Origin of the sequence: Sinorhizobium sp. NFACC03, assembly GCF_900103435.1 — a bacterium.
Lineage (GTDB): Bacteria > Pseudomonadota > Alphaproteobacteria > Rhizobiales > Rhizobiaceae > Ensifer.
In genome coordinates this window covers 936445-993806 of the sequence record NZ_FMXF01000001.1, presented here as the reverse complement: position 1 = coordinate 993806, position 57362 = coordinate 936445, and the positions used below count along the sequence as shown (strand labels likewise).

46 protein-coding genes, 3 tRNA genes, 5 pseudogenes and 1 riboswitch (2 of these 55 only partly in view) are annotated in these 57362 nt (G+C 62.0%); of the genes and pseudogenes, 21 read left to right on the top strand and 33 right to left on the bottom strand.

The features are described 5' to 3' along the window. The 8 genes from BLU35_RS04910 to BLU35_RS04875 all read right to left on the bottom strand — a co-directional run. Positions 1–469: the beginning of an NADH-quinone oxidoreductase subunit E gene (locus tag BLU35_RS04910; protein WP_093232256.1), read on the bottom strand. It extends 659 nt beyond the left edge of the window; the window shows 469 of its 1128 coding nt (coding positions 1–469); it begins with the start codon at positions 467–469; its stop codon lies beyond the left edge, outside the window. Positions 470–485: 16 nt separating this feature from the next. Then, entirely contained in the window at positions 486–743 is a 258-nt protein-coding gene (locus BLU35_RS04905) for a hypothetical protein (RefSeq protein WP_093232255.1), read from the bottom strand. Continuing rightward, positions 743–1933 (bottom strand): NADH-quinone oxidoreductase subunit D, encoded by a 1191-nt coding sequence (locus BLU35_RS04900; RefSeq protein ID WP_058329355.1) that lies wholly within the window; start codon positions 1931–1933, stop codon positions 743–745. The genes BLU35_RS04905 and BLU35_RS04900 overlap by 1 nt, the downstream gene beginning before the upstream one ends. Before the next feature lie 57 nt (positions 1934–1990). After that, the gene (locus BLU35_RS04895) at positions 1991–2596 is read right to left on the bottom strand and encodes an NADH-quinone oxidoreductase subunit C (RefSeq protein ID WP_057252333.1); all 606 of its coding nucleotides are present in this window, start codon (positions 2594–2596) and stop codon (positions 1991–1993) included. 17 nt (positions 2597–2613) lie between these two features. Further along, positions 2614–3195 carry a NuoB/complex I 20 kDa subunit family protein gene (locus BLU35_RS04890; protein ID WP_057252335.1) on the bottom strand — a complete coding sequence of 194 codons (582 nt, stop codon included), beginning with the start codon at positions 3193–3195 and terminating at the stop codon, positions 2614–2616. Then, complete coding sequence (locus tag BLU35_RS04885) at positions 3186–3551, bottom strand: NADH-quinone oxidoreductase subunit A (protein ID WP_034803593.1); 366 nt, start codon at positions 3549–3551, stop codon at positions 3186–3188. Before BLU35_RS04885 ends, BLU35_RS04890 begins: the two co-directional genes overlap by 10 nt. Positions 3552–3849: 298 nt before the next feature. Further along, positions 3850–3926, bottom strand: a tRNA-Asp gene (locus BLU35_RS04880). Between the two features lie 76 nt (positions 3927–4002). Then, positions 4003–4079, bottom strand: a tRNA-Asp gene (locus tag BLU35_RS04875). A 452-nt stretch (positions 4080–4531) separates the two neighbouring features. Between BLU35_RS04875 and BLU35_RS04870 the strand changes: the two genes are divergently transcribed. Then, positions 4532–4607: transfer RNA gene (locus tag BLU35_RS04870), tRNA-Val, on the top strand. A gap of 253 nt (positions 4608–4860) precedes the next feature. Here the strand turns inward: BLU35_RS04870 and BLU35_RS04865 are convergent. The 3 genes from BLU35_RS04865 to BLU35_RS04855 all read right to left on the bottom strand — a co-directional run bounded on the left by BLU35_RS04865 (position 4861) and on the right by BLU35_RS04855 (position 10086). Next, positions 4861–5259: a (R)-mandelonitrile lyase gene (locus BLU35_RS04865; protein ID WP_093232254.1), complete on the bottom strand. Its 399-nt coding sequence runs from the start codon at positions 5257–5259 to the stop codon at positions 4861–4863. A gap of 88 nt (positions 5260–5347) precedes the next feature. After that, a complete protein-coding gene (locus tag BLU35_RS04860; RefSeq protein ID WP_093232253.1) occupies positions 5348–8806 on the bottom strand; it encodes an ATP-binding protein in 3459 nt (1152 codons plus the stop codon). Continuing rightward, complete coding sequence (locus BLU35_RS04855; RefSeq protein ID WP_093232252.1) at positions 8806–10086, bottom strand: metallophosphoesterase family protein; 1281 nt, start codon at positions 10084–10086, stop codon at positions 8806–8808. The genes BLU35_RS04860 and BLU35_RS04855 overlap by 1 nt, the downstream gene beginning before the upstream one ends. A gap of 382 nt (positions 10087–10468) precedes the next feature. On the opposite strand from BLU35_RS04855, the pseudogene BLU35_RS04850 reads away from it, so the two are divergent. Both BLU35_RS04850 and BLU35_RS04845 read left to right on the top strand, forming a co-directional pair. Beyond that, a pseudogene (locus tag BLU35_RS04850) lies at positions 10469–12306 on the top strand (methyl-accepting chemotaxis protein). 218 nt (positions 12307–12524) lie between these two features. Further along, a complete protein-coding gene (locus BLU35_RS04845) occupies positions 12525–13004 on the top strand; it encodes a MarR family winged helix-turn-helix transcriptional regulator (protein WP_058329359.1) in 480 nt (159 codons plus the stop codon). Positions 13005–13086: 82 nt separating this feature from the next. Here BLU35_RS04845 and BLU35_RS04840 read toward each other — a convergent pair whose 3' ends face one another. From BLU35_RS04840 to BLU35_RS04800, 9 genes and pseudogenes are all read right to left on the bottom strand, one after another. After that, positions 13087–15282: an esterase-like activity of phytase family protein gene (locus BLU35_RS04840; RefSeq protein WP_093232251.1), complete on the bottom strand. Its 2196-nt coding sequence runs from the start codon at positions 15280–15282 to the stop codon at positions 13087–13089. Positions 15283–15370: 88 nt separating this feature from the next. Next, complete coding sequence (locus BLU35_RS04835; RefSeq protein WP_093232250.1) at positions 15371–16276, bottom strand: DMT family transporter; 906 nt, start codon at positions 16274–16276, stop codon at positions 15371–15373. A gap of 87 nt (positions 16277–16363) precedes the next feature. Continuing rightward, positions 16364–16529, bottom strand: a riboswitch (FMN riboswitch). A gap of 124 nt (positions 16530–16653) precedes the next feature. Continuing rightward, positions 16654–16929: a non-specific DNA-binding protein Hbs gene (hbs, locus tag BLU35_RS04830; protein WP_057252351.1), complete on the bottom strand. Its 276-nt coding sequence runs from the start codon at positions 16927–16929 to the stop codon at positions 16654–16656. Between the two features lie 220 nt (positions 16930–17149). Beyond that, positions 17150–19570 carry an endopeptidase La gene (gene lon, locus BLU35_RS04825; RefSeq protein ID WP_093232249.1) on the bottom strand — a complete coding sequence of 807 codons (2421 nt, stop codon included), beginning with the start codon at positions 19568–19570 and terminating at the stop codon, positions 17150–17152. A 374-nt stretch (positions 19571–19944) separates the two neighbouring features. Next, on the bottom strand, positions 19945–21222 hold the full coding sequence (clpX, locus tag BLU35_RS04820) for an ATP-dependent Clp protease ATP-binding subunit ClpX (protein WP_034803621.1): 1278 nt from the start codon (positions 21220–21222) through the stop codon (positions 19945–19947). A 283-nt stretch (positions 21223–21505) separates the two neighbouring features. Beyond that, positions 21506–22138, bottom strand: a complete 633-nt coding sequence (locus tag BLU35_RS04815) for an ATP-dependent Clp protease proteolytic subunit (protein WP_057252356.1) — start codon at positions 22136–22138, stop codon at positions 21506–21508. 291 nt (positions 22139–22429) lie between these two features. Then, the gene (locus BLU35_RS04810; protein ID WP_058321502.1) at positions 22430–23989 is read right to left on the bottom strand and encodes a phospholipase D family protein; all 1560 of its coding nucleotides are present in this window, start codon (positions 23987–23989) and stop codon (positions 22430–22432) included. 18 nt (positions 23990–24007) lie between these two features. Continuing rightward, positions 24008–24865, bottom strand: a complete 858-nt coding sequence (locus BLU35_RS04805) for an endonuclease/exonuclease/phosphatase family protein (protein ID WP_058321503.1) — start codon at positions 24863–24865, stop codon at positions 24008–24010. A 162-nt stretch (positions 24866–25027) separates the two neighbouring features. Continuing rightward, positions 25028–25674, bottom strand: a pseudogene (locus BLU35_RS04800) (VOC family protein). A 206-nt stretch (positions 25675–25880) separates the two neighbouring features. Here BLU35_RS04800 and BLU35_RS04795 point away from each other — a divergent pair. Further along, entirely contained in the window at positions 25881–27119 is a 1239-nt protein-coding gene (locus BLU35_RS04795; RefSeq protein WP_093232248.1) for a cytochrome P450, read from the top strand. A gap of 38 nt (positions 27120–27157) precedes the next feature. Here BLU35_RS04795 and BLU35_RS04790 read toward each other — a convergent pair whose 3' ends face one another. The 7 genes and pseudogenes from BLU35_RS04790 to BLU35_RS04760 form a co-directional block, all read right to left on the bottom strand. Next, entirely contained in the window at positions 27158–27502 is a 345-nt protein-coding gene (locus BLU35_RS04790; RefSeq protein ID WP_057252366.1) for a cupin domain-containing protein, read from the bottom strand. A 211-nt stretch (positions 27503–27713) separates the two neighbouring features. Further along, positions 27714–30902, bottom strand: coding sequence for an efflux RND transporter permease subunit (locus tag BLU35_RS04785; protein WP_093232247.1), 3189 nt, complete (start codon positions 30900–30902; stop codon positions 27714–27716). Next, positions 30899–32328: pseudogene (locus tag BLU35_RS04780) on the bottom strand (efflux RND transporter periplasmic adaptor subunit). Before BLU35_RS04780 ends, BLU35_RS04785 begins: the two are co-directional and overlap by 4 nt. Next, on the bottom strand, positions 32325–32729 hold the full coding sequence (locus BLU35_RS04775) for a FixH family protein (protein ID WP_093232246.1): 405 nt from the start codon (positions 32727–32729) through the stop codon (positions 32325–32327). The pseudogene BLU35_RS04780 and the gene BLU35_RS04775 overlap by 4 nt, the downstream one beginning before the upstream one ends. A gap of 108 nt (positions 32730–32837) precedes the next feature. After that, positions 32838–33203: a hypothetical protein gene (locus tag BLU35_RS04770; protein ID WP_502688130.1), complete on the bottom strand. Its 366-nt coding sequence runs from the start codon at positions 33201–33203 to the stop codon at positions 32838–32840. Positions 33204–33291: 88 nt separating this feature from the next. Next, entirely contained in the window at positions 33292–34575 is a 1284-nt protein-coding gene (locus BLU35_RS04765) for an O-acetylhomoserine aminocarboxypropyltransferase (protein WP_093232244.1), read from the bottom strand. 204 nt (positions 34576–34779) lie between these two features. Next, positions 34780–35208, bottom strand: coding sequence for a CoA-binding protein (locus tag BLU35_RS04760; RefSeq protein ID WP_093232341.1), 429 nt, complete (start codon positions 35206–35208; stop codon positions 34780–34782). 179 nt (positions 35209–35387) lie between these two features. Here BLU35_RS04760 and BLU35_RS04755 point away from each other — a divergent pair, with 179 nt between their 5' ends. Then, complete coding sequence (locus tag BLU35_RS04755) at positions 35388–36224, top strand: EamA family transporter (RefSeq protein ID WP_093232243.1); 837 nt, start codon at positions 35388–35390, stop codon at positions 36222–36224. A 12-nt stretch (positions 36225–36236) separates the two neighbouring features. Here the strand turns inward: BLU35_RS04755 and BLU35_RS04750 are convergent, their stop codons facing one another. Then, positions 36237–37058, bottom strand: coding sequence for an enoyl-CoA hydratase (locus BLU35_RS04750; protein WP_093232242.1), 822 nt, complete (start codon positions 37056–37058; stop codon positions 36237–36239). A 168-nt stretch (positions 37059–37226) separates the two neighbouring features. Here BLU35_RS04750 and BLU35_RS04745 point away from each other — a divergent pair, with 168 nt between their 5' ends. From BLU35_RS04745 to BLU35_RS04730, 4 genes are all read left to right on the top strand, one after another. Beyond that, positions 37227–37658, top strand: coding sequence for a PaaI family thioesterase (locus BLU35_RS04745; protein ID WP_093232241.1), 432 nt, complete (start codon positions 37227–37229; stop codon positions 37656–37658). Positions 37659–37883: 225 nt separating this feature from the next. Further along, positions 37884–38348, top strand: a complete 465-nt coding sequence (rplM, locus tag BLU35_RS04740; protein WP_057252379.1) for a 50S ribosomal protein L13 — start codon at positions 37884–37886, stop codon at positions 38346–38348. A gap of 2 nt (positions 38349–38350) precedes the next feature. Then, positions 38351–38818: a 30S ribosomal protein S9 gene (rpsI, locus tag BLU35_RS04735; RefSeq protein ID WP_057252381.1), complete on the top strand. Its 468-nt coding sequence runs from the start codon at positions 38351–38353 to the stop codon at positions 38816–38818. Positions 38819–38922: 104 nt separating this feature from the next. Next, positions 38923–39261, top strand: a complete 339-nt coding sequence (locus tag BLU35_RS04730; protein ID WP_093232240.1) for an antibiotic biosynthesis monooxygenase family protein — start codon at positions 38923–38925, stop codon at positions 39259–39261. A gap of 29 nt (positions 39262–39290) precedes the next feature. Here BLU35_RS04730 and BLU35_RS04725 read toward each other — a convergent pair whose 3' ends face one another. Further along, positions 39291–39764 (bottom strand): Lrp/AsnC family transcriptional regulator, encoded by a 474-nt coding sequence (locus BLU35_RS04725; protein ID WP_057252385.1) that lies wholly within the window; start codon positions 39762–39764, stop codon positions 39291–39293. Positions 39765–39879: 115 nt separating this feature from the next. Between BLU35_RS04725 and BLU35_RS04720 the strand changes: the two genes are divergently transcribed. The 3 genes from BLU35_RS04720 to argC all read left to right on the top strand — a co-directional run bounded on the left by BLU35_RS04720 (position 39880) and on the right by argC (position 42845). Next, positions 39880–40671: a phenylalanine 4-monooxygenase gene (locus BLU35_RS04720; protein WP_058329374.1), complete on the top strand. Its 792-nt coding sequence runs from the start codon at positions 39880–39882 to the stop codon at positions 40669–40671. Between the two features lie 127 nt (positions 40672–40798). Further along, on the top strand, positions 40799–41761 hold the full coding sequence (gene speB / locus BLU35_RS04715; protein WP_093232239.1) for an agmatinase: 963 nt from the start codon (positions 40799–40801) through the stop codon (positions 41759–41761). A 151-nt stretch (positions 41762–41912) separates the two neighbouring features. Next, positions 41913–42845 carry an N-acetyl-gamma-glutamyl-phosphate reductase gene (gene argC, locus BLU35_RS04710; RefSeq protein ID WP_057252391.1) on the top strand — a complete coding sequence of 311 codons (933 nt, stop codon included), beginning with the start codon at positions 41913–41915 and terminating at the stop codon, positions 42843–42845. A gap of 77 nt (positions 42846–42922) precedes the next feature. On the opposite strand, the gene BLU35_RS04705 is transcribed toward argC, so the two are convergent. After that, positions 42923–44026, bottom strand: a complete 1104-nt coding sequence (locus BLU35_RS04705; RefSeq protein ID WP_093232238.1) for a COX15/CtaA family protein — start codon at positions 44024–44026, stop codon at positions 42923–42925. Between the two features lie 174 nt (positions 44027–44200). Between BLU35_RS04705 and BLU35_RS04700 the strand changes: the two genes are divergently transcribed. The 3 genes from BLU35_RS04700 (at position 44201) to BLU35_RS04690 (ending at position 46585) form a co-directional block, all read left to right on the top strand. Continuing rightward, the gene (locus BLU35_RS04700; RefSeq protein WP_057252395.1) at positions 44201–44413 is read left to right on the top strand and encodes a DUF2842 domain-containing protein; all 213 of its coding nucleotides are present in this window, start codon (positions 44201–44203) and stop codon (positions 44411–44413) included. 33 nt (positions 44414–44446) lie between these two features. Next, complete coding sequence (locus BLU35_RS04695) at positions 44447–45187, top strand: metallophosphoesterase family protein (protein ID WP_057252397.1); 741 nt, start codon at positions 44447–44449, stop codon at positions 45185–45187. A gap of 153 nt (positions 45188–45340) precedes the next feature. After that, a complete protein-coding gene (locus BLU35_RS04690; protein ID WP_093232340.1) occupies positions 45341–46585 on the top strand; it encodes a GNAT family N-acetyltransferase in 1245 nt (414 codons plus the stop codon). 56 nt (positions 46586–46641) lie between these two features. Here the strand turns inward: BLU35_RS04690 and BLU35_RS04685 are convergent, their stop codons facing one another. Then, positions 46642–48831, bottom strand: coding sequence for a GumC family protein (locus BLU35_RS04685; protein ID WP_093232237.1), 2190 nt, complete (start codon positions 48829–48831; stop codon positions 46642–46644). Positions 48832–49035: 204 nt separating this feature from the next. Between BLU35_RS04685 and BLU35_RS04680 the strand changes: the two genes are divergently transcribed. The 6 genes from BLU35_RS04680 to BLU35_RS04655 all read left to right on the top strand — a co-directional run bounded on the left by BLU35_RS04680 (position 49036) and on the right by BLU35_RS04655 (position 55779). Further along, positions 49036–49611 carry a polysaccharide biosynthesis/export family protein gene (locus BLU35_RS04680; RefSeq protein ID WP_093232339.1) on the top strand — a complete coding sequence of 192 codons (576 nt, stop codon included), beginning with the start codon at positions 49036–49038 and terminating at the stop codon, positions 49609–49611. Positions 49612–49616: 5 nt separating this feature from the next. After that, positions 49617–50789, top strand: coding sequence for a glycosyltransferase family 4 protein (locus BLU35_RS04675; RefSeq protein ID WP_093232236.1), 1173 nt, complete (start codon positions 49617–49619; stop codon positions 50787–50789). A 59-nt stretch (positions 50790–50848) separates the two neighbouring features. After that, complete coding sequence (locus BLU35_RS04670) at positions 50849–52411, top strand: undecaprenyl-phosphate glucose phosphotransferase (protein ID WP_093232235.1); 1563 nt, start codon at positions 50849–50851, stop codon at positions 52409–52411. Next, the gene (locus BLU35_RS04665) at positions 52408–53652 is read left to right on the top strand and encodes an O-antigen ligase family protein (protein WP_093232234.1); all 1245 of its coding nucleotides are present in this window, start codon (positions 52408–52410) and stop codon (positions 53650–53652) included. The genes BLU35_RS04670 and BLU35_RS04665 overlap by 4 nt, the downstream gene beginning before the upstream one ends. A gap of 2 nt (positions 53653–53654) precedes the next feature. Continuing rightward, positions 53655–54848: a glycosyltransferase family 4 protein gene (locus BLU35_RS04660; protein ID WP_093232233.1), complete on the top strand. Its 1194-nt coding sequence runs from the start codon at positions 53655–53657 to the stop codon at positions 54846–54848. 625 nt (positions 54849–55473) lie between these two features. Next, positions 55474–55779, top strand: coding sequence for a DUF1236 domain-containing protein (locus BLU35_RS04655; RefSeq protein ID WP_093232232.1), 306 nt, complete (start codon positions 55474–55476; stop codon positions 55777–55779). Positions 55780–56123: 344 nt separating this feature from the next. On the opposite strand, the pseudogene BLU35_RS04650 reads toward BLU35_RS04655, so the two are convergent. Next, positions 56124–56672, bottom strand: a pseudogene (locus BLU35_RS04650) (DUF2213 domain-containing protein); the annotation flags it as partial. Between the two features lie 416 nt (positions 56673–57088). Then, positions 57089–57362, bottom strand: a pseudogene (locus tag BLU35_RS35555) (hypothetical protein) (its annotated part continues 172 nt past the right edge of the window); the annotation flags it as partial.

Sequence of the window (57362 nt, the reverse complement as noted above, 5' to 3'; positions counted from 1 at the left end):
AGGTATCCTTGAAGATCATGACCATCGGCGCGTTGACGCAGGCGCCCTGACATTCGACTTCTTCCCAGGAGAGCGTGCCGCTCTCGTTGAGCGTGAAGGGATCGTGGGCGATCTTGCTCTTGCAGACCTTGATCAGGTCTTCGGCGCCGCGCAGCATGCACGGCGTCGTGCCGCAAACCTGAACGTGCGCACGCGTACCGACGGGCTTCAGCTGGAACTGGGTGTAGAAGGTCGCGACTTCGAGCGCGCGGATATAGGCCATGCCGAGCATGTCGGCGATCGACTCAATGGCGGCCTTCGTGACCCAGCCGTCCTGGTCCTGAGCGCGCATCAAAAGCGGGATGACGGCGGACTGCTCACGACCCTTGGGGTATTTCTTGATCGTTTCCTTCGCCCAGGCGGCGTTCTCCTTGCTGAAGGCAAAGCTCGCTGGCTGGACGGTGTCTTCGGCTAGTCGACGAACGGACATTCTAGTGGACACCTTATCAGTTAATCGAACCGCACCGCGATTTCGTCACAGAGACGAATTCGCAGGCATAGGCTGACTGGTCTTTCTGCAAAAATACGATGTAGCGCGTGCCATTGGCGACCGCGGCCTTGATCTCGTAGCCCTTGGCCACGAGGTCGGCCATCGAGCCCCCGCGCATGCCGCCCGACGTCGCGCCGCTATCGACCGATTCCTGTGCGGAAGCGGTCGATGCAAACGCGAGAAGAGCAAGCGTGGCCAGGGGCACGAGACGCATCAGCGGTCCACCTCACCGAACACGATATCGAGGGAGCCCAGCACGGCCGAAACGTCGGCAAGCTGGTGTCCCCGACAGAGGAAATCCATCGCCTGGAGATGCGCGTAACCCGGCGCACGGATCTTGCAGCGATAGGGCTTGTTGGTGCCGTCGGAGACGAGGTAGACGCCGAACTCGCCCTTCGGCGCTTCGACGGCGGCGTAAACTTCGCCGGCCGGCACGTGATAGCCTTCGGTGTAGAGCTTGAAGTGGTGGATCAGCGCTTCCATCGAGCGCTTCATCTCGCCGCGCTTCGGCGGAACGATCTTGCCGTCGAGCGACGAAACCGGACCGACCTTGGCATCGCCGAGCAGGCGATCGACGCATTGGCGCATGATGCGCGCCGACTGGCGCATTTCGATCATGCGGATCAGGTAGCGGTCGAAGCAGTCGCCGTTCTTGCCGATCGGAATGTCGAATTCCATGTCGGAATAGCATTCGTAGGGCTGCGAGCGACGAAGGTCCCAGGCAGCACCCGAGCCACGCACCATCACGCCCGAGAATCCCCAGGCCCAGGCGTCATCGAGTTTGACAACGCCGATGTCGACGTTGCGCTGCTTGAAGATGCGGTTTCCGGTCAACAGCTCGTCGATGTCGTCGACGGTCTTCAGGAACGGATCGATCCATTTGCCGATGTCTTCGACCAGTTCGTGCGGCAGGTCCTGATGGACACCGCCCGGACGGAAATAGGCCGAGTGCATGCGCGCGCCGCAGGCACGCTCATAGAACACCATCAGCTTTTCGCGCTCTTCGAAACCCCAGAGCGGCGGCGTCAACGCACCGACGTCCATGGCCTGCGTGGTCACGTTCAGCAGGTGCGAGAGGATGCGGCCGATTTCCGAGTAGAGGACGCGGATGAGCTGGCCGCGGATCGGCACTTCCGTGGCCGTCAGCCTCTCGATCGCCAGCGCAAAGGCGTGCTCCTGGTTCATCGGCGCCACGTAGTCGAGGCGGTCGAAATAGGGCACGGCCTGCAGATAGGTCTTGGTCTCGATCAGCTTCTCGGTGCCGCGATGCAGCAGGCCGATATGCGGGTCGACGCGCTCGACGATTTCGCCATCAAGCTCGAGCACCAGACGAAGAACGCCGTGCGCCGCCGGATGCTGCGGGCCAAAGTTGATGTTGAAATTGCGGACGTTATGTTCGGTCATACCGATTGCTCCAGGCCGGACGGCAGCCGTTCAACGGCTACCGCGGGCCATTTAGTCTCACCGTGCCTTCGCCTTCTCGTCGCCGGGCAGGACGTAATCCGTGCCTTCCCAGGGAGAGAGGAAGTCGAAGTTGCGGAATTCCTGCTTCAGCTCGACGGGTTCGTAGACGACGCGCTTGGCTTCGTCGTCGTAACGGACCTCGACAAAACCGGTGACCGGAAAGTCCTTGCGCAGCGGATGTCCTTCGAAACCGTAGTCCGTCAGGATGCGGCGCAGGTCCGGATGGCCGGTGAACAGAATGCCGTACATGTCGTAGGCTTCACGCTCGAACCAGTCGGCGCCGGGATAGACCGGCGTCGCCGACGGCACAGGCTCGTTCTCGCCGGTCTGGACCTTGATGCGCACGCGCAGGTTCTGGCGCGGCGACAGCAGGTGATAGACGACATCGAAACGGTCGGGACGCTGCGGCCAGTCGACGCCGCAGACGTCAACGAAGTTGATGAAAGCGCAGTGCACGTCATCGCGCAGGAAGGTGAGCAGCGCGATGAGGTTCGCAGACGTCGTCGTCAGCGTCAGTTCGCCATAGTTCAGCGACGCGTCGGAGATCAGCGCACCGCGTGTTTCGCGCAGGTAGGACGCAAGCTCGTTCAGGGCTTCACTCATATCAAAGACCCCCTGCCTTAGCGCTCGATCGTGCCGGTCCGGCGGATCTTCTTCTGCAGCAAAAGCACGCCGTAAAGCAGCGCTTCTGCCGTGGGAGGACAGCCTGGCACATAGATGTCGACGGGAACGACGCGGTCGCAGCCGCGAACAACCGAATAGGAATAATGGTAGTAGCCGCCGCCATTGGCGCAGGAGCCCATCGAGATGACGTAGCGCGGCTCCGGCATCTGGTCGTAGACTTTGCGGAGCGCAGGCGCCATCTTGTTGGTCAGCGTACCGGCGACGATCATGACGTCGGACTGACGCGGTGAGGCGCGCGGCGCGAAACCGAAACGCTCGGCATCATAACGCGGCATCGACATCTGCATCATCTCGACCGCGCAGCAGGCGAGACCGAAGGTCATCCACATCAGCGAGCCGGTACGGGCCCAGTTGATGAGCTCATCCGTCGAGGTGACGAGAAAACCCTTGTCGGCGAGTTCATTGTTGATCTCGCCGAAGAATGCATCATTGCTGCCGATCGGCTTGCCGGTGGAGGGATCGATGATCCCCTTCGGCTTGGGCGCAACGAGCGTAGTGCCGGATGCTGCTAGTTCCATTCCAGCGCTCCCTTCTTCCATTCATAGATAAAGCCGATCGTCAGCACGCCGAGGAAGACCATCATCGACCAGAAGCCGAACCAGCCCAGCTCATGGAACGAGACCGCCCAGGGGAAGAGGAAGGCCACTTCGAGGTCGAAGATAATGAAGAGGATCGACACGAGATAGAAGCGGATGTCGAACTTCATGCGGGCGTCATCGAACGCATTGAAGCCGCACTCGTAGGCCGACAGTTTTTCCGAATCAGGAGCCTTGAAGGCGACGGCGAAGGGAGCAATCAGAAGCGCCACACCGATCACCAATGCGATTCCAATGAAAATCGCGATCGGAACGTAGGAACCGAGAAGTTCAGTCATTGTTATCCGTCCCTGCCTGCGGGAGGGCGCATGGGAGAGCGCCAGAACAACAGATCTCGCAGGCCGAAAAATATGTTGCAACGCCAGAGTGGTTAGCGCAGCCCGCGCCCGTGCGCAAGCCTTCAAGGGTCAATTAAACCGGTTCGCGACACAGGATCGAATGGGTGGAGACGACAAAGCTCGGAATCGCAAGCCGTGACCGACTTTACCGTAAACAGCGGCAAGGAGAGACAGATTGCCGCAGTGCACAAATCAGCGCTAGCGCACGCAAAAACAGAAGGAGTGTAAGAAGAAGAAATGGCGCGAGTGACGGGGCTCGAACCCGCGACCTCCGGCGTGACAGGCCGGCACTCTAACCGACTGAGCTACACCCGCGCATGATGACCGCGAACGATCATTATTACCACCATCGGCGCTTCCTGAGAATGCCTAGGCAAATCCAGATCAAGAGTGGCGCGAGTGACGGGGCTCGAACCCGCGACCTCCGGCGTGACAGGCCGGCACTCTAACCGACTGAGCTACACCCGCATCATCTTGACTTGGTTGGAGCGTTTCCGCCCCGGCACCGAGCGGGCTTGCCCGTTCGATGAGCGGCTAACTAAGCGGTTCGCATTTGGGTGTCAAGCGTGTTTGAAGACAAATCCGTGACGGAGCGAAAAATGATCCACAGGGCAAGGTGACGACAATGTTCAGGAGGCCGGATCATGCGCACGACGCAGCCATACGCCCACTCCGATTGCCTCTTCCATCCTCTACGATGATCCCGAACGGCAAATCTTTATCTCTCGCCCTCCCCTGCCACGGGTGACGGCCGAAGACACGCTTTCTTGTCCACAACTAGGAACCCCGGCAATTCAGGGCATCGCGCGATCCAAGACAAAAAAAATCATAAAAACGATACAAATGCTCTTGCGGTTTTTTTCGGTTACGCCTAGATCACGGCCACCGACGCGGCGGACTGATCCGGTCCAAACGCGGAAGGGCGATTAGCTCAGTTGGTAGAGCGCCTCGTTTACACCGAGGATGTCGGGAGTTCGAGTCTCTCATCGCCCACCATTTTCCTTCTCCTCCCAATTCATAGCATAAGACAGCGACGTCGCGGCGTTAGAACCTTGTTGCGTTCGTGACTGTTGATAGGCCGAGAATGCGTTCGCTCCGGCGGCGCCTATCTGTGCCACGATAGCGCTGATGTTGAGCGGCGCCTGTCGGGGACAGAAGCGGCTGTGCCTGACAGCCGCCGTCAGCCATGCACTCCCCATCATCGACGTGACCGGCCGTTCCTGTCGGTCAGCTGATTCTGTCGCGTGGCCTACGCCCCGCGGTACTGTTCGTCGCTGACCTGCTCCAGCCAATCCACAGCCTTGCCGTCGAGCGCTTCCTGAATCGCAAGATGAACCATTGCCGTATCGGGCGCGGCACCGTGCCAGTGTTTTTCGCCCGGCGGGAACCAGACCACGTCGCCGACGCGAATCTCGCGCACCGGGCCGCCCCAGCTTTGCGCGAGGCCGCGGCCGGCAGTCACGATCAATGTCTGACCGAGTGGATGGGTGTGCCAGGCCGTGCGGGCGCCCGGCTCGAAGGTAACGCTTACGGCGCGGATCCGCGCCGGATCTGCGGTCTCGATGACCGGATCCTGCCGCACCGTACCGGTGAAATACTCAGCCGGCGCGCGCATCGAAGGTCTCGACCCACCGGGTATGATGTCCATCTCTCGTTCCTCCGGGTTTTTCGTTTGCGGCGCTTCTTTTCAGCGAAAGCGCGTCACGCCAACAGGCACTACCTCGCCCGCGAGCCTATCATAACCTGTGGATTGTCACAGTCGGGCAGGCACTGCGGGCGATCTCGCAAAGATGTTCGTGATGCGTCAGGTAGATCACCTGGCCCACGCGCGCCATTTCGGCCATTTGCTCGAAAGCGCGGCCAGCACGCCCGTCGTCGAAGGTCTCCATGATGTCGTCGGCGATAAAGGGCAGCGATTCGCGTGCTGCCGCGATTTCGTGATAGCCGGCGATCCTGAGCGCCAGATAGAGTTGGAATCGGGTGCCCTTGGAGAGATCCTTGGCAAGTTTCGATCCACCACCCGCGGCATTTGCGATCAGGAACTCCTGCCCCTTGTCGGACTGCGCCGACAGGCCGGAATATTCGCCGCCACTGATCCGGCTGAAAGTTTCGGAGGCGCGGCGCATCATCGCGCTGCGGTGGCGCTCGCGGAAAAGCCGAAGCGCCGTCTCCGCTGCGATGACGCCGGCCCGGAGCCGAAGATAGGCAAGCGCCCTGTTCTCGATGTCGAGCAGCAGCGTTCGCCGCTTCTGATCGAGCTCGGCAACCGTGTCCCCGCCTTCGACATCGGCAAGCGCCTTCTCCTTGCCGCGCATATCCGTGTGCAACTCGCTGACATCGCGGTCTCCGTCTTCGAGCGCCGCATCGAGCCGCGCCAACTCCAACAGGACCGCGGCCTCATCGAGCTCCGCAAGCAACGCCTCGGCCTGCTCGCAGGTGGCAACGCCCAATCGGGAGGCGATATCCGCTTCCAGTTCGGCGATTCGCTGGCGCAGGCGCCCCTGCTCGCGCGCGGCTTCGAGCTGCTGCATGGCATCGTCGACCGTCGCACAGTCGAAAAACTCGAGGACGAGGCGCCGGCGCGCCATGTGGAGCTCTTGCTCGGCACAGATTGCGCGTCGCTCGTCGTCCAAGCGGGCCAGCTCCGACAGGAACGTCGCCCGGCGGTCGGAAAGCCGCTGGGCCTCGGCGGCACGCGCCTTGAGCGCCGTAAACGTTGCGAACGTATCGTCTGTCAGCGGTCCGCCAGCGAGGTCGGCGATGGCACGTTCGAATGCCGCCTGATCCTTGCGCATCCCGGCGACACGATACTCGAGATCGGCCTTGCGCTGTACGAGCTTGTCCAGGTCCTGCAGGACCGCAAGCATCGCGCCAATCTGCTCCGGCACGAGCCGGTCGCTGCGTTCCGCAAGCCAGCTCTTGGCAAGAAGCGTATTCCACTGCTCCTGCCAGGTGGCCATTTCGGTTTCAGCAAGATCAAGTGTCGAGCGTCGGCTTTCAAGAACCATCGCGCTGCGCTTTGCCGCCTCGCGGGCCGTGTTGCGGGCGGCGGCTGAGGTCTGTGCCTGCGATACGACACGCTCTGCGATCTGCAGGAGATCGTCGAGTCGCTCCGACAGCCCTCCTTCCATGCCGATGCCGGTGAGTTCGTCGCTGAGCCCGCGAATCGCTTCGGCCTCCTCGGCATGCGCCCGGTCGAACTCCAGACGGACAGAGCGCAATTGCGCGCGAAGTTCGAGCGCCGAACCCCCGATAACGAGCCAGGCTTCCAGTTGCGGCAAGCCCATGACGCTGGGCAGGCCGCAGGATGTAGCGACGGCTTCCAGAGACTGCGCCTGGACCGCCACCTCCTCGCTGCATCGCTGCTGCTGCTCGCGCAGCGCCGCAAGGCGGGCGCGTCTCTCGGCGATCGAAAGAGACAGGCCGCGCATATCCGCGAGCCGCGCCGTTTCAGCGAGGCGCAGCGTGGTAATTTCGTCATCCCTGCCCATCGCCTCTTCGAAAGCGACAGCCGTTTCCTGAAGGAGCCGGCCCTTGTGCCGCTCCCAGGCCTCGTCACGACGGCGACGCAGTGCCGCGGCCGAAACATCGTCCAGAGTGCCGCCAAGGGCGGACTGCGCGGCCAGCCGCGCTTCCTCGCCGGCAAGCAGTTCCTGCTCGCCGGCGATGCGATCGGATACGCGCGCCTGCCGCTCTTCCAATGTGGCCGCCGCCTTGCGCCACGCCTCAAGCGCTCCGGGCGCTGGAACGCTAAGCGCCAGCAGATCGTCGGCGCTTCCAGCGAAGGGCTTCAGTTGCAGTAGCTTGTCGGCAAGTTCCGCTTCCAGCCGATCCAGAGATTGCGCGGCGGCCTGTTTCCGAAGCAGGCAGTCACTACGACGCAGCAGCGTCAGTCGCCCGGAAAGGCCGGAGGCATCCGCCGCTCCCCCCTCTCCCTCGATCCGTACCAGTTCACATTCAGCGGCCCGATTTTCCTCGGCGGCAGTTTGCACTTCGTGGCGGGCCGAAGCGCACCGCTCGGCCAAGGCAGAGTGCCGGCGCGCCAGATCCTGAAGTCGCGCACCAACCCCTGCCGGCAGCAGCAGATCGACAGGGTCGCGGTCTGCCGGTTCACCGAGCCGCAGCAGGCAACCGACGATCTCCGTCGATGTCCTCGCCAACTCTTCCAATCGCGACGGCATATCGCGCGCTGCCGTGACAAAGCGCGCATCGAGGGCCGTCTCCTGCAGCGCCGTCAGCCGTTCGGCCAGGCACAGCCCTTTTTTGTCGAGCGGAAGCTCTTCCAACGCATTGCGGCGGTGCTGCATCTCGCTTTGGTTCTGCCGAAGCCTGACCTCGATCTCCGCCTCCCGGCGGCGAAGCGCCGGCAGCTCTGCTGCCCACTCGGCCGGCGGGACCGGCAGTACCGGCGCGCTCGCCAGTTCCATGCGAAGCGCACGCAGCCGGCCAAAGTGCGGCAGGGCCTCGATCTCGGCCTTCAGGCGAGACTGCGCGACCCGAAGCTCGACGCGGCGTGTGATCGCTTCCTCATGACGGTCGCGCGCTTGCGCCAGCGTCTTGCGCAGCGCCGCATACTCGCGTGCGTTGATGTCGAGGGCATTTCGCTCCGTCCTCAGGGCGTCAAGCTGCGCCTTCAGCTCTGCAAGCTGATGCTTGCGCGCATGTGGCCGGTAGAAGGCGTCGGCCTGGCCGCGCAAGGCGGCAAGGATCGCCGTACTGTCCGGCAGGCCCGAGCTTGCGGAAAACAACAGCGATCCAAGCTCTCCCTCGCTCTTCAGGATCGCCTCGCCGCCCTTCTCGATGCTCTCGTCATCGAGCGAAAACATTGTCTGATAGGTGTCGCGATCGATCGCGCCCAGCACACCGGAGAAGAGATTGTCGGGCAAAGGCTGGTCGTCGATGCCGACCAGCGAGTTCGACTTGCGTTTGACCCGGAACACGCGGTGCGTCCGATCAGCCGCCTCGATGGTGCCACCGACCCTCATTGTCGGATAGGGATGCAGGAACCCATAGGGGCTCGAGTGCTCGATCCCGAAGAGCAGATCGAGGAAGCCCGAGAACATCGTCGACTTGCCCGCCTCATTCGGCCCGTAGACGATATGCAGATCGGGCACGCCGGCCACGCTCTCACCGAAGTCGAGACGGCGATCGGTGAATTTGCCATAGCGGACGAGATCGAGCGCGCTGAGCCGCATCAGTGGATGCCCTCGCCGGAACCGCTGCCATGAAGATGGGCAAGCACTTCCGTGCCTCCCGACGCGCTGGCCTCGAAAGCGAGGCGCTCGATCGCGTCTTCATCGGGTGCCAACGCCTGGCGCAGCTCAGGAGGCAGTTGTTGCAGCAGATCTTCCACGGCTGCCCGGACTTCCTGGCGAAATCCGTGAGCCGGCAGAACATCGGCCTCGACGAGGGCCACCAGCTCATCGACCGGATCCAGCATTGCACCCGCTTTTTCCACCAGGGGATTGCCGCAGGCGAGTTCCAGCTTCTCGATCCAGCAACCGACGATGCCGGCCGCGATGTTGTCGATCTCGGCGCGCAGCAAATCCGTGTCGCGGCGAAGGCACCAGGCCAGCGGTGTTGCGCCCGTCAGCGTTACGCGCAGGATCACATTTTCCGCCGGCGTATCCACAGATGTCCGCACAAGCGCCTGCCTGACCGCATCGAGCACGTCGCGCCACTCGGAGAGGCCGGCAATATCGACTGACAGGCGCTCGAAACTGGCGATGCCGATCGGCAGCTCGTTAATCTCGATCCGGCCGTCGTCATCGATCGCCACCAGCGTCACGCTCTTCACACCGGCTTCGTTGACATCGCGGCCCTGCGGTATGCCGGGCATGACGACGAAGGGGGCCGTTGGATAGATCTGGCGTTGATGGATGTGGCCGAGAGCCCAGTAGTCAAAACCATGTGCCACGAGGTCGGCGGCGCTGCAGGGCGCGTAGAGATCATGGCCGGCCGCACCGGCAAGGCTTGTGTGCAGCATGCCGATGTTGAGCGCCCCCGACATCGGCGGCTGAAAGGCCGGCAGCAGGCTTTCCGGCGCGTGCGGGCTGGCGAAACTCACCCCGTGCACATAGACGTCGCGCCCGCTTGCCAAGGTCTTGGCAAGAACGGCCTTCGCTCTGCCTTTGAACACATGCGCCGAAGGCGGCAAAGTGAGCTCGTTGGTGACCTGCGACTGGGCATCGTGGTTGCCACGGATGATGAACGCCCGGATCCCCGCCTCATCCAGCCGGCGCAACTCCCTCCCGAGAAACAGCGCCGTGTTCATCGACGTCTGGCTGCCATCATAGAGGTCGCCTGCAATCAGCAGCGCATCGACCTTTTCGGCAATGCAGAGATCGACGATCTTGACGAAGGCGCGCCTGGACGCGCCGCGCACGATCTCCGCGAGGTCGGCGTTTCTAAGGGCGAGGCTGCGGAGGGGCGAATCGAGATGAAGATCTGCGGTATGGACGAAGCGGAAGGGCATGGCCGACCATGGCCCGGCAGGCCGGCGCCCGTCAATCAGTGGCGACCCTTCATCCACGTGGGAGATTGGTCGGCTGCAGACGAGCATTCTTCAGACCATCCAAGTAAAGCCAAGACTAATACAGAACATCTCCGCAGAGACTGCCGGAAACGAATGATCAACAGCACGGCCGGAGTACCTGCAAATATCAGATTATACTCACTTTAATCGATTAGGGTTTTTGTAACATCTTGTTCGCTAGGTTTCCGTCGGCTGCGCTCCCAGCGCATCCAGGCACCGGAATGATTCCTGCTTCGGTATCCGCTCCGTCATGACGATCAAGAGCCGGAACGACTTCATCAAGTACAGCTTTTATGGACGGCCGTCCTTCCGGGGGGAACCTATGTCACGACTCAAGATTTCACACACGCTCATTGCCCTCTTCCTCGTGGTCGCCGTCATCGTCGCGGCGCTAGCCGTCTCGTCGCTCGGCGGCATCAAGATGATGAACGAGCGCAACAACGAGATCGCCACCACCTGGCTGCCGCGTGTCTCGCTTTCCCGCGCGCTCGAAACCCAGCTTTCCGATACGCGCATGGCCTTTGCGCGCCACCTGATCTCGCTGACGCCCTTCGAAAAGAAGGCCGCGGAAAAAGTCATCGGCCAGACCGTCGAAGGCTTCAACAAGCTCGCCGACGACTATGCGGCGCTGATGGTAACGGACGCCGACAAGGCCGCGCTGGAAAAGGTACGCGCTGCCTATCAGGCCTACCTTTCCATCGCCGATGGCATGGTCAAGCTCTCCAACAACCTCGAGAACATGAAGGCGCAGAGCGTCTTCAAGGTCGAGATGCGGGAGACCGAGCAGAAGGTCGACGAGGCGATCAAGGAAGTACGCGCGCTCAACGTCGCCGGCGCCGACGCCGCGGTTGCAGCAAGCTCGGCAACGCACGACCAGATCCGCATGATCGAAATGGCAGTCATCGCCGTCGCGGCGATCATCGTGCTCGGCGCCATTCTCTATGCCGTGCGCGGTATCGCCCGCCCGATCCAGATCATCACCCGTTCGATGGCGCGCCTTGCGGAAGGCGACACGGACACCAGCATCCCCTACGGTGCCCGCAAGGACGAAATCGGCGAGATGGCCCGTGCCGTCGAAGTCTTCCGTCAGGCGGCAATCACCAACCAGCAGCTCGAAGCGGATGCCCAGACACAGCGCGCCCAGGCTGAAGCCGATCGCCTGCGTCTGACCGAGGAAGCCGAAACGGCGGCACAGCGCCGCCTCCAGGAAGCGACGGCCGGTCTTGCTGGCGGCCTGCGCCGGCTTGCCTCCGGCGATCTCGCCTTCCAGCTCGACGAACCTTTTGCACCGGACTTCGAGCAGCTCCGCCACGACCTGAACCAGGCCGTCGCCCAACTGGCCGATACGCTTGCCGCCGTTTCGGCCAGCTCCGGCAGCATCGACAGCGGTGCGCGCGAAGTCAGCCAGAGTGCGGACGACCTGTCGCGTCGGACCGAGCAGCAGGCAGCCTCACTGGAAGAGACGGCCGCTGCGCTCGACCAGATCACCGTCAACGTCGGCAATTCGTCGAAGCGCACCAACGAGGCCCGTGCCGTCGCCGGCCAGGCAAACGAAAGCGCCCGCAAGTCCGGCGCCATCGTCTCGGGCGCGGTCGATGCCATGGGCCGGATCGAGCATTCGTCGAGCCAGATCTCGAACATCATCGGCGTCATCGACGAAATTGCCTTCCAGACGAATCTTCTGGCGCTGAACGCCGGCGTCGAAGCAGCCCGCGCCGGCGATGCCGGCAAGGGTTTCGCCGTCGTCGCTCAGGAAGTCCGCGAGCTTGCCCAGCGCTCGGCCAATGCGGCCAAGGAGATCAAGGACCTGATCCGCAACTCCGCTGTCGAAGTCGAAAGCGGCGTCCGGCTCGTGCGCGAAACCGGCGAGGCTCTCCGCACCATCGAAGGCTTCATCGTCACGATCAACCAGCACATGGATGCGATCGCCATCTCGGCGCAGGAGCAGTCCGCCGGACTGTCGGAGGTCAACACCGCCGTGAACCAGATGGATCAGGTGACCCAGCAGAACGCAGCATGGTCGAGGAAGCCAATGCCGCAAGCGCCACGCTTGCCCAGGAAGCCGGCCGCCTGCGCGAGCTGATCGCCCGCTTCACGCTGGAAGAGGCTCAGGCCTACGGCTACGCGCCGTCGGCCGGCTCGACACGCCGGGCGGCATAACCACGACGCACGCCGTGCTTGGTTTTTCGCGGGCGGGTTCGAGACACGAAATTCTTGACAAACCGACAGAAACGGCCGCCGGAAACGGCGGCCGTTTCTTTGCCTCCAAGTGCTTACCGTGAAGTCTCAGAGGTTTCTGTCGACAAAGGTGGCAATTGTAACTATCACTAATGTTACTGCCATTTCACATGGCACCTCATGAAATTCCAGCGACGATCATGAAGAAGACATTTGAAGTTTCCGATAGACTGTTCGAGCTCTACCACCGGGTTCACCGGCTGGTGAACGAATCGATGACCGAAGAAGGCGTGTCGCTGGCACGCAGCAAGTTCCTCTTCTTCCTGAGCAAGCTCGGTCCCTGTCGCTCGACCGATATCGCCTGTGCGCTGAACTTCGCGCCGCGCACGGTCACCGAGGCCATCGACGGTCTGGAACGCGACCGCCTGGTGATGCGCAAGCCCGATCCCGAGGACCGGCGCGCCAAGATCGTCTCGATTACCGAAACGGGTCGCGTCGTGCTTGAAGCCGCAGAGCATCCACGCAAGCAACTGCTCGAGGAAATTTTCTCGGCGCTCGACGACGAGGAACTCGATGCCCTCTACGACATCGTCGGCAAGCTGGTCGACAGGACGGATGAGATCCGCAAGCGCAAGGATGAGGCCGAAGAAGCGGCGGCGCAGGTAGCTGTCGCCCGCTAGTCGCTATTTCCTACCAGTCCGAAACAGAAAGAGGCCGGGACATCATGTCCCGGCCTCTTCCGTTTTCTCCGGGCGTTAACGCTTACATCGCGTTGATCGCGCCAATGGAGAAGAACAGGGTTTCGCCGGAGGAGTCGTCGACACCGTCATTGTCGGTCACGACATAGCCATTGCCGGCTGCATCGACTGTGAAGCCCTCGACCTTGTCGACGACATAGCCGTTAAGCGCCTTCAGGTCGGGAATGAGGTCACGAACCTCCTCCTTCTTGACGACAGGCAGTTCGCCACCAAGTGCTGCCGGCTTCAGTTCCGTCAGCGCGACGCGGTAGATCTTCTTGAGCTTGGCTGCCTGGCCGATCAGGTTGTCGCGCTCGATGATGTAGGCGTAGTCACCATGAACGGAGATTTCCGACAGGCCGACCCAGCCGTCACCGGCCTTTTCCAGGGGGTAGCGCACGGCACCCCACTCTTCGCTCTTCGGCTTGTAGGAGACGAGCTTGACGAAGCCCTTCTCGTCGTCCTTCCATTCGCGCTGAACAGCCATCCACAGCGTCTGGTCGTCGCCTTCGCTAACAACGGTGATGCCTTCGAAGCCGAAGCGGGTTTCGCCGGCGCGCAGCGCCTCAGGCAAAGCGATTTCCTTCTTGATCTCGCCCTTCTTGTTCACGTGGAAGAGCGCGTGGCTGTAGAGCTTGTCGGAATTGCCTTCCGATGCGAGCCAGAAGCCCCCTTCCCCGTCATTGGCGATGCCTTCGATGTCGAGCTTCTGAGCCGGTGCGCCGTCACGGGTGATGGCGAGCGTCTCGGTGATCAGCGCCGGCTTCTGGGTGGCGTCGATGGTGAAGATCGTCGGCTGCGACGAGAAGACCGAGTCGTTGACGGCGCGCAGGAAGCCCGGCTTGTCCGAGACGGCAGCAAGACCGGAGAGTGCACCGAAGCCGATCGGCAGCCCGTCCTTCTCGGCGGAGTGGATCTGCGGATAGGCAGCTTCGCCTTCGCCGCGCTCATAGATCATCACATGCGAACGTGCCCCGCCGTCCTCGCCTAGGTCGACTTCATTGGCGGTCGCAAGCAGGTTGCGCGACGAGATCGCGACGGCGCCTTCCGGCGAGATGCCCGACGGCAGCAGCTGCAGCAGTTCGGGCTCCGCACCCGTGTCCTTGTAGACGCCGACGACGGAAGCCCGTTCGGCGAGCAGGAAGAACAGGTTGTCGTCGCCAAACTTGGCCGCTTCCAGACCTTCGGGCTCCACGCCCTTGGCCGACGAGCGCTTTTCCGGGTAGTGGCCGGTCGCGGCAACGGCATGCTCGAAGCTGGCGCCTGATTCGTAGAGCACCTTGCCGCTGGTGTCGAAGATCGTGAAGCCGCGCGAGCCGCCTTCGTAGTCACCTTCGTTGGCAACGAGGATGCGGTTATCGTCGAGCCACTTCACGGCATCGGGCTCGCGCTTGCGGCCCGGCTGCTCGTCCTTGAAGGCGATGGCGCCGTTGCGCTTGATGTCGATATCATTGAGGTCGACGGTGCCAACAGAGAAGTGCGTCTTCACCGTCGCAGTCTTGCCGTCGATGATGACGATGTGGTTGTTCTCCTGCAGCGTCAGCGCAATCTCGTCCTTGCCGTTGAAGGAGACGAACTCCGGCTCCGGATCTTCGCCAGCGATTTCGGCAAGCCCCGTCAGCGTCACGCGCTTCAGCGAGCCGCAATCGGCAACGCCGTCCTTCAAGGACAGGATCACCAGATCGCCGGCCGGCATCTGCGGGATCTTGCCGTCGTTCACTTCCTCGTCGCGCTCGTTTTCAATGGCGATGGCCGCAAGCGTGCGGTCCTTGTTGACGGCCACCGAATCCGGCTGACCGCCGAGATCGCAGGTCGCATCCACCTTCTTCGACGCCAGGTCGACGATTGCCAGAAGTCCGGAAGGCTTGACGAAGCTTTCGCGCGTGTTGACCGCAACGAGCGCCTTGGCGCCGGCAACGGTAACGGAGGTCGGCTCACCGTCGAAAGAGATTGTGCCGGCTGCCTTCGGCGCCTTGGCATCGGTGATGTCGATCAGGCCGACGCGCTTGCCCGGGCTGTCGGAGTAGATCAGCGTATTGCCGTCTTCGCTGGCCGTGATGATCTCGGCGGACGTCGGCGCTTTGCGCGCGTCACCATCAGGCAGATTGTCGGCAACGGCAAAGGACGCAATACGATTGAATACAGGTTCAGCCGCCGCAGGAAATGCCACCGAAGCAAGAAGGACGGCCGCGAACGCGGTCACGCGCGAAGTAATGATCATTGAAATCCCCCATGGAGAATACTGAAAACATGGGGGTTCTGCGCGACTGCGATGACAGCCGAATGACATCGGCCGGGTTTTACACCGTTCAGGTTGCAACAGCCTCCCGTTCGCGCCGAATCTCGTTGCGCATGATGAACAGCGACGCGCCAAGGATCAGGACCGCACCGAACCAGAGATAGCCTGTCGGTGCGTAACCGAAGACCAGCCAGCCGGCGAAGACATTGAGCGGCAGCTTCAAATCATCGAAGGGCTGCACGTAGGCAGCGTCGGCAACCGTATAGGCGAGCGTCAGCAGATATTGCGCGAACACGGTCATGACCCCGGCGAGCACGAGAAGGCCGAGCGCCGTGCCCTGCGGCATCGCGAAACCGGCCGTGAGCGCAACGGCACCATTGATCGGGGTCAGAAGGACAAGCAGCCAGACGGTGATGGTTTCGGGACGCTCGCTGCTCGTCAGGCTCTTGGTGATGAGCGACGAGGCTCCCCAGAGCAAGGCGGAGAGGATCGGCAGCAGCGCTGCCCAGGTGAAGCTGTCCGACCAGGGTTCAAGAATGATCATCGCACCGGCAAATCCGACCGCAGTCGCGGTCCAGCGCGCCGGGCCGACGCGTTCGCCGAGAAACAGGCGAGCGCCAAGGATGATGAAGAACGGCGAGGTCATGACCAGGGCAATCGCCTGCCAGATCGGCACGTGCGCAAGGCCGGAGACCCAGGCCCCGACGCCGAAGGCCGCGAGCGCCACGCGCACCACGTGGCGCCAGGGGTAAGCGGTGCGCATCGCCGAAAGTCCGACCCGCCGTAGGAACGGCAGCGAAAAGAGAAAGGCGAAGGCATATTGCCAGAAGGCCGTGGCGGCAGCGGGAAAGCCGAGTTTCATCGTCAGCCATTGGGTAACGACATTGAGCCCGGCGAAGGCAATACCGGCCAGCACCATGAAGCCGGCACCGGCCATGGCGCGCGAGGAGGACAAACCGAGGGAAGTCTGATTCATGTCACGCATCCTGAGAAATGGACAAACACAAATCAGGACGCATGAGCGCACGGCACGACGCCGGGGAGCCCTGCTCTTCGTGCCGACGACCATTCTCTTTCATCCGGACTATGACCGTCGGCTCCGGAATTGCACCGGATCTGCTGACCCCTTCCCCGCTTCAGGAGAAAGGCGCTCGCGGGCTTGGGTCACCGCATGATGTTGCAGCGCCCTTACCGCCGGTGGGGATTTTCACCCCGCCCTGAGAATGGGCAAGCCGTAGAGCAAATGGCAGGAGGCCGCAAGGGCAGCCCCCGAAATGCGAAAGGGTCCGGCTTTCGCCGAACCCTCGAATACCTGGACTGCCGGCCTCGTGTCCGGCCGCCAAGCAAATCTGATCAGCCGTTGACGGCGTCCTTCAGGCCCTTGCCGGCCGTGAACTTCGGCACGTTGCGGGCCGGGATGTCAACTTCCGCACCCGTGGACGGGTTGCGGCCCTTCGAGGCTTCGCGGCGCGAAACCGAGAAGTTGCCGAAGCCGACCAGGCGAATGTCGCCGCCGCTCTTCAGCTCGCCCTGGATGGTCTCGAAAACTGCATCAACTGCAGAAGATGCGTCGGTCTTGGAAAGTCCGGCCTTCTCAGCAACGGCAGACACGAGCTCATTTTTGTTCATGTTTCCACCCCTTTCAGATTGGTTCGAAACGACTGTGTTTTAAGCCGCGGCGGCTTGCGCATCGCCCGCGTCTTGCCTTTCCCAATTGCGCCTAATCCCTTGGAATGCAAGGCTTGCAGGGCGCTTTTACAACAAAAAAGACCGGCCAGAGGCCGGTCTTCCCAATTTTTCTGCAAAATGGGCGCCGCGTGAGGTCGCTGCGCCCATTCACCGGCACTTTTTAGTGGGCGATCGAGGAGCCTGCTTCGTCCTGCGAATCAACCACTGCGACGGTTGCCGGCTCCCTTGCCGGGTCCCATTCGATCGGTTCCGGCATGCGCGCCAGAGCGTGTACAAGCACCTCGCCCATCCGCGAAACCGGGATGATTTCGAGCGCGTTCTTCACGTTATCCGGGATCTCGGCGAGATCCTTGGCGTTCTCTTCGGGGATCAGCACCTTCTTGATGCCTCCCCGGAGCGCTGCCAGCAGCTTCTCCTTGAGACCGCCGATCGGCAGCACGCGGCCGCGCAGCGTGATCTCGCCGGTCATCGCGACGTCCTTGGAGATCGGGATGCCGGTCATGATCGACACGATCGCGGTTGCCATGGCGACACCGGCTGACGGACCATCCTTCGGCGTCGCACCTTCCGGCACGTGCACGTGGATGTCGCTCTTGTCGAACATCGGAGGCTCGATGCCGAAATCGATCGCCCGCGAGCGGACATAGGACGCCGCCGCCGAAATCGATTCCTTCATCACGTCACGCAGGTTGCCGGTGACCGTCATGCGGCCCTTGCCGGGCATCATGACGCCTTCGATCGTCAGCAATTCGCCGCCGACCTCGGTCCAGGCAAGACCCGTGACCACGCCGATCTGATCGTCGCGTTCGGCTTCGCCGTGACGGAAGCGCGGAACACCAAGGTAGTCGTTGATGTTGTCCGCCGTGACTTCGACCGTCTTCGTCTTGCCCTTGATGATCTCGGTCACCGCCTTGCGGGCGAGCTTCATCAATTCGCGCTCGAAGTTACGAACACCGGCTTCCCGCGTGTAGGTCTGGATGACCGCCATCAGGGCTCCGTCAGTCACGGAGAACTCCTTCGGCTGCAGCGCGTGGTCGCGGATCGCCTTCGGCAGCAGATGCCGCTTGGCGATCTCCAGCTTTTCCTCTTCGGTGTAGCCGGCGATGCGGATCACTTCCATACGGTCCATCAACGGCGCCGGAATGTTCAGCGTGTTGGCCGTGGTGATGAACATCACGTTGGACAGGTCGTATTCGACTTCAAGGTAGTGGTCCATGAAGGTCGAGTTCTGTTCCGGATCCAGCACCTCGAGCAGAGCCGACGACGGATCGCCGCGGAAGTCCTGGCCCATCTTGTCGATTTCGTCGAGCAGGAACAGCGGGTTGGACCGCTTCGCCTTCTTCATCGACTGCACCACCTTGCCCGGCATGGAGCCGATATAGGTGCGGCGGTGACCGCGGATCTCGGCTTCGTCACGAACGCCGCCGAGCGCCATGCGCACATATTCGCGGCCGGTCGCCTTGGCGATCGACTTGGCGAGCGAGGTCTTGCCGACGCCGGGAGGGCCGACGAGGCACAGGATCGGACCCTTGATCTTCGACGAACGCGCCTGCACGGCGAGATACTCGACGATGCGTTCCTTGACCTTATCGAGACCGAAATGATCCGTGTTGAGCACGTTTTCGGCATGGTTCAGGTCGGTCTTGATCTTCGACTTCTTGCCCCAGGGCAGACCGAGCAGCCAATCCAGATAGTTGCGAACCACGGTCGCTTCCGCGGACATCGGGCTCATCTGGCGCAGCTTCTTCAGTTCAGCGTCAGCCTTTTCGCGCGCTTCCTTGGAGAGCTTCGTCTTGGCGATGCGCTCCTCGATCTCGGCCATCTCGTCACGGCCATCCTCGCCGTCGCCGAGTTCCTTCTGGATCGCTTTCATCTGTTCGTTGAGGTAGTACTCGCGCTGGGTCTTTTCCATCTGGCGCTTGACGCGCGAGCGGATGCGCTTTTCGACCTGCAGGACGGAAATCTCACCTTCCATGAAGCCGAGCGCCTTTTCCAGACGCATCTTCACGCTGGTGGTCTCCAGCATTTCCTGCTTCTCGACGATCTTGATCGACAGGTGCGAGGCGACCGTATCGGCCAGCTTCGAATAGTCTTCGATCTGGCTGGCGACACCGACGACCTCGGGGGAGATCTTCTTGTTGAGCTTCACATAGCTCTCGAACTCGGAAACGACCGAGCGGCTCAGCGCTTCGATTTCGACCGGATCTTCTTCCGGCTCGCTCAGCGTATGCGCGGATGCCTCATAGAATTCGTCGCGCGGCGTGTAGCCGTCAATCTTGGCGCGCGCGCGGCCTTCGACCAGCACCTTGACGGTGCCGTCGGGTAGCTTCAGCAATTGCAGGACATTGGCGATGGTGCCGACTTCATAGATCGCGGACGGTTCCGGATCGTCGTCGGTGGCGTTGATCTGGGTGGCAAGCATGATCTGCTTGTCGGTGCCCATGACTTCCTCAAGCGCACGGATCGACTTTTCACGGCCGACGAAGAGCGGCACGATCATATGCGGGAAGACCACGATGTCGCGGAGCGGCAGGACCGGGTAGGTCGCGCTTTCAGTCGCCGGTGACGTTTTGTTCGTCATGTCATTTCCTTTCCGTCCCGATTTCGGGCCCGTTCCCGGGAGCCCCGCAGGCACTCCCGGTTGTCATATTTTCCACATCAAAGTGGAGTGCCACCGCGTCCATTTCAAGGCTGGACGCGACACCCACCAACCGTGGCCGGGTCCTTCTGACTACGCATCATTTCTGTTGCGGGCCTTGCGACGGAGAACGAGGCTCAAGGACGCGCAACGATAAAGGTCCTTCATTGAATCGTCACATCATTGCGTTGTTTGAGACACTTTAGCAACAATCGAATTGTGAAATCTGCGCTCGGGCGCCTTTGTCTCAACAGCTAAGTGCGCGAACATGAAAAAGCCCGCACAAGGCGGGCTTCTCAAACGATAATTCGGCGTTATCAGGCCGAAACGTTGGTCTTTTCGTCCGACCGCTCGGAGTAGATGTAGAGCGGCCGCGCCGCGCCCTTGACCACCTCGTCGGAGATGACCACTTCGCGCACGCCTTCGAGCGTTGGCAGCTCGAACATCGTGTCGAGCAGGATCTTCTCCATGATCGAACGGAGGCCGCGGGCGCCGGTCTTGCGCACGATCGCCCGACGGGCAATCTCGCGCAGCGCGTCCTCGTGGAAGGTCAACTCGACGTCTTCCATCTCGAACAGGCGCTGATACTGCTTGATCAGAGCGTTCTTCGGCTCGGACAGGATCTGGATCAGCGCATCTTCATCGAGATCTTCGAGCGTCGCCAGAACCGGCAGACGGCCAATGAATTCCGGAATGAGACCGAACTTGACCAGATCTTCCGGCTCGAGTTCGCGCAGAACCTCGCCGACGCGGCGATCTTCCGGCGAGCGGACCGTCGCGCCGAAACCGATCGAGGTCTTCTCGCCACGGGCGGAGATGATCTTGTCGAGGCCGGCAAACGCACCGCCGCAGATGAACAGGATGTTGGTGGTATCCACCTGCAGGAATTCCTGCTGCGGATGCTTGCGACCACCCTGTGGCGGCACCGACGCAACAGTGCCTTCCATGATCTTGAGCAGCGCCTGCTGCACGCCCTCGCCCGAAACGTCACGGGTGATCGACGGGTTGTCGGACTTGCGGGAAATCTTGTCGACTTCGTCGATGTAGACGATGCCGCGCTGCGCGCGCTCGACGTTGTAGTCGGCGGCCTGGAGCAGCTTCAGGATGATGTTTTCGACGTCTTCACCGACGTAACCGGCTTCGGTCAGCGTCGTGGCGTCGGCCATGGTAAACGGCACGTCGATGATGCGGGCGAGCGTCTGGGCGAGATAGGTCTTGCCGCAGCCGGTCGGGCCGACGAGCATGATGTTGGACTTCGCCAGTTCGACGTCGCTGCCCTTGGCGGCATGCGCCAGGCGCTTGTAGTGGTTGTGCACGGCCACCGAGAGGATGCGCTTGGCCTGCTGCTGGCCGATGACGTATTCGTCGAGGACCTTTATGATTTCCTGAGGGGTCGGCACACCGTCGCGGGACTTGACCATCGAGGTCTTGTTCTCTTCGCGAATGATGTCCATGCACAGTTCGACGCATTCATCGCAGATGAAGACGGTCGGTCCGGCAATCAGCTTACGGACTTCGTGCTGGCTTTTGCCGCAGAACGAACAATAAAGCGTATTCTTCGAGTCACCGCCGTTGCTTCCGCTGACCTTGCTCATTTCCACTTCCTTCCAGCACGCCGGACACTTCAAGCGAAGTATCGCGGACCACTCAATTCGCCCTGTAGCCTATCCTCACGCAGGGCTTCCGGGAGTACTTACCGCACCTGGGCGACCATGCCCGATGCGGCTGCAACGACTCTCCCAACTCATCCGAACACTATGCCCTCAGAATGCAACATAGCATTAACGGTACATATTACCGGCTTTACCCTGACGATAAAGCCCTTGAGCCATTACAATTGTGTCACAATTACATCTATCGCGACACAAAAGCGCGTTATCAGGCCTGCTCGGTGCCTTCGATCTCTTCGCGCGAGGTCAGTACCTTGTCGACGATACCCCACTCCAGAGCTTCGTCCGCGCTCATGAAATGGTCGCGATCGAGCGTCTGCTCGACTTCCTCGTAGGTGCGGCCGCAATGCTTGACATAGACCTCGTTGAGGCGGCGCTTCATCTTCAGGATGTCGCGGGCATGGCGCTCGATATCGGAGGCCTGGCCCTGGAAACCGCCCGAGGGCTGATGAACCATGATGCGCGCATTCGGCGTGGCGAAGCGCATGTCCTTGTGGCCGGCCGCCAGGAGCAGCGAACCCATCGAGGCCGCCTGGCCGACGCAAAGCGTCGAGACCGCCGGCTTGATGAACTGCATCGTGTCGTAGATCGCCATACCGGAGGTGACGACGCCACCCGGGGAATTGATGTAGAGCGCAATTTCCTTCTTCGGGTTTTCCGCCTCGAGGAAAAGGAGCTGGGCGCAGACGAGCGTCGCCATCTGATCTTCGACCGGACCGGTGACGAAGATGATGCGCTCCTTCAGAAGGCGCGAAAAGATATCGTAGGAACGTTCACCGCGGTTGGTCTGTTCAACAACCATCGGCACCAGTGCCAGGGCGGTATCAACGGGATTTCTCATATCGAACCTTCATCAATCGGGCTCGCAAAACCTTTGCGAGCCGGGAATCACGGGATTTGCCTTCTGTCCCTACATAGAGTGTCAACACCCTTCACTTCAAGTCGCGAAGCTTCGATAAGCTTAATCGAAGCCCCCTTTGCTGCGAAGTTCGGCGCTCCTCCACACATGGTTGTCAATAGAACCTTTTTTCGCCGACATGCGCGCCGCAAGCCGCCGCGACCGAGCATTTCACACAGGGTTCGATGACGTCGGTAAACGAACGGCAAATCGTGTATCGGCGGCGCCGCCTTCCTAGAGCTGTGACTCGATCGGCAGAATACGGATCAGGTTGGCAATCATCCGCCTGGCAAGGCTGGCATCCGGCTCGCGCCGCAACAGCCGCTCGGAGCCGTTGGCGCGATCACGCCAGACAAGCCGTGAACCGTCCATCCCGAGCCGGTAGCTGATCGACGGCGAGGTCTCCTCCTCGAACATGCTGGCCAGCTCGCCGGCAAGAGCCGCATCGGCAAAGACGACACCCATTTCCGTATTGAGCGATGCGGAGCGGGGGTCGAAGTTCATCGAGCCGACGAACCCGTTCAAGCCATCGACCACGAAAGCCTTGCTGTGCAGGCTCGCATTGCGGCGCCCGAACAACGTCATGCGGTGCCCTTCGGCAACGTCGCCCTGCTCCTTCAATTCGAAGAGAGCGATGCCGGCCTGGATGAGCTTCCGGCGGTACTTGATGTAACCGCCGTGAACGGCTGCGACATCGGTCGCTGCGAGAGAGTTGGTCAGCACCGCGACCCGAGCTCCGCGCGAAACGATGGCCGCAAGCTCTCGCGTGCCGGCAACGCCGGGGATGAAATAGGGAGAGATGATCCTCAAATCCCGCGTCGCCGCTTCGATCAACGGGAAGAGTTCGCGCAGCAACCAGTTCTGGCGCCGCTGCATCAGCGCCTTTTCCGGCGGGTCGGATGCCAGGCGGATCTGCGAACTCCAGTGAAGCCGCCGCGTGCCGTGATAGATGCCGGTTTCCTGGGCAGCCTTGTCGACGCGCTCGATGTAAAACCGGCCCGCGGGTGTCCGGGCAAGCCCGTCGACGGCCTCACGGAGCGCCGGCAAATATTGCTTGCGTGGCGTGCGCAGTGCAGCGATCGGGAGGACGGAGTCGCTGTTCCAGTACCGGTCGAACATGGCGGACGCCTGGTCCAGCACCGGCCCCACCATCCAGACGTCGAGGTCGCGGAAGTTGGAAAGCTCGGCGGCGTCGAAATAGGCGTCGCCGATGTTGCGCCCGCCGGCGATTGCGACCCGGCCATCCGCCACCCACAGCTTGTTGTGCATGCGGCGGGTGGCGCTGAAGGCGCGGATCGCCATCTCGAAGCCGCGGCGAAAGCGGTCGGTCCGCGCCCGGCTGGGGTTGAAGAGCCGCACCTCGATATTGGGGTGGGCGTCAAGCGCGATGCACATGCGATCATGAATGCCGGCGTTGATGTCATCGAGCAGCAACCGGACGCATACGCCTCTGTCGGCCGCCGCCAAAATCTCTCGGGCCAGCAGAAGACCGGTCAGATCATCCTTCCAGTAATAATACTGCAGATCGAGGCTGCGCCCGGCGCGCCGCGCCGCATGCGCGCGCACTACCAGGGCCTCGATACTGTCCGACACGAGCGCCACGCCATTTGCGTTCGGGCGGCCGGCAAGAAGGGGCATGATAAGCCGATCGAGTTCCGTACCGGCCTCGGCCACCGGAAGTGCCGTTGACGGCAGCCCGTGCGGGCGCCGTCCGAACCGGCCATAGATGTAGAGGATGGCCGCCACGACCACACCGACGATCGCGGCGACGATGATCAGAACGGAGGATAACATCGAAAGCGCGCCTCGCCGTCAGACCGACCCCGCACGGCCGGCCCCAACCCGATTTCCGTCTCGGTGATCCTGCTGGGCAGCCTTCAAGGCGATGGAGGCTTTCACCGGCAGATGGTCCGATGCGATCCGCGCAAGCGGTGAGTCATGCACGGCGACCGACGTTACCAGGTGGTGCGGATTGCCAAGCACACGATCGAGCGGCAGCAGCGGAAAACGCGACGGAAAGCTCGCGACCGTGGCGTGCGACGGATCGAAAACAGGACTTAGGAAGGACAGTGACGATCTCCGGCCCATGCGCCACTCGTTGAGATCGCCGATGAGCAGCGTCGGCCGCCCGTTCGCGCCGGCTGCCGCTTCAAGGATCGCCTCGGCCTGCTGGGCGCGGGAATGCCTGAGAAGACCGAGATGGGCGGCGATGATGCGCAAGGGGCCGACCTTCAGGTCGAGATCGACGACGAGTGCGCCACGCGGCTCGACACCTGGGAGTTTCAGCTGCCTGACATCGGAAACGGCGCCCTCGCGTAGCAACAGCACGTTGCCGTGCCATCCATGCCCCTTCGCCGAAAAGCCGGAGATCGGCACCGAAACGAGATGGGCCTCGCGCCGGAGATGTTCGAGATCGAGAAGACCCGCACGCTCGCCGAACCGCTGGTCCGCTTCCTGAAGCGCGACGATATCGGCGCCCAGTTCGCCGATCACATTGGCAGTCCGCCCGGGATCGAAACGGCCGTCGGTACCGACACATTTATGGATGTTGTAGGAGGCGATGACAATGTCGCCGCGGTTCACCGCAGCTTCGCGATGAACGACCGTGGGACGCCGCTTGCGGATCGCTGCCACGATCCCCGCCGATAGACTGGACTGGTTTTTTGCCATGCCGCTCCCTGCCTGCTGCCCGCATCATTGCGCAAATAGGTCACCGGGCGCCACTGAAAAAGGGCGGAGAGCAGAAGTTGTTTCGCAACTGCGATACGGAAGCGAACGGGTGGATGCCGGGACAGCACGAGCATCGCCGGCGTCCATTTTCGCCGCTCTCGATCAGTCGGCCGGTCCCGCGAACAGGATCAGATTTCCGTCCGGATCGAGCACGATGAAGGTGCGGGCGCCCCAGGGTTCGGTCCGCAGCGGCTGGTGAAAGTGTACGCCAGCAGCCTGATAGGTCAGGAACAATTGTTTGATGTCATTGACGGTTTCGAGCGTGATGGCAGCCGAAAGCAGGTCCTCGCGCTGGCGGAGTCATCGACGAAGACCGGCTCGCAGACAAGGCGTAGAGCAAGCCTGGCGCTGTCGCGGATCACTTGCCCATAGAATGGCGGATCGCCGTAGACGAAATCGACGGCAAAGCCGAGCTTCTCCGCGTAGAAGTCGCACGAGGCCGCGATATCGGCAACGAACAGCTGAGCGGCGGTCGACTGCAGAACCGGCTGCGATATGGTGGGTTTTGAGTGCGGGGTCATTGCCAGGGCTCCTGATTTGAGCGCCTGCCAACTGTCGAATCCCGATTGGCGCGCGATCAGCTCCTGCGCGTCGGCGAGCTTGAACTCCGCCTTGAGAATGGCGTCGTCATCAAGGTCACGGTAACGGGGCAAGGCCGCCCTGATCTCCGCTGCGACCGGATGGTACCGTTCGCGATGCCATTTGAGGTACTGCTTCGCCTGCTTCTTCAGGTTTTCAAGGTGTGGCATGGGCGCAACTACGGTGTGTCTTCCGTAGGCGCGCGTTGCCCTTTCAGCCCCTTGGCGATGACGCCCTACGCAGCGTCAGAAGATTGACCGCCACTATCGACACTGTCAACGCCCTGCCGACGCCCGCAGGGATAACTGCACTTGCCGACTGAACGCCGGTGCCCGTAGAAATAGACGTCGGTCAAATTCTGTAAAGAGCCCGTTGCATGCCTGCCATAACCATTGACGGCGCCCAAAGGCGCATTTCCATCGATGCGCGTAATCCCGCTTTCTACCGTGAGCCGCTCGCCGCCTACGCCGAGATCCACGCGCAATGCCCGGCCTTCTTCTGGGAGGAGCGGCAACAATGGTATTTCGCAGGTTATGACCAGGTAAACGCGCTGCTCCGCGACCGCCGTTTCGGACGGCAGATCCTGCATGTGGCGACGCGCGAAGAAGTCGGCCTGTCGGCGCCGAAGCCACATCTGAGGGATTTCGACGCGCTGGAGGAACATTCGCTGCTGGAGCTCGAGCCGCCGGCGCACACGCGGCTGCGCACCCTCGTCAGCCGGGCCTTCGTCTCAAGGCAGATCGAACAGTTGAGACCGGATATCGAGCAGCTGTCGCACGTCCTTATCGATGGTTTCGAAGGCGACGGCGAAGTCGAGTTGCTCAAGACGTACGCCGAAACGATCCCCGTGACGATCATCGCCCGCATGCTCGGCATACCCGTCGAGGCCGCGCCCGATCTTCTCGACTGGTCGCACCGCATGGTCCGGATGTATGTCTTCAACCCGAGCCACGAGACCGAACTCGACGCCAACCAGGCGTCCGCCGAATTTGCCGGCTATCTGCGAGAGATCATCGCCGAGAAACACCGCAATCCCGCCGATGACCTGCTGACGCACATGATCACCTCGGAAAAGGATGGCGAACGACTTTCAGAGGCAGAGCTGGTCTCGACCACCGCCCTGCTCCTCAATGCCGGTCACGAAGCGACGGTGCATCAGATCGGCAACGCCGTTCGGACCATTCTGCAATCGGGGCTTTCCGCCGAGGACCTGTTTGCCACGGAGGCATCAACGGGGCTGGCGATCGAGGAGTGCCTGCGTTTTGCGGCACCGCTGCATATTTTCCAGCGTTACGCTCTCTCGGATGTCGAGCTGGAAGACGGCATCACCCTTCGCAAGGGCGACAAGATCGGCCTTTTGCTCGGGGCGGCAAATGTCGACCCGAAGAAGTTCACGGACCCGAATGCGTTCCGGCCGACGCGCGATGAAGGCGCCAATGTCTCCTTCGGGGCCGGCCTGCATTTCTGCATCGGGGCGCCGCTGGCCCGGCTTGAACTCAATCTATCGCTGCCGATCCTGTTTCGGCGGCTGCCGGACATGCGGCTGAAGAACGAGCCCGAGGTGAAGGACGCGTTTCATTTCCACGGCCTGGAGCGTCTCGACCTCGTCTGGTAGCTGCATCGAAGACCGCCCAATCTCCGGCGCTTCGGCACTCACAAGCGGATGACGTAGTCCTTGCGGGTTGTCTCCACGACCTCCCAGGTCCCTTCGAAGCCCGGACGCAGGATCATGCTGTCGCCGGCGCGCAAATGCGCCGCCTCGCCACCATCCTGCGTAACGATCGAATAGCCGGAGATGATGTGGAAATATTCCCACTCCTCATAGACGATCCGCCACTTGCCGGGCGTCGATTCCCAGACCCCGGCATAGAGGCCGCCATCGGCCTCCTCCAGGTTCCAGGTACTGAATTGCGGCGCCCCGGAGATCAGCCGGTCGGCAGCGGGCGTGCCGGTTTCCGGCTCGACGGAAGACAGATCGAACTTCTGCATATTCGCCATTGGGCACCTTTGCTGGAGGCACTGCAACCTCCCCCGTCATGGGTTTCAGATTTGGTTTCGTCACACACCTCCGGGGCAACGTCCATTGTTTTTTCGAGGATATTCCCGCCTCCGTTCTGCTGGTGCCGCCATTCCTCGATCGAGGCGGACGTGGACCGGCATTTCGAAGCAACTCGGCTCCCGCCCCATCCGACCTTGAACTTTCACTCGTCTACCGCTGGATCCTGCCGTCTATCGGCGTCAGAAGCCCGGCGCTGGCCGCTCTCGTCGGCGACCGGGTGTCGGCTAGGGCTGGCAGCCGCCAGCCCTTCACCAGGCCGTAGATTGCCGGGATGACCGCCAGCGTCAGCACCGTCGACGAGATCATGCCGCCGATCATCGGCACGGCGATGCGCTGCATGATCTCCGATCCGGCCCCGGTACTCCAGAGGATCGGCACCAGCCCTGCGATGATCGCCACGACCGTCATCATCTTCGGTCGCACCCGTTCCACCGCTCCGACCATGATCGCGTGATGCAGGTCGTCCCGCGTGAAGGGGCGCTTTTCGCGGTCGCATTCCTCACGGCGTTCGCGAAGCGCCTGGTCGAGATAGATCAGCATGATCACACCCGTCTCTGCCGCCACGCCAGCAAGCGCGATGAAGCCGACGACCACCGCCACCGAGGCGTTAAAGCCCAGCCACCACATCAGCCAGATGCCGCCAACGAGCGCGAAGGGCAGCGACAGCATGACGATGAGGGTCTCGGTCAGCGCTTTGAAGTTCAGGTAGAGCAGCAGGAAAATCAGCGCGAGGGTCAGTGGCACGACGATCGCGAGGCGCGCTTTTGCCCGTTCCAGATACTCGTACTGCCCGCTCCAGGCGACCGAATAGCCTGATGGAAGCGACACGCTCTTCGCGACGGCTTCCTGAGCTTCGGAGACATAGCTGCCAAGATCGCGGTCGGCGATGTCGACGAAGATGTAGACCGCGAGCTGGCCGTTTTCGGTCCGGATCGTTGTCGCACCGCGTTCGAGCTTGACGTCGGCGACAGCACCGAGGGGCACCGTTCCGCCGCCGGGAAGCGCGACCTCGATGTCGCGCGCGATCGACTGTGGATCGCTTCTGAAGGCCCGCGGATAACGGACGGCGACGCCGTAGCGCTCCCTTCCCTCGACGGTCAAGGTGACCACCTCGGACCCAAGCGCCGTGGCGATGACATCCTGCACGTCACCGATGCTGAGGCCGTAGCGCCCGAGCGCGGTGCGGTCCGGCACGATGTCGAGGAAGTATCCGCCTATGACACGCTCGGCGTAGGCGCTGGACGTGCCGGGGATGGCCTTCAGTACCGTCTCGATGTCGCGCGCCACCCGCTCCATCTCCTTGAGGTCAGTTCCGTAGACCTTGACGCCGACGGGCGTACGGATGCCGGTCGACAACATGTCGATGCGGGCGCGGATCGGCATGGTCCAGGCGTTGGAGACTCCGGGGAACTGAAGAGCTGCGTCCATCTCCCGCTTGAGGCTGTCGATGGTCACGTCTGGCCGCCATTGCGACTTCGGCTTCAGAGTGATGATTGTCTCGAACATCTCCGTCGGGGCCGGATCGGTGGCAGTCAGCGCCCGTCCCGCCTTGCCGAAGACCGTCTCCACCTCCGGGAAGGACTTGATGATGCGGTCCTGGGTCTGCATCAGCTCAGCCGCCTTGGTCACCGACAGGCCGGGCAAGGTCGTCGGCATGTACATCAGCGTGCCTTCGTTGAGGGCCGGCATGAACTCGCTGCCGATCTGGCGCGCCGGCCACACCGTTGCGGCAAGCGCGGCGACCGCGAGCAGGATCGTCAGCGTCTTCGCCTTAAGCACGCCGTGAATGATCGGGCGGTAGGTCCAGATCAGAAAGCGGTTGAGCGGGTTCTTGTGCTCCGGCACGATCCGGCCGCGCACGAATAGGACCATCAGTGCCGGAACGAGTGTCACCGATAACAGCGCAGCTGCCGCCATGGCGAAGGTCTTCGTGAAGGCAAGCGGTCCGAACAGCCGCCCCTCCTGCGATTCCAGCGTGAATATCGGCAGGAAGGACACGGTGATGATCAGTAGGCTGAAGAACAGTGCCGGGCCGACCTCGCTTGCCGCTTCTATCAGGACTTCGGCTCTGGGCTTGTCGGGCGGCGCGCGCTCAAGATGCTTGTGGGCGTTCTCGATCATGACGATCGCCGCATCGATCATCGCACCGATGGCAATCGCTATGCCGCCAAGGCTCATGATGTTGGCCCCTATGCCCAGCGCCCGCATCGCGATGAAGGAAATCAGGATACCGATCAGCAGCATGATGATGGCAACGAGCGCACTCCTCACATGCAGGAGGAAGACGATCGTCACCAGTGCGACGATGATCGACTCCTCGACCAGCGTGCCCTTGAGCGTCTCGATCGCCGCCTTGATCAGCTCCGAACGGTCATAGACGGGCACGATCTCGGTGCCAGCCGGCAGGCTATCCTTGATCGCCGCCAGGCTCTTCTTGGCGCTGTCGATGACGTTGAGGGCATTTTCGCCGACCCGCTGCAGGACGATGCCGCTTGCGACCTCGCCTTCGCCATTCAGCTCGGTGATGCCGCGCCGCTCGTCGGGAGCCGTCTCTACCCGCGCCACGTCGCCGAGGCGCAGCGGCGCACCGCCTTCGGTCATCAGCACGATGTTCTCGATGTCCTTGATGCCTTGCAGATACCCGCGGCCGCGAACCATGAATTCGAACTCGGAAATCTCGACCGTCCGCCCGCCGACGTCGCGGTTGCTGGCGCGCACTGCGTCGGCAATCTGCTTCAGCGTCACGTTCTGGGCGCGCAGGCGCGCCGGATCGACGACGACGGAGTATTGCTTGACGAAACCACCGACGCTCGCGACTTCGGCCACGCCCTCGGACTTCGAGGCGGCGAAGCGCACGACCCAGTCCTGCAAAGAGCGCAGTTCTGCGAGCGACAGTTCCTTGGCGACAAGGGCGTACTGGTAGACCCAGCCAACACCCGTCGCGTCCGGGCCGAGGCTCGGCGAGACGCCTTCGGGAAGCCGGCTTGCGGCGGCGTTGAGGTATTCGAGCACGCGGCTTCGCGCCCAATAGGGATCGGTCCCGTCCTCGAAGATGACGTAGACGAAGGAGATGCCGAAGAAGGAGAAGCCGCGCACAACCTTCGACCGCGGCACCGTCAGCATCGACGTCATCAGCGGATAGGTGACCTGATCCTCGACCACCTGCGGTGCCTGGCCGGGATAGTCGGTGAAGACGATGACCTGAACGTCCGAGAGGTCGGGAATGGCATCGAGCGGAAGCGAGCGCAGGGAGTACACGCCCGCGGCGATCGCAAGCGCGGCTCCAACGATGATCAGCACCAGATTGCGGGCGGACCAGGCAATGACGTTCGAGATCATGGTTTCACCTCGTCCGCAGTGAGCGCGCTTAGCGCCGCATTGAGATTGCTCTCGGCGTCGAGCAGGAAGTTGGCGGAGACAACGATCTTCTCTCCGGCTTCAATGCCTTTCCTGATTTCCGTCCGCTCGTCGCCGCGCGCTCCGAGCGCGACGTCACGCGGTTCGAAGCCACCTTCGCCCTTGTCGACGAACACCACCTGTCGGTCGCCCGTGTCGATAACGGCGCTGTTGGGCACCGCGACGACCGGGGCGGTGGCACCGGAGGCGATCTCGACTTCGGCGTACATGTTCGCGATCAGCAGGCCCTCGGCGTTGGAAAGCTCGATCCTCACCTTGGCGGTGCGCGTCTGCGTCTGAAGCTCGGGATAAATCAGATCGACTGCGCCCTCGAAGGTCTTGCCAGGCAGGTTCCGCACCCGGACCGTCGCATGCGCGCCTTGCCGGATGGTCGCGGCATCGAATTCGGGTACGTCCGCGATCACCCACACCTTCGACATGTCGGCAATCCGGAAGAGGACATCGCCAGCCTCGGCCATCATGCCGGTCGTCGCGCTGCGTTCGAGGACGACGCCATCGCTCGGGGAGAGATAGGCGATGCTTCTGGGCACCGTCCGGCTCCGGGCGATCGCTTTGACCGTCTCTTCCGGCACGCCGAGATTGCGCAGTTGCAGCGCGCCGCCGACGTCAAGATCCGGCTTGCCGCCACCGCGCAGTTCAGTGGCGTATTCGGCCCCGGCCTTGGCGATGTCCTTCGAGAAGAAGTGGAAGAGCTCGTCGCCCTTCAGCACCCGGTCACCAGTCGTCACATCGGCGACGCCCTCGATGAAGGCGTTCGCGCGCATCGAGACGATCCGCACCAGGCGCTCGTCGAACGTGACCGTTCCAGGCACCCGCACCTGGCGGCTGACGACGGCGTCTCTGCCGTCGCCGTCTTCACCCCGGTCCGCTGTAACTTGCCGAGCGAGACCTTCACGACGGAGTTGTCCGCCTCCTCTCCCTCGTATACGGGAAGATAGTCCATGCCCATGGAGTCCTTTTTCGGCACCTTGGAGGTGTCTGGAAGGCCCATGGGGTTGCGGTAATAGAGTACTTTTCGCTCGCCCGCCGTCGGCGTGGCTTCAGCCTTTTGGGGAGCAGCCTTCTTCACCGTGTCGAAGGAGATGTCCTCGCTCTCGCGCACGGCAACGAAAGCACGACCGTCTGCGGTCTCTCTCGGTGTGGCCGAGTATTCCGGCGAACCGTCTGGACTACGATAGTAGATGACCTTGCCGGTCGGCATGACTGCAGAGGGCATGGTTTCCCCGAGCGCTTGCTCGGAGAAGATCCTGTTGATGTGGGTGGCAAGGCTTTGCGTGCCCGCCACGTAGCCTCCCCCGCCGGCAACGGCGAGGGAGCTAACGAGGGGCAGGAATTTGAAGGTCTTCACGGCGTCGCCTGCAGATCGAATTCGCCCTGGACGGTTTCGGCCTCACCCTGGACCTTTGCCGCCAGCTTGAAGCGCCAGCCGCCCTCCATGCTGAGGTTCGTCTTGAAGCGGTAGACACCGGGCTCCGTCGGCGGCAGGGCCTCGACCGGGGTGGTCATCGCTTCCATGCCTTCCGGAGCCATGTCCATTCGGGTGGTGAAGATTATGGCGTCGCAGACGGGTTTTTCGGTCCTCTTGTCGACGAGACGGACTGCGACGGTCGCCTCGGGGCCTTGCGCGACCTCCGACTGAACGAGCTGGAACTCGTAGTCCGTCGCAGCGGCGTGGGATTGGGTAGTTGCGACCAGCGCAATGGAGAGCGATGCGAGCAGTGTTCTCGCAGAAGATTTGATTGCAGTCATAAGAATCTCACCCAGGACGGGCACATCGGCCGCATCCCTGAAAAATCATCATAGTCGGATGCTTCCGCCATCTCGGACAGAGCAAATCCAGCGGATCAAAGGGTGAGATCAGGCTTTGGGAGGCCGTGCCGGCGGTTCGACGAGAGCAGACGGCAGACGGTTTTCCTGCAGGATCGGATGCGACAGTTCGCGTGCCGACAGATCGACGCGCCAGCTATTGGCCTTGCTGCCGTGCGCCAGGATGATGGAAGAGCAGACGAGCGCGAGAGGACACGTATTGCCGCAATCGTTCTTCTGAACGGGTTGTTGCTCCGGGCAGCAGGACATGTCGTCCACGCCTGTCATGGCATCCATCTGCATGTCGGATGAAAGGGCCATGGCGCTCGCAGCCGTGCTGACGCTCACGGGACCGATTACGATCCCGAGCAACGCCAACACACAGAGAAAGCGCCGGAGCGCAACGACAACGAACATGTAGCTATGCTTGTATGGCGCGACGTTCATTGGAAGCCGGTCACGGAAAGTTGCGACCGACCGCCGCATCCATCACGTGTGCACCTCATCAGAGTTTCGCCAGCGACTGTTCGAGGTCGGCGATGATATCGGAGACATCCTCGATGCCGACCGACAGACGCACGACATCGGGGCCGGCGCCGGCCGCCACCTGCTGCTCGGGCGTCAGTTGCCGATGGGTGGTCGAGGCCGGGTGGATTACGAGCGAGCGTGTGTCGCCAATGTTCGCCAGATGCGAGAACATTTCCAGCCCCTCGACGAAGCGTTTGCCCGCCTCGTAACCTCCCTTGAGGCCGAAGGTGAAGACGGCGCCGGCACCCTTCGGCGAATAGCGCTGCTGCAGCGCGTGGTTGGGGTCATCCTCAAGCCCGGCATAGTTGACCCACGAAATCTTGTCCTGCGCCGTCAGCCATTTGGCGACCGCAAGCGCGTTGTCGCAATGGCGCTGCATGCGCAGCGGCAGGGTCTCGGCACCGGTCACTAGCATGAAGGCATTGAACGGAGAGATTGCCGGGCCGAAATCGCGCAGTCCCAGGACACGCGCGGCAATGGCGAAAGCGATATTGCCGAAGGTTTGGTGCAGCACGACACCGGCATATTCCGGACGGGGCTCCGAAAGCATCGGATACTTGCCCGACTTCGACCAGTCGAAGGTGCCGCCGTCGACGATGACGCCGCCCATCGAATTGCCATGGCCGCCGATGAACTTGGTCAGCGAATGCACGACGATATCGGCACCGTGCTCCAGCGGCCGCAGCAGATAGGGTGTCGCCATGGTGTTGTCGACGATCAGCGGCAGGTCGTGCTTGCGGGCGACCTCGGCGATCGCCGCGATATCCACGAAGGTGCCGCCGGGATTGGCGAGGCTCTCGATGAAGATCGCCTTGGTGCGCCGGTCGATCTTCGCCTCGAACGAGGCCGGATCACCAGGATCGGCCCAGCGTACCTGCCAGTCGAAGGACTTGAAGGCGTGGCCGAACTGGTTGACCGAGCCGCCATAGAGCCGGTTGGCTGCGACGAAATTGTCGCCCGGGTTCATGATCGTGTGGAAGACGAGCAGCTGAGCCGCATGGCCGGAGGCAACGGCCAGCGCAGCCGTGCCGCCTTCGAGCGCCGCGATGCGCTCCTCCAGCACCGCCTGGGTCGGGTTCATGATACGGGTGTAGATGTTGCCGAACTGCTGGAGGCCGAAGAGTGCCGCGGCATGGTCGGTGTCGTTGAAGACGAAGCTCGTCGTCTGGTAGATCGGCGTCGCCCGCGCGCCCGTGGTCGGATCGGGCTGTGCCCCTGCATGAATTGCGAGCGTGTTGAAACCAGGGTTGTCCTTCGTCATTTCGTCCCTCCCATGACCAGAGCGCGGCCGCCAGCCGGCGCGCCGAGGACGCTCTATCACCTTGAATCTGCGTGTGATCCGCTATCGAACCTCCGTGGCCCAGCGCGGAGGTGGCGGCACTATTCCAGAGCCTACGTGTGCGGTCAAAGAGGATTTTTACGAAACTGACGGTTGCGCAAGCCGCAGCCGTTCTGCGGGCCGAGATCAGCCGATCAGGCGCGGATATTCGATTGCCGGACAGCGATCCATGACCACCTTGATCCCGGCCGCTTCCGCCTTCGCCGCTGCGCCGTCGTGGCGCACCGAAAGCTGTCCCCAGATCACCTTCGGCAGCGTGTCCAGCGCCAGGATCTCGTCAACGAGCGCCGGCAAGGCATGGGCGGCGCGGAAGACATCGACCATGTCGATCGGTTCCTTCACGTCGGCGAGCCGGCCGACGACGGTCTGGCCCTGAATGGCCTTGCCGACATGGCCGGGGTTGATCGGGATCACCCGATAGCCCTTGCGCAACAGGAACGCCATGACCCGATGGCTCGGCCGCTCGGCATTCGGCGAGGCACCGACGAGAGCGATCGTCTTGGTCTCGCGCAGGATGTCGGCGAGATAGTAGTCCGGATAGGCGTCGTGATTCATGTGGGGCTTTTGATCCATCTAATTAAACGGCCGTATAATGGGGCCGCTCCCTTCCAAGTCAACTGCGTGCAGCAATGCGCCTCAGACCCTGACGCAATACAAGACTTTACGGTTGCATTTGCGTGCGAGCGGCGCGACAAGCTTCACAAGGCCCGCCAAATCGTTTCCGAGGTTCCATCTTGCCGCTTGAAGTCATTGCGCTCGTCCTGTTCGGGGCGTTGTTGCACGCGACCTGGAATGCCCTGGTCAAGGCAGGCTCGGAAAAATCGCTCGACGCAGCAATGATCGCGCTCGGGGCCGCCGCCGTGGCCATCCCCTTCCTGCCATTCCTGCCCTTGCCGAAGCCGGAAGCGTGGCCCTACATCCTGGTTTCGGCCCTGTTCCAGTTCGCCTATTTCCAGCTTGTCGCCGCCTCCTATCGCGCAGGCGATATCGGCCTCGTCTATCCGCTGATGCGCGGTACTGCGCCCTTGATCGTCGCGGCCACCAGTGGCGCGCTGATTGGCGAACAGCTTACCTTCGGTACGATGCTCGGCATTCTGACAATCTCTGTCGGCGTGCTGACGCTCGCCTTCGAGTCCAGAAAGGGCGGCAAACACGCGATCGTGCTCGCCCTCCTCAACGCCTGCGTCATCGCCAGCTACACCTTTGTCGACGGCATCGGCGCCCGCGTATCGGGCAATGCGATTTCCTACACGCTGTGGATGGCGCTGTTGCCGCCGGTGCTGCTCTTCGCCTGGGCCTTTGCCCGCCGCGGCGTCAAGCCGGTCGCCCGCCACGTCTACAAGAACTGGTGGCGGGGCCTCATCGGCGGCGCCGGATCGATCGGCGCCTATGGCCTGGCGCTCTGGGCGATGACCAAGGCGCCGGTCGCAACCGTCGCCGCCCTTCGCGAAACGTCGATCCTGTTTGCGGTGGTGATCTCGGTCGTGTTCCTCAAGGAACCGGTCAGTGTCTGGCGCATCGCCGCCGCCTGCGTCATCGCGCTCGGCGCGCTGCTGCTGAAGCTGGCCTGACGACGCCGCAGATCAGTCTTCCTTCCACTCCGGCATGCGCTTGCCGAGGAACGCGCCAATGCCGTCCTCGGCGTCACGGGCCAGCATATTCTCGACCATGACGCCGACGGCGTAGTCATAGGCCTGCGGCAGGTCCATCTCCGCCTGGCGGTAAAAGGCTTCCTTGCCGATCTTCAGCGCCTGCGGCGACTTCGAGGCGATCACGGCCGCATATTTGTCGACCACCTGGCGCAGGTACTGCTGCGGCACGATGCGGTTGACGAGGCCGAAATCCTTGGCGGTCGAGGCATCGATGGTCTCGCCGGTCAGCAGCATCTCCATCGCCTGCTTGCGGTGCGAGGCACGCGTGAGCGCGACCATCGGCGTCGAGCAGAAGAGGCCGATATTGACGCCCGGCGTGCAGAAGGTGGAGCTGTCGGTACAGATCGCGAGGTCGCAGCTTGCGACAAGCTGGCAGCCGGCGGCCGTTGCGAGCCCGTCGATTTCAGCGATGACGGCTTGCGGCAACCGGGTGATCTTCAGCATTAAGTCTGCGCAAAGGCGGATCGTTTGTTCAAAGAAGGCCCGGCCCCGGTCGTCGTCTTCGCGATGCGCGGTCATTTCCTTGAGGTCGTGCCCCGCCGAAAACAGCTTGCCCGACGCGGAAAGCACAACAACCCTGATTTCCTTGGAGGCGGCGACGGCATCGAACTCGGCGTGCAGCGCCTCCATCATGGCGATAGACAATACATTGGCCGGCGGGTTGTTCAGCGTCAGCCGCAACACCGGCCCGGAGCGTTCGCGCAGCAGCAGGCCGTTCTGCTCTTCCTTCTTGAACGATACCACTTCGGCCATCTCTTTCTCCTGAAACTTGAACTCGGGCTTGGTGGTACGCCGGACACGCGCGCGGTGCAAGCTGAGCGCAGAACCAGGCGGCGCGTTCCGTCTACGACCTTTTTCCGCCTTGCGTCCGGCCGTCGGCCGGTTTCAGGTGGCGGGCGAATATGTTGAAGGATGCAATGCATGACCATCGAGCCGATCATGACCGTCGACGAACTCAACCGGTTTCTCGACACGGATTTTCCGCAGGTCCACACTGATGGCAAGGTTTTTCACGTCACGGCGGCAGGCCCAGCCTTTGCCACCATGCGGCTCGATCCGAACGAAAGGCACATCCGTCCGGGCGGCACCGTCTCAGGCCCCACCCTCTTCGCGCTTGCGGACGTTTCCGCCTATATCGCGCTGATCGCCCATATCGGTCCGGTCGCGCTTGCGGTTACCACAAACCTCAATATCAACTTCCTGCGCAAGCCCGAGCCGGAACCGCTCGAATGCACCTGCCGCATCCTCAAACTCGGCAAGCGCCTCGCTGTTCTCGACGCATCGATCGTCAAGGTCGGTGACGACGATCTCGTCGCCCATGCAACGGCGACCTATTCGATTCCACCACGTTAAAGTATGGTATCGAAATACCACATACGTAACTCGTTGTTTTTACTAGAGTTTATTTCCATCGCGCAGATTTCACGTTCTTGACGCTTGTTTCACACTTGCGTATAAGCTGCCGCAGATCGCGGTCCTCAGGGGCCGCTTTCTTCTTTTGTCCGGGAAACCGGGCAAAACCAAGCAACAAGAAACGCCCGGCGGTTCGCCGCCCGGGTCCAAAGAAAGAGTTCAGATATGGCAACCTTCGTTCAGAAGCCTGCAGAGGTGGAGAAGAAGTGGATCATCATCGACGCCGAAGGCCTCGTTGTTGGTCGCCTCGCTTCCCTCATCGCAAACCGCCTGCGCGGCAAGCACAAAGCTACCTTCACCCCGCATGTTGACGACGGCGACAACGTCATCGTCATCAACGCCGAGAAGGCAGTTCTGACGGGCAAGAAGTACACCGACAAGAAGTACTACTGGCACACCGGCTACCCCGGCGGCATCAAGGAGCGCACCGCGCGCCAGATCATCGAAGGCCGCTTCCCGGAGCGCGTCATCGAGAAGGCCGTCGAGCGCATGGTTCCGCGTGGTCCGCTCGGCCGTCGCCAGATGAAGAACCTGCGCGTTTACGCAGGCGCCAACCACCCGCATGAAGCACAGCAGCCGGCCGTCCTCGACGTCGCCAAGCTGAACAGCAAGAACACAAGGAGCGCCTAATAATGGCCGACCTTTCCGCTCTCAAGGACATCGCCACGACCGCGGAACCGGCTGCTCCGGTTCACGTCAAGAAGGTCGACGCCCAGGGTCGCTCCTACGCGACCGGCAAGCGTAAGAACGCTGTTGCCCGCGTATGGGTCAAGCCCGGCTCGGGCAAGATCACCATCAACGGCAAGCCGTACCTCGACTACTTCGCTCGTCCGGTTCTGCAGATGATCCTGCAGCAGCCGATCGTCGCAGCTGCCCGTGACGGCCAGTTCGACATCGACGCGACGGTCGCCGGTGGCGGTCTCTCCGGCCAGGCCGGTGCCGTTCGTCACGGCATCTCCAAGGCCCTCACCTACTTCGAACCGGGCCTGCGCTCCGTTCTGAAGCGCGGTGGCTTCCTCACCCGCGACAGCCGCGTGGTCGAGCGTAAGAAGTACGGCCGTGCGAAGGCACGTCGTTCGTTCCAGTTCTCGAAGCGTTAATCGCTTCCAAACTGCGACACTTGGAAAGGCGGGGCTTTGCTCCGCCTTTTTTTGTTATCATCGCCCCCACCATATCCCGCAGCATCGATCCTCCGAGGCACAGCATGGCAAGTTCCCCCGTCGCCAAGACCCCAGAGCCGCCCTACTACATCGTGACATTCTCCTCGCGACGGACGGCCGGCGATCACGGCTACGACAATATGGGCACGGAGATGGAGAGGCTGGCGCGCGAACAGCCAGGTTTTCTCGGGCTCAAAAGCGTGCGCGGTGCTGATGGCTTCGGCATTACCAATTCCTATTGGGCGGACGAGGAGAGCATCGCGGCGTGGAAAAGTGACGTCCGGCATCTGACCGCCCAGCGGCTCGGCCGCGAGCGCTGGTACGAGGACTACCAGGTGCGCGTCGGCAAGATCGAGCGGCAATACGGGTTCGAGCGCTCATAGGGCCCCGGCAGTCGCCATTCCCGGCCGCTTCAGATCGGTAGTTCCGTCGTCGACTTGAGTTCACGCAACACGAAGCTCGAAACGACCGTGCGCACGTGCGGATTGCGCATCAGGTAACGCGTCATGAAGGCATCGTAGCTTTCGACGTCGGTGGCCCGGATCTTCAGCATGTAATCGAAGGTGCCGGATAAAGCGTAGCATTCCATGATCTCCGGCCGATCGCGCACCAACGCCGAGAAGGCTGCGATCGCCTCGTCATGATGATCCTCCAGCGTCACGTGAGCGATGATGCAGAGTTTCAGATCCAGCTTTGCCGGGTCGAGAAGCGCCACACGCTTACGGATGACCCCGTCCGTCTCCAGTTCCTGCAGCCGCCGCCAAGCCGAGCTCTGCGACATGCCCGCCTTTTCCGCCAGCTCCGACAGCGACTGACCGCTATCGGCTTGAATCAGCCGTAACAATTTGCGCAACGGCTGGAAATTTTCCTTCACATCGGGCGGCATACCGAAATTTCCTCTCGCCAACAGGCGACGACCTGACAACTCTGAAACAAATACTCGCTCCATCAGCGATACAATTGCAACAGAAAGAGTTGTTCTGACGACATGAGGAGACGTCATGACCAAGGAAAGCACATACACCGCCAAGCTACCGGAGCCTGACGGCACATATCTTTACACCCCGGAAGAAGATGCGATCTGGGGCGAGCTCTATCAGCGGCAGATGAAGCTTCTCGCTGACAAGGCCTGCGACGAATATCTGGAAGGAGCAAAGACGCTCGACCTGGGGCCGTATCATGTGCCGCAGCTGAAGGACGTGAACCGCCGTCTTGCGGAAACCACCGGCTTCGGCGTCGAAGGCGTGCCGGCGCTCATTCCGCCGTCCCGTTTCTACGAGCTTCTGTCCCAGGGCAAGTTTCCGCTGGCGACCTTCATCCGCCGGCGTGAGCATATCGACTACATCGAAGAGCCCGACATCTTTCACGAAGTCTTCGGGCACTGCCCGCTGCTCACCAACCAGAGCTACGCCCACTTCGTCCGTCGCTTCGGCGAGAAGGCCGCTTCGCTCGGCAAAGGTTACTCCTGGCATCTGTTCCGGATCTTCTGGTTCACCGTCGAGTTCGGCCTGATCAACACGCCAAAGGGCCGCCGCTGCTACGGCGCAGGCATCGTCTCTTCGCCGAACGAGACGCGCAACGCCATGGAGACACCAGGTGTCGAGTTCCGGCCGTTCGACCTGATGACCGTGCTGCGCACGCCCTATCGCATCGATATCGTGCAGCCTATCTATTACGTGATCGACAGCTTCGCCCAGCTCGAAACGATCATCGAGGAAGATATCGCCGCGCGCATCACTGAAGCGAAGGCGCTTGGCGACTTCGCCCCGACCTACGAAGCCAAGGCTTCGTAATCGCGGAAGAATCGGCCGGCAGGGCCTTGCCTTGCCGGCGACGATTGTCCAACGTCTCGCCACCACAAGTTAGAGCGGGATACGAGCACACGGCTCTCTTCATCCCGCTCTGAAGTAGAGACGGGACATGGCCAACAGGACAATCGATCATGCGCTGACGGCGCGCTCACTCACATCGGCGGCATCCGATCCGACGCATGCCGGCATTCTCTCCTTCATGCGCCGCAAATATTCGAAGCAGTTGAAGGGTATCGACGCCGTCGTCTGGGGCATTCCCTTCGATGCCGCCACGTCCAACCGTCCTGGCGCCCGCTTCGGGCCACAGGCGATCCGTCGCGCCTCCGCCATCTTCGACAACGATCCGCAGTACCCCTTCGAGCGCGACCTCTTTGCCGCGATGGCGACGATCGACTACGGCGACTGCCTGCTCGACTATGGCAACCATTCGAAGACGCCGGCGACGATCGAGCGCGAAGCGGTGAAAATCATCAGAAGCGGCGCTTATCTGCAGACGCTCGGCGGCGACCACTTCATTACCTATCCGATCCTGAAGGCGCAGGCGGCCATCCACGGCCCCCTCGCCCTCGTGCAGTTCGACGCACACCAGGATACCTGGCCGGACGAACGGGGGCGGATCGATCATGGCTCCTTCGTCGGACGTGCCGCGCGCGAGGGCCTGATCGATACCGACGCCTCCATCCAGATCGGCATCCGCACCCACGCACCCGAAGAGTGCGGTATTCGCATTCTCTATGGCTATGACGTCGAGGAAATGAGTGCTGCCGAGATTGCCGAAACGATCATCCGGCAGGTCGGCGAACGCAAGGCCTATCTCACCTTCGACATCGATTGCCTCGACCCGGCCTACGCGCCCGGCACCGGCACGCCGGTTGCCGGCGGCCCGTCAAGCGCCAAGATCCTCTCGGTGCTGCGCAAGCTCGGCGCCCTGACGATTGTCGGCAGCGATGTCGTCGAAGTGGCACCCGCCTACGACCATGCCGAAGTCACCGCAATCGCGGGCGCCACTGTCGCCATGTTCATGCTGGGACTGCATGCGGAGAAACTTGCGGAACGCGCACCGCTGCGCTGAAGAACCGTATCGCCGTTGCGACCAGGGGCGGCTGCTTGTATAGGAACTGACAGGGCTGGCGGCGGTCCGCCGGCCTGTTGAGAAATTGATTCAATTCTATGCCAGAATGATTCCGGAACTATCCGTAAATCACTGACAGAACGGGAAAATCATGAAACCGAAGATCTTCATCGATGGCGAACACGGCACCACGGGCCTGCAGATCCGCACGCGCATGGCCGGCCGCAGCGACCTCGAACTGCTTTCCATCCCGGAAGCGGAACGACGCAACGCCACGATGCGCGAAGATCTCCTGAACGACGCCGACATCGCCATTCTGTGCCTGCCGGACGATGCGTCGCGCGAAGCGGTTTCAATGGTTTCCGGCAACAACAAGGTGCGCATCATCGACACGTCGACGGCACACCGCATCGCCCCGGACTGGGCCTATGGCTTTGCCGAAATGGACAAGGCGCAGCCGGAGAAGATCCGCGATGCACGCCACGTCGCCAATCCCGGCTGCTATCCGACCGGCGCGATCGGCGTGATCCGGCCGCTACGCCAGGCCGGCATCGTGCCCGACGGCTACCCGGTCACGGTCAACGCTGTTTCCGGCTACACCGGCGGCGGCAAGCAGATGATCGCGCAGATGGAAGACGAAACCAATGCGGACCACATCAGCGCGCCGCACTTCCTCTATGGCTTGCCGCTCAAGCACAAGCACGTGCCCGAAATGAAGATGCACGGCCTGCTCGACCGTGCGCCGATTTTCGCTCCCTCGGTCGGCAAATTCGCGCAGGGCATGATCGTCCAAGTCCCGCTCTATCTTGAGGATCTTGCCGCCGGCGCAACGCTGGAGACGATCCACTCGGCGCTGGTCGAGCACTATGCCGGGCAGTCGATCGTCGAGGTCGTGCCGCTTGCGGAAAGCGAGAAGCTCGCGCGCATCGACGCGACCGAGCTTGCCGGCAAGGACACGATGAAGCTCTTCGTCTTCGGCACCGCCGGCGGCAATCACGTGAACCTCGTCGCCCTGCTCGACAATCTCGGCAAGGGCGCTTCGGGCGCGGCCGTCCAGAACATGGACCTGATGCTGTCGGCCTGATCGGCGGCAGCCTGGAAAAACAAAAGACCCCGGCGAGCCGCTCGTCGGGGTCTTTTTTTATCACATATGTTGAAGCGTCAGTCGCGCTGCTCGATCGCCGTCGGCCGCGGATATTCGCCGTAGAAACCACGCCAGTGGGCGATGGTGAAACCGAGCACGACAAGGGCACCGCCCTGGTGTAGCACGCCCCAGCCGATCGGCACCTGCAGCACCAGCGTGGTGATGCCGATGACCGCCTGGGCTGAGACGAGCAGAAACAGAAGCACAGAGCGCCGCGCATGGGTCGTCTCAGGAGCAGCCCTCAGAGAGGCAATCATGTGCATCAGCGCGAAGGCAAACAGCACATAGGCGCCTATCCGGTGAACGAACTGCACCGTCTTCGGATTCTCGAACAGATTGATCCACCAGGGCTGCTGCAGGAACAGGTCCTGCGGAACGATCGCTCCATCCATCAGCGGCCAGGTGTTGTAGCTGAAGCCGGCGTCGAGTCCGGCGACGAGCGCGCCGAGATAGATCTGGAACAGGCTGAAGATGGCGATGATCATTGCCATCTCGCGCGAACGATCCGTGGGCGCCGTGTCGTTGGAATGCGGACTGAGCCCACGGAAGATCCACATACAAGAGGCGAAGATCAGACAGGCAATGACGAGGTGCGTCGCCAGCCGATACTGGCTGACCTCTGTGCGCTCGACGAGGCCGGAAGAAACCATCCACCAGCCGATGAAACCCTGAAAGCCGCCAAGGGCGAGGATGCCGAGAAGCGGCATCCGGAGCTTGCGCTCGACCCGGCCGGTCAGCCAGAAGAACGCGAGCGGCAGAGCGAAGATGATCCCGATGGTGCGGGCCAGCAGGCGATGCGCCCATTCCCACCAGAAGATCGTCTTGAACTCGTCAACCGTCATGCCGTTGTTCATCTGCTGGTACTGCGGAATGCGCTGATAGAGCTGGAACTCTTCTTCCCACTCGGCGGCCGAAAGCGGAGGGATCACACCGTGGATCGGCTTCCATTCGGTGATCGACAACCCCGATTCCGTGAGGCGTGTTGCACCACCGACAAGCACGAGCGCAAAGAGCGTGAAAATAACGACGGCGAGCCAGCCGCGGATCTGCCGGCGGTTGCGCTCGGTCTTGCCGATCTCGTTTCGAAGCATCTGTTCTGTCGCCATTTCGACGCCGGCCATTATTTTGCCTCTGGTATCGCAGGGTTGTTGGCGGCGCGACCGGACGGATCAACGGTCGCACCTTTCGGAAAGCCGTTGATTTGCACCAGAGCGGCATGCAAAACAAGACCGAAACCTTTGCGGCATGCCGTCGCGGTCGGCCCGCGCCCATGCAAGCCATCTGAAAGAAGTGAAATGCCCGTACGCCTCAGAAAGCTGATCGGCACGATCCTGATCATCATCCTCGTCGTCGTTTACGCACTGGCTGCCGTCACCTTTGCCTCGCTGCTGCTCGGCGCCGCACCCTGGTGGGTGCATCTGGCCTACTTCTTCTTCACCGGCCTGCTCTGGATATTGCCAGCCATGCTGATTATCAAATGGATGGAAAAGCCGGCTCGCGATCGCTGAGCCAAAGCGCAGCGGCCATTCGAGGAGACGCCCGTGAGACTTGCAGTCATCGCCGATATCCATGGCAACGATCTCGCGCTCGAGGCCGTTCTCGCCGACATCGATGCGCTCGGTATCACCGACATCGTCAACCTCGGCGATCACGTGAGCGGCCCGCTCAATGCAGCGCGCACTGCCGACATCCTCATGAAGCGCGCGATCCCCTCGATCCGAGGCAATCACGATCGCTATCTGTTGACAGTCGACCCCCGGGACCTGGGGTTATCGGATCGCTCTGCCTACGATGAATTGCAGCCGGAGCACCGCGAATGGCTGGCCACCCTGCCCGTCGCGCACGTCCACAGGGAAACGTTCTTCCTGTGCCATGCGACGCCGACGAACGATGAAACCTACTGGCTAGAGGCTTTGACGACCGACGGCACCGTCCACATGGCGCCGCGTTCGGCAATCGAGGCTGAAGCCGCCGGCATCAATTATCCGGTCATCCTTTGCGGGCACACGCATATCCAGCGCGCCGTCCGCCTTTCTGACGGCCGCCTCGTCGTCAATCCCGGCAGCGTCGGCTGCCCAGGTTATGACGACGACCAACCTGTGCCGCACAAGGTCGAGGCGGGTTCGCCGGACGCACGCTACGCCGTCGTCGAGCAGACGCCGTCAGGATGGGGCGTCACGTTCCGCAACGTTCCCTATGATTGGATGACGATGTCCCGGCTCGCAGCCAGTCGCAACCGGCTGGAATGGGCAAAGGCACTGGCCACGGGCTTTCTCGACTGAACGGCCGCGCCGCTGGCCCGGCAACGCTTCACGCTTTGCTAACTGCGTTCCCGGGTTATTCTCAAATGCCGTTCATAAGAGCTATCGCATTAAACGGATCGTAGCCGGCTTGAGGTTCAATCGCTCGGCAACAGGGACCGGATGGCACCTTCGATGACGAACTCCGATCTGACCATGGAAGGCTCCGGCGACCGTCGCCCGCGCGCGTCCATGCGTGTGGGTCCGTCCGATGTCACGCGCCGCTTCGATATTTCGATCCACCGCGCCATGGAGCCGCTGGAGGCCGAATGGCGTTCGCTCGACGGTCTTGCCGGCAACTCGCTGCATCATGCCTACGACTGGTGCCGTGCCTGGGCAGAGACGCACGGAAGCGATCTCTTGCTGCTGCGCGTTGCGTTCGATGGCGAGCTTTTCCTCATTCTGCCGCTGGAACTCAGGCACGGGCGCCTGTTTCGAACAGCCCGCCTGATCGGAACGGAACACAGCAACCTCAACACGGGGCTCTTTGTCGACGGCGCCTCCGCAGTCATGACTCCGGCACTGGCCCACGCCTTGGCCCGGGATATTCGAACGGCGCTCCGCGGCCTTGCGGATGTCGTCATGCTCGACCGGATGCCGAGCGAGTGGCGTGGTGGCGTCAGCCCCTTTGCCGCACTTCCAGGCATCGCAAACCCCAATTCGTCATTCCAGCTGCCCCTCCTCGGCAGCATTCAGCTCACACTGGCACAGATCAACGCCAAGCGCCGCCGCAAGAAGATGCGCATCTCCGAACGACGACTGACAGAGATGGGTGGCTACGACTATGTGATCGCCCGCACCCCCAGCGAGGCGCAGGCGTTGCTCGATACCTTCTTCCGGCAGAAGGCGACGCGCTTCGCAACACTCGGCCTTCCCGACGTCTTTCAGGACGCCGAGACACAGGCCTTCTTCCATGCGCTTGCCTCCCATCAGCACGGCAACCCACAGCTCATGCAGCTCAACGCCATCCGGCTTAGGGGAGAACACGAGGGGCGGGTCGTTGCCGTCGCCGGGATTTCGCTCAAGGGCGACCATGTCATCTGCCAATTCGGCTCGATCGACGAGGCGCTGGCAGGCGAAGCAAGTCCGGGTGAATTGCTGTTCTATCGGATGATCGAACGCCTCTCGACGCAAGGCGTGCGCCTGTTCGATTTCGGTGTCGGCGACCAACCCTACAAGCGGTCCTGGTGCACGATCGAGACGCCGTTGCGTGACATTACATTACCGGTGACTCTCCCGGGGCGCCTTGCGGCCCTGCGCCATCACCTTGTCGTGCGTGCAAAGGCAGCGGCGAAGTCGAACAAGGCCGTTTACGCTCGCCTGCAGCGAGCAAGGCGGTTCAGACAAGGCAAAGTCGATTCACAAAGCACCGCGGACTGAAGGGCTGGACAGCAACAGCCCGCGTTGACTTCTCGCAGTCGGCACGCCGTCGTCGGTTAGGCGGCATCCCGGTCAGGATACTCCGGATCGGCTGCCTGCCCCGTCATGAGAACGATGTCGCGATAGCCGGCCGCACCGAAGCCGGTCAGAACCTCGACGATCCGCTCATCACTGACCGACGGCGCCGAGAGGATGATCTCTGCGCCATCGCGGCCGGCAATCTTCTCGACAGCCATTTCGTCCGCCGGGCCGCACTCGACCAGAACGAGATCGTAGGCGTTGGTCAGGGCGTCGATGATCATCTTCAGCCGTTCGATGCCCCGCATCGCCTGCCGCGGATCGGCATCGCCCTGAGGAATGACGTGTGCATCGGAGAAGCGGTCGGCGTGGATCGTATCGGTGAAGGGCACCTCACCCGCCAGCAGGTTGGTTATTCCGGGAAGCTGCGGCGAGCGCGCCATCAGGCGCGTCGGGCAAGCCGAACCGGTCAGGTCGATCAGCACCACTTTGATATCGTCCTCAGCCAGCAAGCGCGCCAGCATCACGGTTGCGGTCGATCCTTCGTCTCCGCCCGGCGATACCGAAATCGCAACACGCACGCCGGTGGCGCGAAGATGTTCCGCCACCGCCTCGATCGAGAAGTCCGGTTCGGCGGCGGCCTCCACGGTGTCCGTATCTGCAGCCGGTATTTGCGCCGCCGGCAGCAGTTCGACTGCATCATCATCCTCGGTGACAGGCGCCACTTCAGGCTGCGTGTCCGCTGCCCCGATCGAGATATCGGTGGCGGTGGCGGCCAAGGCCGGCCGCGGGCGAACCGGTGCCAGCCGCTCGCCGGTTGCCGAAACCGGACGCAGCGCCCGGCCGCTGAACAGTTCGCCAAGCATGATCACGACGCAGCTCAACAGGAACGTCGCGAGGGCGGCAACGATCGTGATCGGCAGCACTTTCGGGAAGCTCGCGCTCGTCGGAACCACAGCGCTTGAAATCACACGTGCATCGGCGGGTGTCGCATTTTCCACCGTGCGCGACGTCGCCTCGCGGTAACGTGCGAGGTAGGTCTCGAGCAACTGACGTTGCGCGGTCGCTTCGCGCTCCAGCGCACGCAGTCCCACCTCTTCCTCGCCGGCCTGTGCGGACTGAGCCTTCAGCGCGTTCAGCTGCTGGACGAGCTGCTGCTCGCGCAGTTCGCCGACCTTGGCCTCGTTTTCCAGGCTCGCCAGGATCTTGCGCGTCTCGCTGCGAATCTGTCCGCGTATGCCTTCGAGTTGCGATTTCAGTGCCTTCAGGCGTGGGTGGCCATCCAGCAATGTCGTCGAAAGGTCGGCAACCTGCCCCTGCAGATTCGCTTCGGTCTCCTTCAGCCGCTGGATCATCTGCGAGCCGACGACGTCGGTGATCGTGTCCGCCGCCCGGCCGCTTGCAAGGGCCGAGCGCACGCCGGCAGCGCGTGCCTCCGCATTGGCGCGCTCGCCGCGCACCCGGGTCAGCTCGGTCGAAATATCGGTCAATTGCCGCGTCGCGAAATTCTCGGTCTCGCCGGTCGGCAACAGATCGGACGAAGAGCGGTAGGCGGCAACCTTCGCTTCCGCATCCCGCACCTTCTCACGCAGATTGGCGATCTCCGGTTCCAGCCAGCGGGTCGCCTCGGAATTGGTGTCGAGCTTCGCGCCGCTTTGCAACGTAAGGAAGACCTTCGCCATTTCGTTCGGAATGGCGGCCGCGAGCTGGCGGTTCTTCGAGGTGAAGGCGATCGCGATCACGCGGGACTTCTCGACCTGATAGACTTGGAGCTTGTCGTTGAATTCCTTGAGCACCCTCTCCTCAGGCGGCATCTCCAAGGGGTTCTTCTTGAGGCCGAGCATGACGAGAAGATCCGAAAGCGCCGAGGGCGCCGCCGATGGATCGAATTCCTTCAGCTCATAGAGCTTCATATTGCGCGCGACCTGCTTGATGAGGTCGGCCGAACGCAACACCTGCACCTGGCTGAGGATCCCGGATTCGTCGAAGACACGATCGGCGCCGGCCTGCGAAGACTGATTTGGGCCGCTAAACTCCGGTTCGCGCGATTCGATCAGCACGCGGGTTTCGCTTTGATAGTCCGGCGCAATCATCTTCGCCGCACCGAAGGCGAGTGCTGTCACACAGGCTGTTGCGAGCAACACCTTGACGCGCCGATCCCAGACAGCGCGAAACAGGCCGCCGAGGTCGATATCCACATCCTGTTGACCGCTGCCGCTTCCCGACATGCTACTGGCTCCGAACCCTCAAATTTTGCCGGAGGGTAAATGAACATGGTAACGCAAGGGTTAATGCAATCAACTTCCGGGTGATAAACCCCTCTCCGTTGCAGCGATACGGCGCAAAAATTCTACCGCGAGTTTACCGGCTATTAACCCTAACGGATCGATAACGTCTGAAAAGGTGGGTCGTTTCCGGAGCCTATGAACCGCATGTCAACCGCAGCTATCAAGACAGGTCTCGCGATCACGGCGGCAGTGCTGTCGATGTTGCTCAGCGGTTGCACAAGCTACCAACCGGCGCCGAAGGCTTTCAGCGAAGCCACGATCCAGCCCTACCGCCTCGACAGCGGCGATCGCCTGCGCATCAACGTCTTCGAACAGGCTGGCCTCAGCGGCACCTATACGGTCGACCAGGCCGGTTACGTCGCCTTTCCGTTGATCGGCACGGTCGCCTCACGCGGCAAGACCCTGCCGGAACTCGAAGGCATGATCGCCGCCAAGTTGCGCCAGGGCTATCTGCGCGACCCCGACGTGACGATCGAGGTCGATCGCTACCGCTCGATCTTCATCATGGGTGAAGTCGGCCAGGCCGGACAATATGCCTACGTGCCCGGGATGACCGTGCAGAATGCGATTGCCGTCGCCGGCGGTTTCTCGCCGCGTGCCAACCAATCCAACGCCGACATTACCCGCAAGATCAACGGCCGCATCATCACCGGCCGCGTTCCGATCACCGACGCGGTTCTCGCCGGCGACACGATCTACGTCCGCGAACGCCTGTTCTGATCTCGATGCAGCAACAGCGTCCCCTGCGCATCATCCATTGTTTCAGATCGCCCGTCGGCGGAATTTTCCGCCATGTGCGCGATCTTGCCGAGGCGCACGCCCGCGCCGGCCATGAGGTCGGCATTCTCTGCGACAGCACCACCGGGAGTAGTCACGAGGATTCACTGTTCGACGAGATCCGGCCCTATCTGGCGCTCGGCCTCGTTCGCATGCCGATTCACCGCTCAGTCGGGCCGTCGGATCTTGCCGCGCTATGGCGCGGCTACAAGGAAATCAGAAGTTTGCGACCGGATGTGTTGCATGGGCACGGCGCCAAGGGTGGCGCCATTGCCCGCCTCATCGGTTCAGCCTTGCGGGTCAACAGGTATCGCGTAGCCCGCCTCTATTCCCCACATGGGGGGAGCCTCCACTATCGCCGCCGCTCCCTGATCGGGCGGCTTGTCTTCCCGCTGGAACGGGTTCAGGAGCGGCTCGCGGATGCGCTCGTTTTTGTCTGCGACTTCGAGCGCCAGACCTATTTCACCAAGGTCGGTGCGCCGCGTGTACGGCACGAACTGATCTACAACGGGATCGACGACGGGGAGTTCGAGGTGATCGCCCCCCGGCCGGATGCTGTCGATTTTCTCTATATTGGCATGATGCGGGACCTGAAGGGTCCCGATTTGTTTGTGGAGGCGTTCGCGCGGACCGAGCGCCTCGTCGGGCGACCGCTTTCGGCGTTGATGATTGGCGACGGCCCACAGCAGCAGGAATATAGCGAACTGATGCTGCAGCAAGGTCTGAGCCGCCGTATCAGGATGCAACCGGCGATGAAGACCCGTGAGGCGTTTACGCTGGCGCGCAACGTCGTCGTTCCCTCGCGGGCCGAGTCCATGCCCTACATCGTCCTCGAGGCGCTTGCGGCGAGAAAGCCGGTCATTGCCAGCCGTGTCGGCGGCATCCCGGAAATACTGGGGGCCGCCAGCGCCGCGCTCGCCGAACCGGCCGACGTTCAGTCACTGGCCGCCATCATGGCGCGCTCGATCAGCGAGAAGGACTGGGCGGTGCGGGTCATGCCTGAGCCGAACACATTCAAATCGCGATTCGCCGCTTCGGTAATGTCGTCCGATATGCTAGAGCTCTATCGGGAATTGTGCCGTTACCAGCCCTCCACGGATAGCGTGTCGTCTACAACGTAAGCGTTTCTTAGTGGCTTTCTGCTATCCGGACTGAGGGACTTCAGCGCCGGAAGACAGCCATGAACAAGTTTGACCGCCCGGATTCATTTGATCCCGAAGCGCTTCGCAAGAAGATTTCGGAAATCCGCGCCCGTGCGCCGGGCGAGACGCCGAGCGGCGAGCCGTCTGCAGAACTCAATCCGCTGGCGCGGCAAATCGCCGAACAGTTCCGGGCCGACACCTATTCGCCGGCCATGATTATGGGGCTGATGCGGCTCTTCGAGTTCAGCGCGCTCTTCGCCATCGGCTACGCGATCAACGCGCTCTACGTTCAACCGGGCTTCGAGCAATTGCCGCTCTATCTGGCGATACTGATGGGAGGCTCGGCGCTGGCGGTTGCCGCGATGCAGATCGCCGATACCTACCAGATCCCTGCATTGCGCGCCTGTCTGCGCGTGATGCCGCGCATTCTCGCGGCCTGGGCGGTCGCCTTCGGTGGGATTGCCATCGCCCTCTTCTTCCTGAAATCCGGCCACCAATATTCCCGCGTCTGGTTCGGCGGCTGGTTCGTCGGTGGCGCGCTCTTTCTCGTCGCCGAACGTGCCTTCATCGCCTATTCCATTCGCCACTGGGCCCGCAACGGCACGATGGAACGCCGCGCTGTTGTCGTCGGCGGCGGCCAGCCGGCGAAGGACCTGATCCGCACGCTTGAGGATCAGCCCGATAACGACATCCGTATCTGCGGCATTTTCGACGACCGCGACGAGCGCCGCTCGCCGAACGTCATCGCCGGCTATCCGAAACTTGGAACGGTCAACGAGCTCGTGGAGTTCGCGCGCCTGGCGCGCATCGACATGCTGATCATCTCGTTGCCGCTGACGGCGGAAAAACGCATTCTCGAGCTCCTCAAGAAGCTCTGGATCCTGCCGGTCGACATCCGGCTCGCCGCCCACGCCAACAATCTGCGTTTCCGTCCGCGCAGTTATTCCCATGTCGGCGATGTGCCCATGCTCGACATTTTCGACAAGCCGATCGCCGATTGGGACTCGGTCGCCAAGCGCGGCTTCGACATCTTCTTCAGCCTGGTTGCCCTGGTGCTCCTATGGCCGATCATGCTGGGCGCCGCCATCGCGGTCAAAGCCACCTCTCCCGGCCCGATCATCTTCAAGCAGAAGCGGCACGGCTTCAACAACGAGACGATCGAGGTCTACAAGTTCCGCTCGATGTATACGCATATGAGCGACCCTTCGGCACGCAACGCCGTGACCAAGGGCGACCCTCGCGTCACGCCGGTCGGCCGCTTCATCCGCAAGTCGTCGATCGATGAACTGCCGCAGATTTTCAACGTGCTGAAAGGCGAACTGTCGCTCGTTGGGCCGCGTCCGCACGCCGTCGCGGCGCAGACCCAGAACCGGACCTATTCCGACGTCGTCGAAGGCTATTTCGCTCGCCATCGCGTCAAGCCAGGCGTTACCGGCTGGGCGCAGATCAATGGCTGGCGCGGCGAGATCGACAATGACGAGAAGATCCGCCTGCGCACGGCCTTCGATCTCCACTACATCGAAAACTGGTCGCTGCTCTTCGATCTCAAGATCCTGTTCCTGACACCGTTCCGGCTTCTCAACACCGAGAACGCCTATTGAGCACCGTCGAGACAGGCCGGTTCCCGATCGCGCGTCCCCAGCTTGCGGCGCTCTCGCTGCTTGGCTCCGGGCTCGTGGCGTTCGCCGTATTTCTCTCCGGCTTCGTCATCTTCGAGCCCGCGCCCTATGAATTGTTCCTGGTCGCGCTCATTGGCCTGTGGGCGCTCTTCGGTCTCAAGATTTCCCGCAGCGTCGCTCCCTTGCTCGCGCTCCTGACGCTGTTCATGGTGGGCGGCATCCTGTCCTTGACGGTCATGGTCGACCTGACCAAGGGGCCGATGTACATGGCGGTCTCCGGCTTTCTTGCGCTATCGTCGGTGTTCTACGCCGCGATCATCGAAGACCGCCACGAGCGCCTGCGCCTGATCTTCAATGCTTGGGTGGCAGCGGCCATCATTACCGCGTTGCTCGGCATTCTCGGTTATTTCGGCGCCGTTCCGGGTGCGGAGAATTTCACACTCTATGGCCGCGCCAAGGGCGCCTTTCAGGACCCCAACGTATTCGGGCCGTTTCTCTCGGTGCCGGCCATGTATCTGATCCATGGCATCCTGACGCAGCCGATCCAGAAGGCACCACCGAAGATCGCCGCATTGATGATCCTCGCGCTCGGTGTCTTCCTGTCGTTTTCGCGTGCGGCCTGGGCGCTCAATCTCTTCTGCGTCGTCGCCTTCGTCTTCGTCATGCTGCTCAAGGAACGCAGCGGCCTCTTCCGCCTCAGGATCCTCGTGCTGGCGCTCGTCGGCGGGCTTATGGTCGTCGGCGCTCTTCTCGTCGCCCTTCAATCCGAGCGAGTCGCAACCCTCTTTTCCAGCCGGTCGCAGCTCGTGCAAGATTATGACGGCGGGCATCTCGGCCGTTTCGACCGCCATCGCCTGGGCTTCCTGATGTCGATGGAGAAGCCGCTCGGGATCGGGCCGATGGTCTTCAGCACGATCTTCCCGGAAGACGAGCACAATGTCTGGCTGAAGTCGCTGACGTCCTACGGCTGGCTCGGTTTCATCAGCTATGTGACGCTGATCATCTGGACGCTTTCGCTCGGCTTCCGCTTCCTGCTGCTCAACCGCCCCTGGCAAACCTACCTGATGATCGCCTGGGTCGCCGTTCTCGGCCATGTCGGCGTCGGCAATGTCATCGATACCGACCACTGGCGCCATTTCTACCTGCTCCTCGGCATCATCTGGGGATGTGCCGCCCTCGAATACCGCCATCGCCGGCAGGCACGCGCCGGCTGGAGCTCCTGATCATGGAACATATCGTTGCGGGCCGGCGCCCGGCCCTTCCCCTGCGCCTGCTCCAAGTGCTGGAGCCGAGCGGCGGCGGCTCGGGCCGACATTTCCTCGACCTCTGCCGCGGCGTGCACGAGCGCGGGCACCATGTGGAGGCAGTTTATTCGCCGGTGCGCGCCGAGGAAGGTTTCGTGCGCGAATTGAAGGCAATCGGCCTGCCGGCCGTCCACGCCGTCGATATGAAGCGCGCGCCGGGACCTTCTGATATCGGCCGCTTTCTTGAATTGCGCCGCCTCATTCGCTGCGGCAATTTCGACATCATCCACGGCCACAGTTCGAAGGCCGGCGCGCTGACGCGCCTGCGGCTGCCCGGCCCCCATGTTCCGCGTCTCTATACCCCGCACGCCTTCCGGACCCTCGACCCGACGCTCGGCCGCACCGGTCGCCTGATCTACGGCACGATCGAATGGGGCCTCGCCCGTTTTCTCACCGACCATCTGATCTGCGTTTCGGAGGATGAGTATCGTCACGCGTTGTCGCTGAACATGCCGGAAAAGCGGATGTCGGTGATCGTCAACGGCGTTGCCCCGCCCTCATGCGAGATGGCGCAAACGATTCGCGCCAGCTTCGGGATCGCGCCGGATGCCTTCGTCTTCGGCTTCATTGGCCGCCTCTCGGCGCAAAAGGCGCCGGAGCGGCTGATCGCCGCTTTCAAGAGCGTCGCCGCATCCGTGAAAAACAGCCATCTGGTGATGGTCGGCGCGGGCGAACTCGAAAGGAGCCTGCGCAAGGCAATGGCCGAGAGTGGATTGCAGAACCGCATGCACCTGACCTCGGCCTTCACCGGACCGCAGGCCGCACCGGCATTCGATCTACTGGTCATGCCGAGCCGCTACGAAGCCATGTCCTACGTGATGCTGGAAGGGGCGGCCGCAGGCAAGCCTATTATCGCCACCGATATCGGCGGCGCCCGCACGGTCATCGAAGATGGCCAGAACGGCTTCATCCTGCCGAACAGTGACGACACGTCCCTGCTCGCCAAGACGATGGTTAAAGCCGCCACACCGGAAACGTTCGGAAAACTGTCCGCCATCGCGCAAAGACTGAAAGACCGCTTCACCCTCGACGTGATGCTCGATCAAACGGAAACGCTCTATCAGAAGGCGGCCGCCAAACGCCGCGTACCGGCTATCCTTCAGCCGGCGGAGTAGCGCTGCAAAGAGGGAAATGAAAAACAGATCAATCGCTCTATGGGGGATTGAGGATTGAGAAAAATGGTCGGAGCGGCGGGATTCGAACCCACGACCCCTTGACCCCCAGGAGAGAGGTCTACTTTGTTGGAGGCCTTGTAGCGCAGGCGATTGCGCCGTGTCTAGATCCCAACTTCGGGAATTATTTCGGGACTCAGCGTCACGACCTTGCATCCGCATCAATTCTAAATCGCGAATGCGCGTAGTGCCCTACTCTTCACCCGTCAATGTTGCACTTGGATTAGATTCTCCCAGAATTCATTGCTATCTCGGACGTCAGAGGGTGGTTGGTGCGCCTGATGGTGGAGCTCCGCCTGGGCCGTCGACAGTTGCAAAGATCAGACGCTTGATAGAGATGGTAAACTTCCATCTCCTCGGCCCGCTGGCCGACCCTCTTAAATGACGGATGCCGCAGCTTGCCGTCCTGCAACTCCATGCGCACGACGCGCCCGAAGCTCTAGCAAACTAAGGTCCGACGCCCACGGGACCAAAGTCTGACCACCGGAACGGAAACTCCGCCACGAGGTTTAGTAAGCAGTTCCCGCATTGAGAGTGGGAACTACAACAACCAGACTTGGAGGAGAACATGAAAAAGCTTGTCAGCTCCGCCCTCGCAGGGCTGTTTCTGGTCAGTGCTTCTAGCGTTGCCCTGGCTCAGACGGTCGTTATCACGCCAGAGCAGGAAACGGTCGTTCGCGAATACGTGAAGAAAAAGCCGCTTGCTTCCATCAAACTTCCTGGAGTGGAGCTCAATGTCGGCTCGACGGTTCCGGAAACCGTGGAACTGCATACGATTGATGCACCGGACATCACGTATCGTTATGTCGTCGTTGACAACCGGACGGTGCTGGTAGACCCAGGAACACGCAAGATCGTCCGGATTATCGACTAACCGTCGCAGGTTGCTGAGCCCCTGTTGACTGGTCAGGGGCTCAGGTTCAGGGCCACCTCTGCTCTAGGAAACGCCAAGCGCGAAATTCCCCGCGCCGTCTTCTCTTGAGTAAGCTGACGCATAAGGTGTCCACCAAAATAGGTGGACACCAAGTCGTGGAAGAAGATGATCAAAAACTGAGTGTGAGGCGAAGGACCACCGATCAGCCGCCGAACCGCTTCCAGAGACCCGGAGGTCCGTTGTGGGTATGGTTCTTGTCCCCAAAACCCCAGCCGGGACGTGTGCCACTGGACTTGGCAATGGCGCGCGAACTCAGGCTCGTACCAAGGAGGAGGGTAATCGAACGGGGCAGCGCCCCATGACCTCACACCGTCGCCGATGCGAGCTTGTGATCCGGCACGGCCGCGCTGCACGATGGCGACGTGGTTGATCCGGATATGTTTCTGGATTGCGTCGTACGTCTCGCCCTCGGGCGTCGTGCCCGGCTCCCATGCGAGATCGCAGGAGTAGCCGGCGGATAGCTCCCGCTTGCCTTCATCGACGGCTTTGATTGCCGCGGCATCCATCACAATGAGCGGGATGCGAACGAATTCGCCATCGCGTGCGACCTCACCGCCGATCTGGCCGACCGCCAGATCTTTCCAGTTGGACGCGCCGACGGCTTCCGCTGGGTGATCGTTTGTGACCGGCTTGTGAGCATAGCTCCCGAGGCTGTCGCGGGCGAAAACTTCATCGGCGGGGCGGTAGACCTTGACCACCGGCATTTCAGGCTTGCCGACCTCATGGCCGGCGTAGTCCTGGATGCCAGTGCGAGCGGTGCGAACCTCGGCAACAAGGTAGCCGTCGGCGGTCCGTCGCGTGCCCGCGATCGGCGCAGTGTCTGTGAATTTCATGAGTAGTACCTCAGAAGAAAAACGATCTGCGGCGGTGGGGTTCGACACACCGTCAACGAAAGCAGCGCGATCAGACCATGGTCCGATACTAAAATTTCAGCGCTGGGCTAGGTTTTGGACCCGCACAACAGTCGAAGGAGTTTTGTCGTGACAAAGGTTTTGGTTGCCGCGATGGCGCTGGTAATAGTTGGTTTCTGGGGTTCTGTCGGCGTTCTGATTTACTCGCTGCTTGCGTCTTAGTTAGTAGCGGAGCCGTCGTCTCTCCCCTATAGTTCCTCCCGGCAATGGAGGTTGCCTACGGAGGATTACATGAGCGACACCACGTTTGGGTTTCTGTTGGCGGCCGAGTTGTCGGCCTTACTCTGGGCCGCACTTTTCATGGTGATATTCTCGGCCTCTTGATGAGCCTATCGGGTTCATCGCTCCTGAATTGACTGTGCGGCTGCTGCGGCCGCAAGCTCGTCTTCGGAGGGCTCCTGCTCGCTCAGCTTGCCATATTCCTCGATCGCCGCATCCAGTCCGGGCAGCGACCCATCTTCGACGAGCGCATTGACCAGAGCGTCGGACACAGCCTCACGAGGGATAATTTCCTGTCCCGGCGAAGTGCCCACCAATTGGCGCGCGGCGTCGACCTTCATCTTGAAGACGTCGGCTTTCTCCTTCTCGGACATTCCCCAGAGCGGCGCCCAC

What these genes read in the sequence shown, in the direction of transcription:
- BLU35_RS04845 (WP_058329359.1), top strand. Translation starts at nt 12,525, where the DNA reads ATGAAGAAGACATTTGAAGTTTCCGATAGACTGTTCGAGCTCTACCAC.
- BLU35_RS04860 (WP_093232253.1), bottom strand. Translation starts at nt 8,806, where the DNA reads ATGCGGCTCAGCGCGCTCGATCTCGTCCGCTATGGCAAATTCACCGAT.
- rplM (WP_057252379.1), top strand. Translation starts at nt 37,884, where the DNA reads ATGGCAACCTTCGTTCAGAAGCCTGCAGAGGTGGAGAAGAAGTGGATC.
- BLU35_RS04805 (WP_058321503.1), bottom strand. Translation starts at nt 24,865, where the DNA reads ATGGCAAAAAACCAGTCCAGTCTATCGGCGGGGATCGTGGCAGCGATC.
- BLU35_RS04720 (WP_058329374.1), top strand. Translation starts at nt 39,880, where the DNA reads ATGACCAAGGAAAGCACATACACCGCCAAGCTACCGGAGCCTGACGGC.
- BLU35_RS04775 (WP_093232246.1), bottom strand. Translation starts at nt 32,729, where the DNA reads ATGACTGCAATCAAATCTTCTGCGAGAACACTGCTCGCATCGCTCTCC.
- BLU35_RS04670 (WP_093232235.1), top strand. Translation starts at nt 50,849, where the DNA reads ATGAACAAGTTTGACCGCCCGGATTCATTTGATCCCGAAGCGCTTCGC.
- BLU35_RS04840 (WP_093232251.1), bottom strand. Translation starts at nt 15,282, where the DNA reads ATGATCATTACTTCGCGCGTGACCGCGTTCGCGGCCGTCCTTCTTGCT.
- BLU35_RS04835 (WP_093232250.1), bottom strand. Translation starts at nt 16,276, where the DNA reads ATGAATCAGACTTCCCTCGGTTTGTCCTCCTCGCGCGCCATGGCCGGT.
- hbs (WP_057252351.1), bottom strand. Translation starts at nt 16,929, where the DNA reads ATGAACAAAAATGAGCTCGTGTCTGCCGTTGCTGAGAAGGCCGGACTT.
- BLU35_RS04680 (WP_093232339.1), top strand. Translation starts at nt 49,036, where the DNA reads ATGTCAACCGCAGCTATCAAGACAGGTCTCGCGATCACGGCGGCAGTG.
- BLU35_RS04745 (WP_093232241.1), top strand. Translation starts at nt 37,227, where the DNA reads ATGACCATCGAGCCGATCATGACCGTCGACGAACTCAACCGGTTTCTC.
- BLU35_RS04760 (WP_093232341.1), bottom strand. Translation starts at nt 35,208, where the DNA reads ATGAATCACGACGCCTATCCGGACTACTATCTCGCCGACATCCTGCGC.
- BLU35_RS04895 (WP_057252333.1), bottom strand. Translation starts at nt 2,596, where the DNA reads ATGAGTGAAGCCCTGAACGAGCTTGCGTCCTACCTGCGCGAAACACGC.
- BLU35_RS04705 (WP_093232238.1), bottom strand. Translation starts at nt 44,026, where the DNA reads ATGGCCGGCGTCGAAATGGCGACAGAACAGATGCTTCGAAACGAGATC.
- BLU35_RS04675 (WP_093232236.1), top strand. Translation starts at nt 49,617, where the DNA reads ATGCAGCAACAGCGTCCCCTGCGCATCATCCATTGTTTCAGATCGCCC.
- lon (WP_093232249.1), bottom strand. Translation starts at nt 19,570, where the DNA reads ATGACGAACAAAACGTCACCGGCGACTGAAAGCGCGACCTACCCGGTC.
- BLU35_RS04660 (WP_093232233.1), top strand. Translation starts at nt 53,655, where the DNA reads ATGGAACATATCGTTGCGGGCCGGCGCCCGGCCCTTCCCCTGCGCCTG.
- BLU35_RS04730 (WP_093232240.1), top strand. Translation starts at nt 38,923, where the DNA reads ATGGCAAGTTCCCCCGTCGCCAAGACCCCAGAGCCGCCCTACTACATC.
- BLU35_RS04885 (WP_034803593.1), bottom strand. Translation starts at nt 3,551, where the DNA reads ATGACTGAACTTCTCGGTTCCTACGTTCCGATCGCGATTTTCATTGGA.
- BLU35_RS04765 (WP_093232244.1), bottom strand. Translation starts at nt 34,575, where the DNA reads ATGACGAAGGACAACCCTGGTTTCAACACGCTCGCAATTCATGCAGGG.
- BLU35_RS04685 (WP_093232237.1), bottom strand. Translation starts at nt 48,831, where the DNA reads ATGTCGGGAAGCGGCAGCGGTCAACAGGATGTGGATATCGACCTCGGC.
- BLU35_RS04815 (WP_057252356.1), bottom strand. Translation starts at nt 22,138, where the DNA reads ATGAGAAATCCCGTTGATACCGCCCTGGCACTGGTGCCGATGGTTGTT.
- BLU35_RS04690 (WP_093232340.1), top strand. Translation starts at nt 45,341, where the DNA reads ATGACGAACTCCGATCTGACCATGGAAGGCTCCGGCGACCGTCGCCCG.
- BLU35_RS04865 (WP_093232254.1), bottom strand. Translation starts at nt 5,259, where the DNA reads ATGGACATCATACCCGGTGGGTCGAGACCTTCGATGCGCGCGCCGGCT.
- BLU35_RS04700 (WP_057252395.1), top strand. Translation starts at nt 44,201, where the DNA reads ATGCCCGTACGCCTCAGAAAGCTGATCGGCACGATCCTGATCATCATC.
- BLU35_RS04810 (WP_058321502.1), bottom strand. Translation starts at nt 23,989, where the DNA reads ATGTTATCCTCCGTTCTGATCATCGTCGCCGCGATCGTCGGTGTGGTC.
- BLU35_RS04790 (WP_057252366.1), bottom strand. Translation starts at nt 27,502, where the DNA reads ATGGCGAATATGCAGAAGTTCGATCTGTCTTCCGTCGAGCCGGAAACC.
- BLU35_RS04785 (WP_093232247.1), bottom strand. Translation starts at nt 30,902, where the DNA reads ATGATCTCGAACGTCATTGCCTGGTCCGCCCGCAATCTGGTGCTGATC.
- BLU35_RS04655 (WP_093232232.1), top strand. Translation starts at nt 55,474, where the DNA reads ATGAAAAAGCTTGTCAGCTCCGCCCTCGCAGGGCTGTTTCTGGTCAGT.
- BLU35_RS04750 (WP_093232242.1), bottom strand. Translation starts at nt 37,058, where the DNA reads ATGGCCGAAGTGGTATCGTTCAAGAAGGAAGAGCAGAACGGCCTGCTG.
- BLU35_RS04855 (WP_093232252.1), bottom strand. Translation starts at nt 10,086, where the DNA reads ATGCCCTTCCGCTTCGTCCATACCGCAGATCTTCATCTCGATTCGCCC.
- BLU35_RS04890 (WP_057252335.1), bottom strand. Translation starts at nt 3,195, where the DNA reads ATGGAACTAGCAGCATCCGGCACTACGCTCGTTGCGCCCAAGCCGAAG.
- BLU35_RS04900 (WP_058329355.1), bottom strand. Translation starts at nt 1,933, where the DNA reads ATGACCGAACATAACGTCCGCAATTTCAACATCAACTTTGGCCCGCAG.
- speB (WP_093232239.1), top strand. Translation starts at nt 40,799, where the DNA reads ATGGCCAACAGGACAATCGATCATGCGCTGACGGCGCGCTCACTCACA.
- clpX (WP_034803621.1), bottom strand. Translation starts at nt 21,222, where the DNA reads ATGAGCAAGGTCAGCGGAAGCAACGGCGGTGACTCGAAGAATACGCTT.
- BLU35_RS04905 (WP_093232255.1), bottom strand. Translation starts at nt 743, where the DNA reads ATGCGTCTCGTGCCCCTGGCCACGCTTGCTCTTCTCGCGTTTGCATCG.
- argC (WP_057252391.1), top strand. Translation starts at nt 41,913, where the DNA reads ATGAAACCGAAGATCTTCATCGATGGCGAACACGGCACCACGGGCCTG.
- BLU35_RS04770 (WP_502688130.1), bottom strand. Translation starts at nt 33,203, where the DNA reads ATGTTCGTTGTCGTTGCGCTCCGGCGCTTTCTCTGTGTGTTGGCGTTG.
- BLU35_RS04725 (WP_057252385.1), bottom strand. Translation starts at nt 39,764, where the DNA reads ATGCCGCCCGATGTGAAGGAAAATTTCCAGCCGTTGCGCAAATTGTTA.
- BLU35_RS04795 (WP_093232248.1), top strand. Translation starts at nt 25,881, where the DNA reads ATGCCTGCCATAACCATTGACGGCGCCCAAAGGCGCATTTCCATCGAT.
- rpsI (WP_057252381.1), top strand. Translation starts at nt 38,351, where the DNA reads ATGGCCGACCTTTCCGCTCTCAAGGACATCGCCACGACCGCGGAACCG.